The following is a 57671-nucleotide window of genomic DNA, read 5'->3' on the forward strand; positions in this document are numbered from 1 at the left end:
GTGGGAGCAGGGCTTGCCCGCGATAAACGATAACGCGGTATGTCGTCTAGCTGCGTCTTATGCATCGCGAGCAAGCTTTGCTCCCACAGGATCTACGCCATCCCTTGAGCTTCACCCGGGTAAAAGGCGACATGACGAGGCCGGGCAGCATCATGGCGGCGCGAGAGGAAGTGGATTCAGCCAGATTGACCCGAGAACTGTTTGATGTGGCAGTAACTTGTGGGAGCAGGGCTTGCCCGCGATAAACGATAACGCGGTATGTCGTCTAGCTGCGTCTTATGCATCGCGAGCAAGCTCTGCTCCCACAGGATCTGCGGAACTCCTTGAGCTTCACCCGGGCAAAAAAATGCCCGGCGACATGAAGAGGCCGGGCAAAGGGGAGGTGAATCGTTTATTTCGGTTGCAGCGCCTCGCGGACGGCTTTCACGTCTGCACTGGATACGGCAGGAGCGGCGTTGCCCCAACTGTTGCGCACGTAGGTCAGCACGTTGGCGACGTTGTCATCGGATAATGCCCAACCCAGCGCAGGCATGGCCGGTGCGGTGGGCGCAGCATCCGTGGCTCCGGCGCGACTGCCTGCCAGCACCACGCGAATCATCGACGACGGGTCAGCGCTGTTGACCAGTGGTGCCATGGCCAGTTTCGGGAACAGGTTCTCTGTACCTTCGCCATTGCCTACGTGGCACGCTGAGCAACGGTCGGCATAGATGGTTTTGCCTGCGACCATGGCCGGGTCTTTCGCGTCCAGCGCCTTGGGTGGTTCAGCCGGTTTTGCGCCATCCTTGAGGTACCCCGCCACAGCCATGAGGTCGGTGTCCTTCCAGTGTTGCGACGAATGCTCGACTTCTTCGGCCATAGGACCTGAGGCAATGTCGAAGCGGTTGGCGCCGGTCTTCAGGTACTTGACGATGTCTTCCTCGGTCCACTTGCCAATGCCGCTGTGGGCGTCGGCGGTGATGTTCGGCGCGACCCAGTTCTGCAGGTTGGCACCGGTCAGGAACTGATCGTTCTTGTCGCCCCCGGTCAGGCCTTTGGGCGTGTGGCAGGTGCCGCAATGCCCGAGACCTTCCACAAGATAAGCGCCGCGGTTCCACTGTTCGGACTTCTGTGGGTTGGCTTTGAATTCGCCTTCCTTGAAGTTCATCAGGTTCCACGCCAGCAAGCTGGTACGCACATTGAACGGGAAGGGCAACTGGTTGGTTTCGACCTTGTTGTCCACCGCATCCAGCGTTTGCAGGTAGGCCCAGATCGCCTGATTATCCTGACGCGTCACCTTGGTGTACGCGGTGTAAGGCATCGCCCCGTACAGGCGCTTGCCGTCCAGGCCGTGACCTTTGGACATGGCGTTCTGGAAATCGTCGAACGTCCAGCGGCCAATACCCGTGACCGGGTCAGGCGTGATATTCGCCCCCAACAGTTTGCCGAACGGCGTATCCAGCACCACGCCGCCGGAGAATGCCGGTTTGCCGGGCAATGTGTGGCAGGCGGTACAGTCGCCCAAAGTGGTCAGATAACGGCCTTGTTCCACCAGGTTGTACGAGTCGGCACCGGTGGCAGCGTGTGCGACGTTGAGGGTCAGGCCCAGTACGCCGACACAGACAGAGAGAAGAGTCTTCATGCCGGGATCATCTCCCCTGGGCGTTTCAAATATCGGGTACGAATCGCATCGGCGGCCTTGAAGGCCAGCGCCGCGACGGTGCCGGTGGGGTTGTAGCCGGGGTTCTGCGGGAAGGCCGACGAGCCCACCACAAACAGGTTCGGCACATCCCAGACCTGCAGGTGTTTGTTCACCGAACTGGTTTTCGGGTCAGCGCCCATGATGAAACCGCCAACGATGTGCGAGGACTGATACGGCGAGCTGTTCCAGTGCCCGGTCTGGGCGCTGTCGACCATTTGCACAGGGTTCATGCTCTTGGCGATCTCGTGGACCTTGCCGGTTACGTACGCGGCCATCTTTCGGTCGTTTTCCGGGAAGTCGAAGGTGATACGCAGCAGTGGCCGCCCCAGCGGGTCCTTGTAGGTCGGGTCCAGCGACAGGTAGTTGCCACGGATCGAATAGCTGCTGGCTTCACAGCCGATGGACATGCTGTTGGCGTAGTTCTTGACGGTCGCCTGCTTCCATTTCGAACCCCAGGTCGGGGTGCCGGGTGGCACCGGGCGCGATTCGATGGGCGCTGCGCCAATAGGGGTTACCCGAGTGCTGCCGCCGCCGACGAAGCCCAGACCGGAGTGGTCGAAGTTGTCGTTGTTGAATTCATCGATGCCCATGCCGATGGCGCCGCCACCGATGAACGGGTTGAAGTTCTTGTCATCGAAGAACAGACGCACATTGTTGGCGGTCTGGTAGGCATAGTTGCGGCCGGTAGTACCCGTGTTGGTCACCGGGTCGTAAGGATTGCCAACTCCGGATAGCAGCATCAGACGGACGTTTTCAAAAATGAACGCGCTGATCACCACCAGATCGGCAGGTTGCTCGAACTCTTCGCCATTGGCATCGACAAAGATGATCCCGGTGGCGCGCTTGCCGGTGCTGTCCATGGTCACGCGCAGCACTTCACAATTGGTCTTCGCGGTGAAGTTAGGCTTGCGAATCAGAACCGGCAGTACCGTCGTGATCGCACTGGCCTTGGAGTAGTTGGCGCAGCCGTAGTTGGTGCAGAAGCCACAGAAGGTGCAGGCGCCCATGGTCACGCCCAACGAGTTGGTGTAAGCCCGGGAAACCAGTGCCGAGGGCACGGGGAAGGGCTTGTAACCCAGATTCTTCGCCGCTTCGGCGAACAATACCGGCGCGTAGGTCTGCTCGGTCGGCGGGTTCGGATATTCTTCCGAACGCGCACCTTCGAAGGTATTGCCGCCTTCCTGAATCACGCCCTTAATGTTGCCAGCCTTGCCGGAAACCCCGGCCAGACGGTCGAACTTGGTGTAGAACGGCTCCATCTCTTCCCAGTCAGTGCCCCAGTCCTGCAGGGTCAACTCGGCGGGCAGCTCTTTGCCGTAACGCTCGGTCAGGTGGCTGTGCAGGCGAAACTCTTCAGGCTGAAAGCGAAAGGCAATCCCAGCCCAGTGGTTGCCTGCGCCGCCAGTCCCGTTACCAGGGTGAAAAGAACCCCAGCTGCGCATAGGCAAGGCTGTTTCCGTGACGTTGTTGCGGATGGTGCAGGTGTTCTGTTTGGTACGCAGCATCAGATCCTGACGGCGCGCGTAGCGCAATTCGTCAGTGGCGGAGGCGATGTTGAAGTCGGCCGCCGTGTCGCGCCACGGGCCGCGTTCGAAGCCAATGACGCTCAAGCCTTCATCGGCGAGTTCGTTGGCGATGATAGATCCGGCCCAGCCGAGTCCGACAACCACCACATCGGTGGAAGGTAGTTTTCTAGCCATGTCGATTAACCCTTCTTTTGCCAGGCGGAGCTGCCGATGATCGATATCGGTGTGAGGTCGAGTTTCTGGTTATGCCGACCGATGTAATCGCGGTAGTCATAACGGGCACCGGGAAAGCCGATCATTTTCCACGACACCATGTCGCGGTTGCCGCCGTAGACGGGGTCGGCAAAGAAGCCTTCCATGGTGTTGCCCAGCACTTGCTGGAAGAACAGCTTCGCGTCGATGCCTTCCAGCTCAATCGCGCCTTTTTCCAGATCGGTCAGGACCTTGTCGCGCTCTTCATTGCTCAGGGCGCTGAAGGTTTTCTGAAACTGCTTCTGGCAGTAGCCGGTCAAGGCGGCGATGCCCAGGCGATAGCGCTCACGGGGCACCAGTGGCGATTGATCACCCTGCATGGGCGTGCCCTTTGCGAACGGGCCCTGCATGTACAGGCGATCAAAAGTACCGTACTCGCCCGCCAACTGGCGGTCGATGAATACGGCGCATCCGGCGTCTTTGCCGCTGACGCTGAGGTCATCCGCGGGGATCAGGCGCTCGACAATGGCTTCGACTTCACGGGCTTCTTCGGCGGTGAAGAACTGCCAGCCCGGTGTTTCGTAATGCATCGGGCCGTTGTGATCGAAAGGCACCCATTGCGGCACGCCGGTGAGGGTGGCGGCCTTGGCGCTGGCGGCGGCACCGGCGGCGAGGGTGGTTGCAGAGGACACCAGCAGTTGGCGGCGGGTCAGGCCTTTTGGTGGCAGGTCAGTCATTTTTTTTGAGGCTCCTGCGAACGCATACGACAGGAGCGAGTCCCATCGAAAGTTGGCGTGTCGCGGTCAATACACGGTGTTTTGTCCGACTGAGGGACACTGAAAACTCACGTGAGGGTGTGACATTAGGTCTCTGGCAAATCGGTAAGCCCGAAGCGCATGCTAGGCAGGCAAAAGCCAGATTCCGCGATCATCTTTTCCGCACGTCCGCCATGATAGATATGTTGCCAAACGTTGCGCCGCACTCATTTCACAATGGACTGTTGCGCTCTGGGTAATAATCTTCCGTTTTTTGCCGACCGTTCGTACCGGTCAAACAAGACAAATCCTCACTGAACAGCCACTTCTTGGTATCGTGCGCACCCTGTCGTGTGCGGAAACATCTCCTCACAGATTTTTTGCTGTGCGGCCAGCATCTGTATTAGTCAACCACCGAGAAGCTGTAGAAATGCCCGATCCAATTCCTTTAAAGGATCACGAGAAAGATGCCCGGCTGGTCAACAAGCGGTTGATCGCCTGTGCGCTGCTCGTGGCCGTCCTGAGCGCGTGCCTCGTTGCGCGGATGTATTTCCTGCAAGTCACCGAGTTCGCCTACCACTCGACCATCTCTGAAAATAACCGCGTACACGTACTGCCCATTGCTCCCGAGCGCGGCTTGATCTATGACCGTAATGGCGTGGTGCTGGCGGATAACCGGCCCAGCTACAACATGACGCTGACTCGTGAGCGGGCAGGGGATTGGCACAAGGTCATCGATGAAGTGATGGTGCTGCTCAAGCTGCCTGAGGAAGAGCGGATCCTCTTCGACAAAGACCTCAAACAAGTGCGTCACCCGTTCGAACCCGTGACGTTGTTGTACGAGCTGAACGAAGAGCAGATCGCAGTGCTGGCGGTGAATCAGTACCTGTTGCCGGGTATCGACGTCGAGCCTCAATTCGTGCGGCATTACCCGTTGGGCGCGCACTTCGCTCATTCCATCGGTTATGTCGGGCGGATCAACGAGAAAGAAGCCAAACAACTGGATTCCGTTGAATACCGCGGCACTCAGTCCATCGGCAAGACCGGCATCGAACGGTTCTACGAGTCCGAATTGCACGGCAAGGTCGGCTATGAAGAAGTCGAGACCAACGCCCAGGGGCGAGTGTTGCGGGTGCTCAAACACACCGACCCGGTCCCGGGCAAGAACATCACGTTGAGCTTGGATATTCACCTGCAGGAAGCTGCGGAAGCCGCGCTTGGGGATCGTCGTGGTTCGGTGGTGGCGCTGGATCCGGCCACCGGCCAAGTGTTGGCGATGGTCAGCAAGCCTAGCTTCGATCCGAACCTGTTTGTCACCGGGATCAGCTTCAAGGAATACGCGGCGTTGCGAGATTCCATCGACCGGCCGCTGTTCAACCGGGTCCTGCGTGGCCTCTATGCACCGGGTTCGACCATCAAGCCGGAAGTGGCGATTGCCGGTCTCGACAGCGGCGTTGTGAACGCCTCGACCAAAGTCTTTGACCCCGGTTATTTCCAGTTGCCGGACTTCGATCACAAATACCGTAACTGGAACCACAGCGGCGATGGCTGGGTGGACATGGACGCGGCGATCATGCGCTCCAATGACACTTACTTTTACACCCTCGCGCACAAGCTGGGCATCGACCGCATGTACGACTACATGACCATGTTCGGTCTGGGCCAAAAGGTCTCGCTGGACATGTTCGAAGAGTCAGCAGGGCTGATGCCGTCGCGGCAATGGAAGCGTGCCACGCGGCGTCAGGCGTGGTTCCCCGGTGAAACCGTGATTCTCGGCATTGGTCAGGGCTACATGCAGGTCACTCCGTTGCAATTGGCTCAAGCCACTTCGTTGATCGCCAACAAGGGCGTGTGGATTCGTCCGCATCTGGCCATGGAGGTCGGCGGAAGTGCTCCGGTGGACGAGCATCCAATGCCGAACATCGTGCTGCATGATCCCAACGAGTGGAATCAGGTCAACATCGGCATGCAGATGGTCATGCACGATCCCCGCGGCATCGCCCGTGCAGCGGCGCAGGGCGCGCAGTACCGCATCGCCGGTAAAAGCGGTACCGCGCAGGTGGTGGCGATCAAGCAGGGCGAGCGCTATGACCGCGCCAAGACCCTCGAGCGCCATCGGGACAACGCATTGTTCGTCGGTTTTGCACCGGCCGACCATCCGAAGATCGTGGTGGCGGTGATGATCGAGAACGGCGAGGCAGGCGGCCGGGTCGCCGGCCCCGTCGTCAGGGAAATCCTCGACGCCTGGCTGCTGGACAAGGACGGCAAGCTGAAACCGCAATATGCGGCACCGGCCAAACCGGGTGAGCCACACGTATAGGTTTAAAGCTTAGGCACTGTCTCTTCTGTTGACTGCTGTCTTGTGGGAAATTCTATGTCTGCTAAATCTGGTTCTACGGAATAGCGCGGTCTATGTGGGAGCCGAGCTTGCTCGCGATAAGGACGCCGCAGTTATCAGGTATATCGCGTGCTGTCTTATCGCGAGCAAGCTCGGCTCCCACAGGATCTGTGCATCCTTGCAGGCCAACATTTACCGCCCGCAGGTAATCCGCTCTTCACATATTGATCTGTGTTCTGTCACCAGCTGAACTGTGCGCCGCACAGCCTGTCGATCACTGATGCGTACCAAGACACTGGCTACGTTTTCCATCTGTCTCGACAAGGAAACCAGCATGTCCAAAACCATTGCCGATCACCTCGCTCAAACCCTCGCCAGTGCTGGCGTCAATCGTATCTGGGGGGTGAGCGGCGACAGCCTCAATGGCCTGACAGATAGCCTGCAAAGCATCGACTCCATCCGCTGGATGCACACCCGCCACGAAGAAGTCGCCGCCTTCGCTGCCGGCGCCGAAGCGGCAAGCACGGGCAAGCTGGCGGTGTGCGCGGGCAGTTGCGGGCCGGGCAATCTGCATTTGATCAACGGACTCTACGATTGCCATCGCAACCAGGTCCCGGTGCTGGCAATTGCGGCGCATATCCCGTCTTCGGAAGTCGGCCTGGGCTATTTCCAGGAAACCCATCCTCAGGAACTGTTCAAGGAGTGCAGCCACTTCGTCGAACTGGTCAGCACCCCCGAGCAATTTCCCCGGGTGCTGGAGCGCGCCATGCGTGCTGCGATTGGTCAGCGTGGCGTTGCTGTGATCGTTTTGCCAGGCGACGTTGCACTGAGCGATGCCCCTGACGCCCTGGCCAAGTGGGTAGAGACCGCGCCACCGACGGTCACCCCGAGCGAGCCGGACATCCAGCAACTGGCCGACATCCTCAATGAATCCAAAGCAGTCACCTTGTTGTGCGGTGCCGGTTGCGCCGGAGCCCATGACGAGATGGTCGCCCTGGCCGACCGTCTTGGCGCGCCCGTGGTGCACGCCTTGCGCGGCAAGCAGTACGTCGAGTATGACAACCCGTTCGATGTCGGCATGACCGGCCTGATCGGTTTCAGCTCGGGTTATCACGCCATGTTGTCCTGCGACACACTGGTGATTCTGGGGAGCAGTTTTCCATACCGGAACTTCTACCCGACGGACGCCAAAATCGTCCAGATCGACATCGACCCCACAGCCCTCGGTCGGCGCACTCCGATTGCCCTTGGCTTGACCGGTGGCGTGAAGGAAACACTTGCCGCGCTGCTGCCCAAACTGAATCGTCAGGAAGACCGTCGCTTCCTCGACAAGGCGCTCAAGCATTACGCCAAGTCACGGGAAGGGCTGGATGATCTGGCCACGCCATCGGCACCGGGCAACCCGATCCATCCGCAATACCTGACCCGGCTGATTGATGAGCAGGCCGATGCTGACGCGATCTTCAGCGTCGATGTCGGCACCCCAACAATGTGGGCTGCCCGTTATCTGCACATGAACGGCAAGCGCAGTTTGCTGGGTTCGTTCAACCATGGCTCCATGGCCAACGCGATGCCTCAAGCACTGGGCGCGAAAGCGGCGCATCCGGATCGACAAGTGATTTCCCTGTGCGGCGATGGCGGATTGTCGATGCTGATGGGCGACCTGCTCAGCGTTCGTCAACTGGACCTGCCGATCAAAATGGTGGTGTTCAACAACAGCTCGCTGGGTTTCGTGGACATGGAGATGAAAGCTGGCGGCTACGTGCCCCACGGCACTGATCTGTACGAGACCAACTTCGCCGGTCTCGCTCTGGGTGCGGGCATTCTGGGTATTCGCGTAGAGAGTTCCGAAGAGTTGCCTGCTGCATTACGCAAAGCTTTCGATCACCCGGGCCCGGTATTGCTGGATGTCGTCACCGCCAAACAGGAATTGGGCATTCCGCCCAAGATCAAACTGGCCCAGGCCAAAGGCTTCAGCCTGTACATGATGCGCGCCGTGTTGAGCGGGCGAGGGGATGAGGTGTTTGAGTTGGTGAAGACTAACTTGCGCTGATCGGCCTCCTGCGCCGAAACACTGTCGAAAAGCCGCAAGGACGCCGCGTGCAGGCGCAACCTTGCTGGCTTCTCGGCGGCGTCTTCATGATCTTTTTTGCCCGCGTATGGCGCATTTTTCATTTCCTTTGCACCGTTCTGAATCGCAATAAAAGCCCCCGAAATATCCTCCAAAAAAAGCATTGTGCTGGCTGGAAAGTGAATGTTATGTTGGTAACAAGATTTAGTTATTTGAGTTATTTATAACATTTCACAGGCGCTCCAGGGATGCCGCAACCAGCATGAATGCCACGGAAAAACATACCTTTCTCGAGATGCTCGAACAGCGCTTTACCGAGCTGACGCCCACGGGCAAGCGCATCGGGGGGTACCTGCTGGCCAACCCTCAACAGTTGCCGTTCGAGACTGCGGACAGCATCGCGCAGCAGACCGGTACAACCGGGATTTCTGTCGGCCGGTTCTTCCGTTCGCTGGGCTATCGCAACATTGATGACGTGAAGCAGAGTCTTCGCGGCGACTCCACGGGGAGTTGGTTGCTGACAGACCGGCTTGGGGCATTCCGCGAGGAAAGCACTCACGGCGATGCACTCGACCGCTCGCTGACCCGTGAGCTGGAAGCCATTCAGCACGTCTACGGCCTCGCTCGCAGTGATGCGTTTGCAACCATCGTCGAACGTATCTTCAGCGCCGACGCGGTGTTTATCATCGGCATCCAGACCACCCGAGGCATTCTCAATACCTTCTTCAGTCACCTGGAATATATCCGTCCGCAGGTTTACTACGTTGACGGGTTATCGGGTACGTATGCCGAGTCGCTGAACTCGGGTTTCAAAAATCCCTACGCACTCATTGCGGACTTCCGGACGTATTCCAGCATGACCCGCAAATTTTGCGAGGTCGCCAGTGGTCAGAATCTGCCCTTGGCGTTGATTACCGATTTCCATTGTCCCTGGGCGCGGGATTACTCCATGGACTTGTTGCAGTTGAAGTCAGACATCGGGCAGTTCTGGGACTCCCCGGCACCTCTCGCTTGCCTGTTCAACCTTATGGTGTCAGCTGTGGCCGAGAAATACGGTGAGCGGCTCGACGAGCGTCTGGCGAAAAACCGTCAGCTGCAAGAACTTTTCGGTCAGTTCGAATGAATGACCCATTCATCATCTTCTTCGCTGTTTTTGTTAATGGAGTGTTTGAGTGAATAACGGCCCACTTGTGGAAGTCGATGCCCACGCGCTTCAGGTCCAGATCGACCTGATTTATGCCGGTGCCGACAACCTCGCTGGCAAAGTGATTTATCAGGACCCGCGTTGCTTGCTGCATGTAGACGCTGAGCGTTGTCTGCGCATGGCCAGCCGATTGGCGCGGCAGGCCGGTTACCGCCTGAGGATATTTGATGCCTACCGCCCGCCCTATGCGCAGTTTCTGTTGTGGGAGGCGCTGCCTAACCCCGAGTACGTCCGCGATCCGGGGCTGGGGTCGCACCACAGTCGTGGTGTAGCAGTTGACCTTACGCTGATTGATGCCGACGGCCAGCCTCTGGACATGGGCACCGGCTTTGACGACATGCGTGAGCCTTCCCATCAGTTCTTCAGCGATCTGCCACCGCAGGTGCAGCGCAATCGCCTGATGCTTTTGGGAATCATGCTGGCTTCCGGTTTTACCTGGATCGACAGCGAATGGTGGCATTACGAGTTGCCCGATGCTGAGGATTATCCGCTGATCGACGATAAATCGCTCCAGCCTGTCGGCCATTGAGAGACGCGCTCAATAGCGCCGCATGACAACAGTATTCACAAACAAATGACCGGGGCATTAATGAATCCCGGCGTGAATTCGGCAAGACCTGCAATGCAGTGATTGCCCGTTTCGGACGAGAGTCCGAGTTTTAACTGCCCGGTATAGCTTCAATAAAAAACCTGATGAACTTCCACATATCGAATGATCAAGGAACCGGCATGAATCTGATTTTCACTCCGCGCCTCAATCCGCGCTACCTTGCCACGGCGTTGCTCTGTACGGCCATGGGGCTGGGGGCCTGGCAGTCTGCAAGCGCCGCTGCTCCCAAGGACGTTTTGATGATCGGCAAACCCGCCGACCCGCAAACCCTTGATCCTGCGGTCACCATTGATAACAACGACTGGGCCGTGACTTATCCGGCCTATCAGCGGCTTGTGACCTATAAGGTTGAAAACGGCAAGGGCAGCACCGAGGTCGAGGGCGAACTGGCCTCCGGCTGGACCACTTCGGCGGACAGTCTGGTCTGGGAGTTCAAACTCAAGCCTGGCAACAAGTTCGATGACGGAAGCGAAGTCAGTGCAGAGGCCGTCAAGTTCTCCTTTGACCGCGTCATGAAGCTCAAGCAGGGCCCGTCGGGTGCGTTCCCGGATGACATGGTGGTGTCAGTGGTCGATCCGTCGACCGTGCGATTTACGCTCAAGACCCCTTATGCGCCTTTTCTCTCGACACTGGCCCATAACGGCGCTGCAATCGTGAACCCTGAAGTGGCGAAGAAAAGCGAAGGTGCCGAGGCGTACCTGTCGACACATACCGCAGGTTCCGGTGCATTCAAGCTGGTCGGCTGGCAGAAAGGTCAGTCATTGACCATGGAGCAGAACAGTTACTACGCCGGGCCCAAGCCGACCCTCAACAAGGTTGTGGTGAAAATCATTGGCGAGGCTTCGGTGCGCCGCTTGCAACTGGAGCGTGGCGATCTCGACATCATTGAAGATATGCCTGAGGACCAACTCGACGCTCTGAGCAAAAAGCCTGGCGTCGTTATCGGTGACTATCCGTCCTTGCGCGTGACATTGTTGTACCTGAACAACAAGAAAGCGCCGATGGACAATCCCGATGCACGCCGCGCCATCGTCGAAGCGCTGGATTACGACGGTATCATCAACGGCCTTCTCAAAGGCAAAGCCAAGCCCATGAACGGGCCGATTCCACAGGGCATGTGGGCTTACGATGAAAAATTGCCAGTGCCCAGGCAGGACCTGACCAAGGCCAAGGCAGACCTGGCGAAGGCGCCGTCCAAAATCAGTTCGCTGAGTTTCATGTATTCCGACAAGGACCCGAACTGGGAGCCTATCGGCCTTACCCTGCAAGCTGGCCTGGCGCCGCTCGGCGTCAATCTGAAGCTGGAGAAGCTGGCTAACGCCACGATGCGTGAGCGTTTGGGCAAAGGTGATTTCGACGTCGCTATCGGTTCGTGGAGCCCGGATTTCGCCGACCCCTACATGTTCATGAATTTCTGGTTTGACTCCAAATTGCAAGGCCTGCCCGGCAATCGCTCATTTTATGAGAACCCGGCGGTGGACAAGCTGATTCGTGAATCCGCAGCCACCAACGACGCAGCCAAGCGTACTGAGTTGTATCAGCAGGCTCAGAAAATTGTCCTTGATGACAGCGTTTACGCCTACCTATACCAGAAGGCTTACACCTTGCCGATGCGCGATACGGTCAAGGGCTATGTGTTCAACCCGATGCTGGAGCAGGTGTTCAACGTCGGGACGATCACCAAGTAATACGTCACGGGTTCAACATTTCTACCGTTAACGTTCGGCGCTCCCTTTTGATCCTTAAAGGGGAGTGCTGCGACGCCGTGCCCAAGGCAGCCATTTGAGCTGCCGCTAAACGCATGACTGAGGTGCCTGATGGCCTTCTTGAATATCTTGCGAAAACGACTTTTCGGCCTGCTACTGGTTGTAATTGGCGTCTCCGTAATTACCTTTTCGATTTCCCACCTTATCCCCGGGGATCCAGCGCGACTGATTGCCGGTGATCGGGCCACCGACGCTATCGTGGCCAATATCCGTCATCAGTTGGGGCTGGATTTGCCGCTTTATCAGCAATATGGCCGCTACATGCTCGACCTGGTACATGGCGATCTGGGCACCTCAATTCGTACCAGTCGGCCAGTGCTTGAGGATTTGCAGACGTTTTTTCCTGCCACCCTGGAGTTGGCGATGGCGGCTTTGCTGCTGTCGATTCTGGTCGGCGTACCGCTGGGCGTACTCTCAGCGGTTTACCACAACCGCCTGATCGATCAGATCGCTCGCACGCTGGCGGTCACCGGTATCTCCACCCCTGCGTTCTGGTTGGGGCTGGGCCTGATCGTGTTTTTCTATGGCCACTTGAACTGGTTGCCTGGCAGCGGTCGCCTGGATGATGGGCTGGACCCGCCGGTTACCGTCACTGGTTTTTACCTGATTGACTCATTATTGATGGGCGACTGGGCGCTATTCAGCAATGCCCTGCAGCATCTGATCCTGCCCGCCGTGACCTTGGGTTTTGTCAATCTGGGGGTGGTCGCCCGGCAGATTCGTTCGGCGATGCTTGACCAGTTGGGCGAGGACTACATCCGCACCGCGCGGGCTTATGGTTTGTCGAAGTGGTCGGTGATCCTGCGTCATGCACTGCCTAACGCTCTTATCCCGTCGGTGACCGTACTGGGCCTCACGCTTGGTGACTTGCTCTATGGCGCGGTGCTGACAGAAACGGTATTCGCGTGGCCCGGGATGGGGGCTTACGTGGTCAAGTCCATCGAGGCTCTGGATTTCCCGGCAGTGATGGGCTTCGCAATCGTTGTTTCCTTTATCTATGTGTTGCTCAACATGGTTATCGATCTGCTTTACCGCTTGATCGATCCGCGCATCAGCGAGGTCAACTGACATGACAACTCCACTCACACCTTTGAGTGTTGTACCCGTTGCGCAGGCTGCGGGCTGGCGGGAGCGGTTGAGCTTTTTACGCTACCAGATCGGGCGCAGCCCGCTGACCATTGCTGGCCTGGCGATCACCTGCATCGTGCTCCTGTGTATGATTTTCGCGCCATGGCTGGCTCCCCATGATCCCAACGCGGTCAATCTGGCCCATCGACTGGCTGCACCGTCTGCCCAGTACTGGTTTGGCACCGATGAAGTGGGGCGCGATCTGTTCAGTCGAGTGTTGCATGGCAGCCAGCAATCGGTTGGCGTCGGACTGTTCGTGGCCTTTTCCTCTTGCCTGATCGGCGGCCTGCTGGGCTGTATGTCCGGTGTGATCGGAGGTCGTTTTGACAGCCTGATCATGAGGCTGATGGACATCATGCTCTCGGTGCCCTCCCTCGTGCTGATCATGGCCCTGACCGCTGCACTCGGCCCAAGTCTTTTCAATGCGATGCTGGCGATTACGCTGGTACGTATTCCATTTTATGTGCGGTTAGCCCGCGGCCAGGCGCTGAGCATCCGGCAGATGGGCTACGTCAAGGCGGCGCAGACCTTCGGCGCCGGGCGCTGGCACATTGTGCTCTGGCACGTGGCGCGCAACGCCACGCCGCCATTGCTAGTGCAACTGAGTCTTGATATCGGCGCAGCGATCCTGATGGCTTCCGCGCTGGGTTTTATTGGTCTTGGCGCACAACAGCCCACGGCCGAGTGGGGCGCAATGGTCGCGACCGGTCGCAAATACATCCTTGATCAGTGGTGGTACTCGACCTTCCCGGGTCTGGCGATCCTTATCACTGCCACCGGATTCAACTTGCTGGGCGACGGCGTGCGCGACTTGCTCGACCCGCGTCAACAGGGGAAATGATCATGTCGACTCCATCTATTGCAAGCCCGAAGCTTGCGGCTGCGCCGGTATTGACGATCGATAACCTGAGCATTGAGTTCCCGGCTTATCGCGGCACGGTGAAGGCACTCAACGGCATCACGCTTCAGGTGGATCCGGGGGAGATCGTCGGCGTGATCGGTGAGTCCGGTTCGGGCAAGTCGGTCACTGCCATGCTCAGTATGCGTTTGCTGCCGGAGCGCAGTTACCGGGTCAGCGGCGGCAGCCTGCACATACTGGGTCGTGACATGCTGGCGGCCAAAGAGAAAGACCTGTTGAAGGTACGCGGTCGTGACGCAGCGATGATTTTTCAGGAACCCATGACCGCCCTGAATCCGACCCGGCGTATCGGGCGACAGATGACGGATGTGATCATCCATCACCAGCACGTGAGCAAATCCCAGGCGCGAGCCAGAGCTGTCGAGCTGTTGCGAGACATGCACATCGCCGACCCTGAGCAGGTGCTGGAAAGCTATCCGTTCGAACTTTCCGGCGGGATGCGTCAGCGTGTGATGATCGCTCTGGCGTTTTCTTGCGACCCTCAGCTGCTGATTGCCGACGAGCCCACCACGGCATTGGACGTTACCGTACAGCGTCAGGTTTTGCTTTTGCTGAGAGAAAAGGCCCGTGAGCGCGGGACGGCAATTTTGCTGATCACCCACGACATGGCGCTGGTTTCCCAGTTTTGTGACCGGGTTTACGTGATGTACACCGGTGCTGTGGTGGAGCAGGGGGATACTGCTGCGGTCCTGGCTGATCCGCGTCACCCTTACACCCGCGGTCTGCTCAGCGGTTTGCCTGAGCAGGTGCAGCCCGGTGAGGATTTGATGACGATACCGGGCCAGGTGCCAAATCTTTCTGCGCTGCCCGAAGGGTGTACGTTCCGGGATCGCTGTCCGTCCGCGATGCACAAGTGCATTGAGCGGCCACCGCTACAGCTCATCAATGGCCGCGAGCTACGTAAAAGTGCCTGCTGGTTGAGCGAACAGGAGCAAATTTCATGATCAGCACCGCACGTAAACGCCTGCCTGAAGACAGCTCGCCGATTCTTTCCCTTGAAGATGTTCGCGTGCATTTCCCTGTGGGCAGCGACTGGCTCGGTCGGGCCAAGGGCGTAGCCCATGCATTGAACGGTATCGACCTGCAGGTCCGTGCCGGTGAGACACTGGGCGTGGTAGGGGAGTCCGGATGTGGCAAAAGCACTCTGGCGCAGCTATTGATGGGGTTGATCAAACCCACAATGGGTCGGATGGACTGGATTTATAACAATGCCCGTGAGCAGGGCAGTAATGTGCAGATTGTTTTTCAAGATCCGCAGTCTTCGCTGGATCCTCGCTTACCGATATGGAAGATCATTACGGAGCCACTGTTCGTCCAGCGTTCAGCGCCGCGACGAGACATGCGTGACATTGCTGCAAAAGTCGCCTCTCAAGTGGGTATTCGTACTGAGTACCTGGACCGTTTTCCGCACCAGTTTTCTGGCGGTCAGCGTCAACGAATTGCCATTGCTCGTGCGTTATCGTCCAATCCGGACATTATTGTTCTCGATGAACCAACTTCTGCGCTGGATATTTCGGTACAAGCGCAAATTCTCAACCTGCTGGCAGAGTTGCAACGCAGTCGTGATTTGACCTACATCCTGATTTCGCACAACGTCTCGGTGGTGCGCCATATGGCCGACCGGGTAGCGGTGATGTACCTGGGCCAAATCGTCGAATTGGGCAGTGCAGCCGAGGTGCTTGAGCGGCCTCAGCATCCTTACACTCGCCTGCTTCTGGACGCCGTTCCGCGCCTGGGGGCTCCGCTGGATAACGCATACATCTCGGCACCTACCGAGTTACCGGGCAATCGTAAACTGCCCGCCGGCTGTTTCTTCCGGGACCGCTGTCCGCACGCTACGACAGGTTGCGACAGGCCACAGTTGCTGGCGCCTGCGAAAGAGGGGCAGGGGTCAGTCAGATGTCATCTCATGTCGGGTGTCGCTTAGAGCTATGCACACTATGTCCCACCTCTACTGAGGTGGATCCAATAATATATTTATCGAGATACTTTCTTTTTACTTGGAGAGTACGTAAAACGCGGCACGGCCTTTGCTAACTTGATCCCAGGCCGTCCCGTTGTAACTCTTTTGTAATGGAAGTATCCGCAATGATGAAAAGTCTGGGTTTCAGCAGAAAGATTCTGCTCGCCGCCGCGTTGGTGGTAGTGGTTGCATTTACCTGTTTTATTGTTGTTAACGATTACCGACAACGTCAGACTTTGAAATCCAATGTCTTTGCTGAACTTCAACAGTTGGGTGGCCTGACGACTCAGAATATTCAGACCTGGCTGGAGAGCCGCACGCAGTTGCTGCAATCCATGGCGCAGCGAGTCGCAGCGGATGGCAAGGCCATTCCGGATCTGCAGCGCTCCATTGGTATCCCGGCTTATACCGATAATTTCCAGCTCAGTTATTTCGGTGGTACTGACGGCGTGATGTTTTCGGTGCCAGCGGGTAATCGCCCGGCAGATTATGATCCCCGTGCGCGTGGCTGGTACAAGGCGGCGCAAAACGCCCCGGGCACTGTTGTGACCGAACCGTACATTGCCGCTTCGTCTGGCAAGTTGGTCGTGACACTGGCGGCGCCGGTCAAGTACCAGAACCAGTTCATCGGCGTTGCCGGTGCTGATATTTCACTCGAGAGCATTACCAAGACCATCAACTCGCTGAACTTCGGTGGGCATGGTTATGCATTCATCGTCAGCGGCGACGGCAAGATTCTGATTCACCCGGACAGCAAACTGATTCTGAAGAACATCAGCGAAGCCTATCCGACCGATACGCCGAAGATTACTGCGGGCGTGACTGAGATTGCGTCCGCCGGTAAAGCGGAAATCATGTCGCTGACCAAGGTAGAAGGCGTTTCCTCGGCTAACTGGTATGTGGCGCTGGTACTGGATCAGGATGCGGCCTACGCCATGCTTGGCGAATTCCGTACGTCAGCGATTACTGCAATGGTCATTTCCGTGGTGATCATCATTCTGCTGTTGGGCATGTTGATCAGCGTGCTGATGCAACCGCTGCATCAGATGGGGCGCGCCATGCGTGACATCGCGGATGGTGACGGCGACCTGACCAAGCGTCTGGCCATTACCTCCCAGGACGAGTTCGGCGAATTGGCCCAGTCGTTCAACCGATTCGTTGAACGTATCCACGGCTCCATACGCGAGGTGGCTTCCACGGCTGGCCAGTTGGGCGATGTGGCGATCCGGGTGGTGAAGGCTTCGAATTCCTCCATGACCAACTCCGACCAGCAGGCCAATCGTACCGAAAGTGTGGCGGCGGCGATCAACGAGTTGGGGGCGGCTGCCCATGAAATTGCCCAGAACGCGGCGCGTACTTCTCAGCAATCTGCCGATGCCAGCCAGTTGGCGAGTGATGGTCAGCAAGTCGTACAGCAGACCATCAGTGCGATGAACGAGCTGTCGGCGAAGATCAGCGAATCCTGCGCCAACATCGAGAACCTGAACGGCAAGACGGTCAATATCGGTCAGATTCTTGAGGTGATCACCAGTATTTCCCAGCAAACCAATCTGCTTGCACTGAACGCGGCGATTGAGGCCGCGCGTGCCGGCGAAGCAGGGCGTGGCTTTGCGGTGGTGGCCGACGAGGTGCGCAGCCTTGCACACCGTACTCAGGATTCGGCGCAGCAAGTGAAGAAGATGATCGAGGAGCTGCAGATCGGCGCTCGTGAAGCGGTGGTTACCATGACCGAAAGCCAGCGTCAGAGTGAAAGCAGCGTGACCGTCGCCAATCAGGCCGGTGAGCGGTTGAGCAGCGTTACTCGTCGTATTGATGAAATCAACGACATGAACCAGTCCGTAGCCGCTGCAACCGAAGAGCAGACCGCGGTGGTAGAGTCGATCAACGTCGATATTACGCAGATCAACACGCTCAATCAGGAAGGCGTCGATAACCTGAAGCTAACGCTGGACGCTTGTTCATATCTGGAAGAGCAGGCTGCCCGGTTGCAGCATCTGGTGGGGACTTTCAGGATCTGATGTGAAGAGTAAGGCTTGAAACCGGGTCGCCCTTATCGCGGGCAAGCACCGCTCCCACAGTTTGAAATGCAATGCCATGGGAGATTCTATGTTGGCCTGCAAACCTGTGGGAGCGAGGCTTGCCCGCGATGCAGACGACTCGGTTTTTCAGCTACACCGTGTCATCGTTCATCGCGAGCAAGCTCACTCCTACAGATGACCAATATTGTGAGCGGTGCCTTGGCCGAGCCGCATCCGGACAGGACGATAAACGATGATGTAGTGTGTCTTCCCGCCTCGTCTCATGTATCGCGGGCAAGCACCGCTCCCACAGTTTGAAATGCAATGCCATGTGGGAGCGGTGCTTGCCCGCGATAACGGCGACTCGGTCTAACTCAGCAATTCTGCGAACGCCTTGTCCGCCTCCAGTACGGCGGGCAGTCCGGCAAACAATGCATCCAGATTGACCCCTTCAGTCAGCGGTCCGACCACCGCCTGTTGCGCTTCTGGCGTAGCACCGCCGTGGGCTTCGAGCGCATCGGAAATCAGCATCGCCTGAGCCACAATACGCGGCAGAGGAGCATTGCCTGGTGCTTGTAACGGTTTCGCCTGATACGCAATGGCTTGCTGGATCACCTCTGGTAGATGCCAGCGACGGGCCAGTTCCTCACCCACCTCGGGGTAACCAAAACCTAACTGGACCGTTTCATTGGCCGCGCGGCCCGGCGTGCCCGTTTTGCTCGCCGCATTGATACGCTCGGCGACTTCCGGCGCGCCTGTCTGGATCAATAACTCTCCGATGTCATGCATCACGCCGCAGGTAAACGCAATCTCCGGGTCCACGCCGCTCTGTTTCGCCAGCATCCGGCAGATCCCGGCCACCTGAAAACTCTTCAGCCAGAAACCTTTCAGGTCAAAGCTCGGTCCGGCTTTGAACGCGCCCGTCACAGCTGACGCCAGCACCAGCGTGCGCAGCGTGTTGAAACCCAGACGCATGGCTGCGTCTTCGATACTGGACGACTCCCGGGAGCCACGAAACCGGGCCGAGTTGGCCAGGCGGAGAATCTTCGCCGAAATCACCGGATCCTTTTCGATATTGCGAGCAATGCTTTCCAGGCTGGAAGAAGGGCTGTCAAATTGCAGGATCAGATCCTGAGCAACTTTTGGAATGCTGGGGAGGCTATGCAGATTGGCGAACAGCGTTTCAATACTCATGGAAGACTCACCTTTTTTCGTCCTGAAACAGAACGATAGGTGATTCTGGCGAGCTTGCATGGTCAACGATCGTTAAATGCGTGAAACAGTAGGCAAATTCGATAGGGACGCTTGTCGACTTGTGGGAGCTGCCATCTTTGCCTGCCAGCTGACGAGCAGCAAACACGGACCCTGTAGGAGTGAGCTTGCTCGCGATAACGGTAGACCTTTCAAGAAATTACCGTCTGGCCTGACGCTATCGCGAGCAAGCTCACTCCTACAGATCCTGTGTTTGCTTCACGACAACACGGCATTTTAGACGGGGCGTTACCTCCCACCAAACGAGTGTTCCAATCCGTCCGGGGTGATTAACCCAATACCGGCGTAACCAACTCACCCTCGTCGATATAACGACTCAGATTTGCGAACACCAGATCGGCCATCGCCTTGCGGGTTTCATAGGTGCCGCTGCCGATGTGCGGGGTCAGTACGACCTGGTCCAGGCTCAACAGCTCGGCGGGTACGTTCGGTTCATCTTCGAATACATCCAGCCCGGCACCGGCGATCTCACCCGCCTGTAGCGAGGCGACCAGGGCTTTTTCGTCGACGACCGTGCCGCGTGCCACGTTGATCAGGAAAGAATCCGGACCCAGTGCCTTGAGCACCGATGCGCTGATCAACTTCTCGGTATCGGCACCGCCCGGCACGATCACCACGAGATAATCGCTGACCTTGGCCAGTTCGTGGAGGTCAGCGTAGTGGGTGTAGGACACATCGGAATAAGCCTCTCCGCGACGGAAATAGGCGATTTCCATATCGAACGCTGCCGCCCGGGTGGCGATGGTTTTACCGATCTTGCCCAGCCCGACGATGCCGCAGGTTTTGCCTGCCAGATCGCGGCCCAGAGGGAATTTGCCGTTTGGCCATTTACCCGCACGCACAAAACGCTCGGCTTCACTGATCTTGCGGCTCACGCAGAGCATCAGTGCGAGGGCAGTTTCCGCGACGGCTTTGTTCAAGACATCCGGAGTGTTGCTGAATTTGATGCCGCGCCCTGACAAATAGTCGGTGTCGATGGCGTCGTAACCCACGCCGAAGCTGGTGATGACTTCAAGATTGGGCAGACGATCCAGCACCTGATTGTCGGTGCCGTACACGGCGCTGGTGACGATGGCGCGAATCTTCTCGCCGTGGGTGGAGAGCCAAGCTTCCAGGTCTGCAATCTCCCAGCGATTGTGCACGGTAAAGTCCCGGGCCAGCGCTTCAGTGAGAGAGGCGTGCATCTGGCCCCAGACCAGTACTTCGGCTTTGCTTTGAGTCATAGTGGATCGCTCGTCATTTTATTGTTGGGAAAACATGAAGGCATGCTTAGCGTCATATGTCATCGTACAACTAGACTTGATCATATACGCATGGTGCCGTCATTCAAGTCCGAATGTTCGATTCCCAGCCTGGCGATGTGTTCAGAAAACCTTCTAGCCAGCGACCTGCCGACCTTTCGGTCCCGTTTCCAGAATCAATAACGCTAGCACGATTGCGAGCACGATGCCCCCCAGCAACCACGCGCCGGCAGCCTGGAATATGGGCAGGGTCAAGGCACCGCCCATTGCCATGCGCGCCAGCAAATAACCAAATACCGGTGTGAGCAGGGCGCTGAAGGTAAAGACCAGAAAATTGATCGCACCGGTGGCACTGCCCTTGACGTTGTCGGCGTTGACTTCCTTGATGATCGAGTAGGGAATCATCGCTGCGCCAGAGCCGATCCCCAACAACAGCCCGAACAGATACGGTGGGGCAATACCAGCTGGCAGATACAGGATCGCCGCGCTGGCGATCAACATCAGCGATGCGCCACCGATCAGTACCGGCTTGCGTCTGCCAATGCGGTCGGAGATATAACCAAGCAACGGGCAACCAATCACCCAGCCCAGCGGGATCATGCTGCTGCGGTTCACTGCCTCGCTGTACGTGACCGCCAGACCGTCACGCAGGAATGGAACGCCCCAGATCATGTCGCCGATCGTCGTCGGCAGAAACAACAGGCCCGCCGTGAAACCGCATAGCCATGACTGTGGATTACTCAAAACCTGCTTGTAGGGCGTCAATACTGAACCCAGTGAGTTGCTGCTCCCGGCGGGGCGTGGATCGTGACCCTTGGGCGTCATGAACAGCACCAGAATGGCGATGACGAACAGACAACCGGCGGCGATGAACCAGAATTGTTGCCACGGGATAGTCCCGTGAATGATCGGGCCCACGGCAAATTGCCCGGCGAAGCCGCCCATCATGCCGAAGCATTGAGTGAAACCGACGGCAGTGGCCAGATACCGGGGCGGGAAGCCATGCGTTGCCAGATACACCGCGCCAATGAAGGCACTGGCCGATCCCGCGCCTTGCAGCAGGCGACCGATTTGCGCGACGTGCAACTCACCCAGGCCGAATAAGGCCGCGCCCGCTGCAACCATCAGGATGCCCGCCGGTATCACGTACTTGGCACCCAGTCTGTCCAGTGCCGCGCCCGCAATGATCGAGAAAATCGAGTAGGTGTAGTAATACAGACCGACCAGCGCACTGACGGCCACCACATCGCGGCCAAACGCTTCGGTCAACTCCGGCATCATCACCCCGGGTGCCGAGCGCAGTGCGTATTGCACAAAGTAGAAGAGGGCGCAGAACAGCCAGGCGATCACGAACCCCATGTGCAGCGGCTCGGAGCGGACGGACAACGGAGCGGATGACGCAGGAGGCATGAGGATGGCCTTGGTGAAGGGGCTATGGACCTCAGCCTAGTCGCTATCCGAGATCCGAAAGCTGCGCCGGATCAATGGATGGGCATTGAAGCAGCTCATACCATGCAATTCGCAGCAAACGTCGTCCCCTGTAGGAGTGACCGGGGTGGCGATCCACATTGCTCGCGATGGCGTCATGCCTGACGGTAATTTATCGACGGAAAAATCGAATCGCGAGCAAGCTCACTCTTACCAGACGAAATGCAAATCAATGGATTGAAATGCATTTTCTGTAGGAGCTGCCGAAGGCTGCGAAGCATTTCTCCTGATACACCGTGATCGCAGCCTTCGGCAGCTCCTACAGATCCTGTGTTTACTCGAGACAAAAAGTAATGACCAAAAAAAGGCGCTCGCGAGAGCGCCTGAAACACCTTGGTTGCAGAGCGGGAGCTTCCAGGGCGGTGTTGTAAAAACTCATGCCCCTCTTCACAGAACGCTAAGCGGATACTCGACAATCACCCGGACCTCATCAAGGTCTGACTCAAACGCAGTCGCTCGTGTGGTGGCCTGTCTCACGCGCAACGACAAGTCTTTCAGATTGCCAGTCTGCACGATGTATTTCGCTTCGATATCCCGCTCCCAGCGGTTCTGATCGGTGAGTGGATTGCCATCCGAATCCCGGCGCATGTAAGTGCTGTTCGCGTTGGAATAGTCCGCGTCGGTGCCTTTGCCGTAGCGCGTCATGAACGACAGGCCGGGTACCCCGAACGTGGTCATGTCCAGGTTGTAAGTGACCATCCACGAGCGCTCTTTCGGTGAGTTGAAGTCGCTGTACTGGATAGAGTTCGCCAGGTAAATCGAGTCAGATTGTCTGAGGTAATCGAAGTCATCGTCGCCTTCATTCCGCTGGTGCGAGAGGGCCAGGGTATGAGCGCCGTATTGCAGGCCGATCTTCGCACTCCAGATGTCGTTGTCGAATTCACCGAGGAGCTTTTTGCCTTCGTCGGTGGCGTTGTAATAATTCAGGCTACCGGTCAGTGCCAGATTATCGGAGAGCGGCAATGTGTAAGAAGTGGAGGCGTAAGTCTGGTCCCAGGCGTCTTTCAGCCTGCTGGTATACAGGCTCAGGCTCAGACTGTCGGTGGCAGCGTAATCACCTCCGAAATAGGCGACCCACGGAGCGTTGACCGAACCTGCATAAAACGTTGCGAAGTTATCGCGCATGCTGCTGGAGGCCGGCTGGCTCATTGAATGAAGGCGGCCACCCTGAAGGGTTAAACCGCTGATACTGGTGTTGGTCGCTGTTACACCGCGGAAACTTTCAGGCAGCAGTCGCGAGTCGCCAAAAGAAACCACAGGCGTGGATGGAAAGACATCCCCGACCTTTACAACCGTATCGAATGCCCTGGCTTTCAAAGCGCCACCGACCTTGCTGTATTCGTCTTCGGCCTCGCCATCCCCATCGACCGGCAGAACATCGAACGAACTGCGTCCGCCGTTTCGACCATCACCGGTGTCGAGTTTGATGCCCAGCATTGCAAAGGCATCGACACCAATACCAAACGTACCCTGAGTGAAACCCGATTCGAATTTGCCGATAACGCCTTGAGCCCATGCTTCGGAATAACCATTCCCGGTGGGGCTTGATTCGCCTTTGCGATGGTCACGGTTCATGTAAAAACTTCGATTGAGCACGGTCAACGTACTGCCTTCGATAAACCCTTCCTTTTGCTCTTCTGCAAAAGCAGTAAGCGGTGTGACACCCGCAAGGGTCGATAAAACGGCCAAAGTCATTTTGTTGAGGTGAGTCATAGTCGCTCCGTTCAAATCGGCAGATTTCTTATGTGTCGACCTGGCTTTTTTTATAAATTCGAGCGCTGCCAGTGGGGCACAATCTTGACGAGTTGAAGATAACGACGAGATGGTTGAAAGATTACAAATGTGCAATCAAACGTTTATGTTCCGGAGACTGAAAGTTGCCGGTCACTGCTGATGACTTATTTGCGGGAGATCGCTGCGTCCGCTTGATGCATCAGCCTTCGACCCAGTGTAGCGAGGCCGGAAGGCTGATATCGCATTCAGCCGGGGGCGTTGGTCGGTGGCTCGCGGTCGGCGGGATGATTGACGCCGTCACTGGTCTTGATCTGGCCCAGGTCGTAAGGGTTCACGCCTTCCAGGCAACCCAGATTGAAGCCGTACTGATCCGGTGAAGAGCGCCGCTGGTGATGAGTGTAAATCCCGCAATTGCCGCAGAAATAATGCTTCGCTGTGCGGGTATTGAATTGATAGAGCTTGAGCTGGGTCTGGCCCTGAATGACTTTGACACCGTCCAGCGCGACCGACGCAACGATGGCACCTTTGCGGCGACACATCGAACAATCGCAGCGCCGAGGGTCGACAATGCCGTCGGGTAAATCCAGCTCCAGCACCACTGCGCCGCAATGGCACGATGCACGGTGTTTGGGTTTTATTTCAGTGGGGCCGACTTTCTTGATCACGGGCTGTTCCTCCTGAGGTAATTCAACAGGGTAGCCGTTTAGAGTTAACGGTGCACATTGTTGGCCAGCAGACACAACTTCCGCGAACTCATTACCAAGAGGCCGGTATAACGCCGGACTTGATTTTATGTTTGCTCGCAAGGTGAATTGTGACGCAGAACCTGTGGGAGCCGAGCTTGCTCGCGATAAGGGCGCCGCAAATATCAGGCAGATTGCGTCCAGCCTCATCGCGAGCAAGCTCTGCTCCTATCAAACATCACTCCAATAATGGATTTGAAACGCGGACCTTGTAGGAGCTAACTTGTTGGCGAAGCGGAATTTCTGACGATGCGGGTCCGACGTCTCGCCAACAAGTTGGCTCCTACAGGGTCATCCGTTTGCTTAGCGACAGCGTGGTGTCAGGGACACCGGGGCGACTCCCACATGAAAGTCAGGTATCAGCTCGCGGGCAACCGTTGCCCAGCAATGGCAGGCTCGCCAACATGTTTTTCAGCGCAAGCGCGTCCCAGGGCAGATGCTCTGCGACACCAATCCCGACCACATCCACGACGTTTGCCACATCGCGTAGCAGGCGTACGACTTGGTCCATGGTCATCTTGCCTTGGGCGATCCCTTCAAAGGTGTCAGCCGGGACGTTGGGTTGGGCGAATAGCAGCGAGCGGAAGATGCTCGGGTCCAGCACATCAAGGTCCAGGTGAATGGCCAGATGGCTGGCCCCTGTCTCCTTGAGCCATGTCAGCACCGGTTCGCTGGTGTTTGCCAGGTCAGCAGGACTAGCACTGCGCAGGCCGAGGCGCTTGATGGTGGCGGTTTCGACGTCCATGGTTTCCTGCAGACCGGCATACATGACATTCGCCGGTTTCAGCGGGCGCTTCACTGCCTGGGCAAAGTCCGGATCTCCCTCGCCCAGCAGGTTGCCCAGCACCATGGCGTGTGCGTGCTCGAACTCCTTAGGGGTCAAAACGTCAGGATGGGCGTCGACCCAAAGTACTGCCAGCTCGCCGTTGTAGCGTTCATTGAGATTAGCAAATGGTGCAAGGTCGACCAGGCAATCACCGCCCAACACAACCATACGATCCGGTTGATGTTTCTCAATCAATTGCCGCGCATGGCTCAATTGTTCAAGCAGGGCCTGACGAGCAACGATACCGTTTTCGTTTTGCAGCGTTTTACCATCGGGCCTGGCGACATGCACTTCCTCCGCGGGGCCATTCGTCTCGGGAGCGAGCCATGAAAGCAGTTGAGCGCCGAAGAAGTAAGGGGCGTTGTTGCCACCTTGCCATTGCGGGAATAACAGGCGCAGGGTTTTATCTGAGGCGTTAGCCATCTGTTCACCATCGGGTTGGCTACGTTAAATCATTGATTGGTCACCGTTGGCGCGAGTCTAAGCCGCGCACTGTTGATACTGCGCCGTAAAGGAATAAGCCGCTTTGCCGGAAGTGCCAGATGCTGTGCTCAGAATGCCAGGTGTAATCAGGCCCGATGCAGCAGTTGCTGAGGCGAGATGCCATAGGCTTTTTTGAAAGCCCGGCTGAAGTGCGAGAGGTTGCTGAAACCAAAGCTCAGCGCAGCATCGCTGACCTGGTTGAACGACTTTTTCAGCAGGGCGTCATGGCAGGCCGAGAGCCGCTGCTGCCAAAGCCAGCGAATGACCGTGGTGCCTTCTGTGGCAAAAAGTCGATTCAGTGTTCTAGGCGACATATGCACGGCGGCGCAGATGCTTTCCACGCTCATCCCGGTCTGGCCAAGATTTGCCAGAATGTGCTGTTTTACTCCAGCAAGCTGCTTGTCTCGGTGTGATGCCTGTTTAGGCGTCAGGGAGCCATAAGCTGTTTCGAACGCGCTGGACAACACATCCAGCAGCGCACCATTGAGTCGGTCGCCGATAACAGCATCAGGCGGCTCGGCCTTCCACATCTCCAGCAGCATTGATTTTGCGAGCCCGCCCAGCGGGGAATGGCTATCCAGTGTTCGGCTTAAAAAACCTTCGTAATGAGGAATATGCGTCAGCAGCAGCGAACGCGGCACGGCGAGCACTATCTGATCGTCGCCAGCGGGAAGGGTGCAGGTGAAGGGTTGAGCGCTGTCGTATAAAACGATGTCTCCGGGTAACTGGCGCGAAGTTCTGCCTGACTGGCTGATGTAGGCGTCAGAGCACAAAGTGAGTGTCAGGAAGAATGTACCGTTGCCCTGATCGTCCCGAGGGCGTTGGTACTCCACCGGCAAGGATCTGATTCGGCTGAATAACACACTGCCCTTGGTCGCGACGTCCAGTGAGCCATCGAACAGCTCATCTGTTAACTGGCGGTTCTTGGTGGGTGTGTAGGTCGAGCAGACGACATCTTGCCAATAATCGAAACGCTCCTTCGCTTCTAAGTGTGCAGTGGGAAAGACAATCGCCATGGGCGCTCCGGTAAACAAGCCGACAAAACTTCGCAAATCACCGTATCAGATATTCGGCAAAGTGGAGGCGTGCGGCGACGTGATGCAACTGGATGCGCCCGTGGCTGCTTCAGTACATTGAGACGCAGCCATTTGAGGCGTTTTCCATCGCGACTTCAGCAGGCCCTAAATCGCACGGGGTCAGAGAAGTTTCTTTCGCAGTCTGCGGTCCCTGCGTCGGTGATGTTTTACCGCAAATATCTCAGCGAACGAGGCAAGGTACTGCCCGCGCTGAAAGTCGGTATTCCCCAGATGTGGGCCGTGAACGAAACGAGGCTGAATCCAGCAAACACGCATGGTTGGAGGAGTGAGCATTTGCTCGTTCTGGGGCCAGGTGCGTAATTTTATGGACTTGACCAGTCGTTTGCATTGAATCTGACCAGCACATTATGTGTCCTTTAGCGGCAGAAATCGGCCAGAAGCAGACGTTCGCAAGTGACGACTAACGGCCAGAAGCTGCCGGTCTCGCCAGGACTGGGCCGGTTCCGCTGAGGATCGAAAGCATCTATGAAACTGGGGGCGATTCACCCACTTTTGGGACAGCAGTGATCATCACATCAGGCAGCATTTTTTGAACTTTTGACCACTACCGCAGAAACATGGGTCGTTTCGGCCTATCTTCGAATCGTCTGGTCTACGGTTCGACGAAGTCGGTTGAGCAGATCCCGAATTCCCGTTGAGCGCCATGCCCTGCGTCAGGGTCTCCATCAGGCTGTCACGCTTCCATGGAAAGCGCGTCGTCAGACTAAGCTTAGGCAACCCATCTGTCTCACGCACGAGAAGTCCAAACCAATTATCAGCGCGATGTACATATTTGCGCCTCTGGCAATGACCAGCGAGTGCCTCAACTGCATTGCTCGCTGTTGCTCGACTGCAATGGATAGTAAGTCCAGTGTCGCCGGTATCGAATCCCAGGGTGAAGTCGTGTGGCCGCCCATCGAGCCGAGTGCGTCGGGCGACATCCTTCATTCCCTGGTCCAGCTGTTTTACCGTGTCGCCGCTGATGTCGAGCAGGAGGAAACCGAGATCGATCAGGTCAGGGTCAGCCTCGTGCTCAATCTTCTCGATGATCCGAGCGACACGCGTGTCCGTGAACTTGGTGAGAATACCTTTAGGTGTAGCGATGCCGGGAATACCCTCACGACGCACGGTCATGGCGGTGTCCAGATCGAGCGAGAAATCATCTGCTACCGTGGCCATGCTAGTTTTGTCTTTGAGCCATAGGTTCTGACTCAGATGATAGCCAAGGATTGACAACTCGTTGGTTCCAAAAATACGTTCGGCATAACCGACCCGCCGGTCGATATAGCTGAGCAATCGCAGAGGGCTGGCGAGCATTTCGGTTAGCACGTCGATCAGAAACACGTCGGCTACCAAGGGTGCGTGGATGACCGTGTCTTCTTCATATTCGAGGAAGTGCCTGGCCTGTACAGTGAGCACCGGATAGTGGTCCGACACAGCGCACAGGATATAGATATCGCGTAGTTGGGGGATATTGAGCTTTGATCCATCCTCCTTCACAAAGTCCAAGCTCGGCTGCCTAAGCGACTGTGCACAGCGCAGGCCCTGGCCGTAGGCATCCTGCACCGCCTTCTGGAAATCGTCGCGTAGTGCTTGATCGTTCCCCTTACGCGATTCCAATGTCATCTTCTTAGACTTGCACTGGACGATCAGCGCCCGGTCGCCAAACAGGACGAGCACATCCATCTCGGACACACGGCCGTCCGAGCCTTCGATGTTGACGTTGCAATGAACATTGCTCTCGCCGAATACCGAACGTAGCCGCTTAGCAACAAACTGCTCGGTAAAGTCGCCCCGGTGCGCCGAGGCCTTGGCGCGATAGGATTTATCGCCGATCATCCAGTAGAACGGTGAGTCGTAAAGCGATTCGACGATTCCATAAGTTTGGAGTGCGATGTAGTGTCCATCCGGCAGCGCGACTATCGGACATGCGTTAACAACGTTAAACGCGCCGAGAGACGTGAAATCCTGATTGGAGGGCGCAGTGACACTGAACGTCGAAAGCATCGCTTGAACCATTTCTTTAGGCCGAGTGCAATGCGCCGCGATTTCCTCAGCCGTTGTAGTAAAGCCAGATAGTAAGGATGAGGAGTGTGACGCCCCGGTTTTCAAGCACGACAGCGCGTCCATAATCTTGATGTTCTGGAGTTTCGAGATTGCATCGGCCATAGCTTGCGCGTCCGCAATGGTGAACCCCTTATTCTCAAGCAACCATGTCTCGTCCGCAGCGTAGCGTTCGCGCGCCATATCTCGATATTGAAAACTGTACGCGGATTCGCCTCCATAGAAGATCGGCTCTCGAAGCACATCTGCACGCGTGAATGGAGAAGGCGGGCGCTTCGACTCCGCCACTTGTACGGCTCTCGCAGCTTCGATGAGCGAGTCCTGCATGGGCCGCGCCAGGCGCGCATGGAGTTCCTCAAGCAATGTTTTGGTCCGATCAAGCAGCGCTTGAATTTCGGAAGGCGACGGCTCGCTCAGGTCAATCGGCTGACGAACCATTAGCCCGAGCAAGGTCGAAAACTCAGTCCGCACCGTTCGTCCTGGCGCATAAGAGGTGGCGAGGGTTTCGCCGTCAATCGCACCATCAAAAATTACATAATTGTCTCGTAACGACATCCATGAGAGCGCATGCACGAATCCCGGTGTAGTGGAAAGCTGAGCGAGATCTTTAAAAATATCCTGTTCAGCACGAGGTTCACTTTGCGTCATATATTTACTAGCACCGTTCAGCGTATCAAGTGGTTGGTGAGTCGCCCCAGTTTCAAGGACACCTTCAAGCATGGAAGGATAGCCGACTCAGGCCTCTGCTGGATGGTCCGCTTGTGGCCGAAAGCTGCCGATCGTATATGGCAACTTTTGGCCAACTGCTACCAATCAGTGATACGCAGTGCACTGCTTAAGTCCGATACAAACGCTCGGTAAGGTCGACTGCAAATGGCTGATCAAGTGGAATGTAATCCCCCAACCAAGCTCACCCTGCAGCACTCACTCGCCATCGCCACCCGCTGACATCGTCTAACCGCGCTTTCCATCGCGTGCTAATTTATATCCAGTTTAAAAACCCCCGCTCATCAAAGGCTCTGCCCGGTCACAGCCTATTGGGAGATTTCATGACACAAGCCAAACAAAACGGCCTCGCCCTACGCTACGGCGAAGCAGCTACAAACACAAAAATCCCCGAAAACTGGAACCTGGTCCTTGATCAACTGGTAAACCATCGCAGCGTCCGTGCTTTCAACGACAAGCCGCTACCAGAAGGAACACTTGAGGCGTTGATCGCAGCAGCACAGTCAGCCGCGACTTCATCAAATCTACAGGTATGGAGCGTGATCGCTGTTCAGGACCCTTCCCGCAAAGCACGCCTCGCGGAATTTGCCGGAAATCAGGCCTATATCCGCCAAGCCCCGCTGTTTCTGGTCTGGCTCGCTGACCTCTCCAGAGTGTCCCGAGTAGCAGAGCGTGCAGGCGTCGAGCTTGAAGCCTTGCCTTATATCGAGAGCCTGTTACTGGGTACTATCGACGCGTCGCTGGCCGCCCAGAACGCGGTGGTGGCGCTGGAGTCGATGGGGCTGGGTGGCGTCTACATCGGCGCTATACGCAATGACATCAAAAGTGTTGCGAAGGAGTTAGAGCTGCCACCTCAGGTATACCCGGTGTTCGGCATCTGTGTGGGTTACCCGGATGCGAACCGCCCGGCGCAGGTGAAGCCGCGCTTGCCCCAGGCGGCGGTCTTGCATCACGAGCGCTACAGCGCGGAGTCTGAACAGTCCTCGGTAGAGCAATATGATCAGCGCCTCGGTGCTTTTTATCAGCAGGAGGGTATGAAGGCTGCGGGCTGGTCGGAGCAAGTCGTGAATCGCTTGCGCAGTATTTCCAGCCTGCATGGGCGTGAAGAGTTGGTCAGGGCGCTACAGCAAATGGGCTTCGGCCTGCGCTAGCAGGCCGGGCTCAGTTCGGTTAATCAGTCACTTCGCTCGCGGAAAAACCAGCCTGAACGTCGTGACCCGTTCCAGCTCACTCTCCACCGTCACGCGCCCTTGATGAACAGTCATGATGGAGCGAACAATCGCCAGCCCCAGACCGGTGCCTCCCTGTTGTCGTGAGCGGCTGGCGTGTACCCGGTAGAAGCGGTCAAACAGTCGCGGCAGGTGCTCGGCTTCGATGCCTTCACCCTGATTGCTGACGGCCAGAGACACTTCATTGACATGGCTGTCGAGGGTGATGGTCACTGTGCTACCGGGATTGCCGTGCCGGATGGCGTTGGAGAGCAGATTGGAGATCGCTCGCTGGATCATCAATCGTTCTCCGAAGGTCTGGGCACTGCCCTGAACCACCAGCGTCATGTCTTTTTCTTCCGCTGACTGATCAAAAAGCTCGGCGACCTTGTTGGCTTCTTGCTCAAGATCCACTGCAGTAAACGTCAACAGCGCCGAAGGCTGGGTCACGCTGGCCAGGAACAGCATCTGGGAGACCATTAATGACAGGCGTTCAAGCTCCTCGGTGCACGACTCAAGTGCCTGTTTGTATTCCTCGGGTGGCCGCTCTCTGGACAAGGTGACTTGCGCCTTGCCCATCAGGTTGTTCATGGGCGAGCGCAGTTCATGGGCCAGGTCATCCGAAAATTGCGCCAGTTGCTGAATATCCTCGGCCAGTCGGTTGAGCATTACGTTGACGGCATGGGCCAGATCGCGCAGTTCGTCAGGTAAGCCAGCAGCTTGCATGCGATGGGACAAATCCCGGGCCGATACTTTGTGCGCGACTTTGCGAAACGCGCGCAGAGGTCTTAACCCTCGATGCACGATCCACCACGCACAACCGCCAACCAGCAGCAGGATGAGCGGCAAGGCGATGAGTGTGGATTTCACATAGGCGCCGAGTAACAGGGCATCGCTCTCTCTGTCGAGCGCGAGCAGCACCAGCACCTTCTGGCCGCCTTTGAGGCGCACCTGTTTGCTGGCAATCAATATCTCGTGACCGGCCGAGGATTCCACCCGCTGGAAATGGTCCCGGCTGTCCCCGGCCAGAGGTATTGGAGGCACCATCTGTTCGTCCTGACCCAGACTCAGCAAGCGTTTTCTCGGGACGCTCGAATCGAGGATGGTCAGGGTCAAGTCATCGTGCCCGACGATCTGGTCTCGCAAGTGGTGAGGCGCCAGCACCACGTCAGCGACCGAGCTGAAGCCCTCTGACAGGCTGTGTTCGATTTGCTCCAGTTTTTCCTGCAAGCCGTTTCTCGCCCGGAAATCCAGCTGATGTGAAATGGACGCGTAGGCGAACGCTGCCATTACCAGTACCAGCACGGCACTCATTGCGGTAACGGCAAGGCCCAGCCGGGTTGAAAGGCGCGTGGGTTTCATTCACGTATTTCCAGAACGTAGCCGACGCCGCGCAGGGTATGAATCAGTTTCTGTTCGAAAGGCTCGTCGATTTTTGCCCGCAGGCGGCGGATCGAGACTTCGACAACGTTGGTGTCGCAGTCAAAGTTCATGTCCCACACCAGCGAGATGATCTGCGTGCGAGACATGACTTCACCGCTGTGACGCATCAACAGGTGGAGCAGGGCGAATTCCTTGGTCGTCAGGTCGATGCGCTGGGTGCCGCGAAAGGCTCGGTGTCGTCCCTGGTCCAGTTCAAGGTCGCCGACCCGCAGCACCTCGGGCAAACCGGCCTGCTCACTGCGACGCATCAGCGTGCGAACTCTTGCCAGCAACTCCGGAAACTCGAACGGCTTGACCAAATAATCGTCTGCGCCCATTTCCAGCCCCCGGACCTTCTCTTCAAGGCGACCACGGGCAGTGACCATCATGACCCGGGTGTTGCTGTTTTTCCTCAACCGGGTCAATACCTCCCAACCATCCATCTCGGGCAGATTCACATCCAGGATCACCAGATCGTAAGTTTGATGTTGAGCCAGATAAAGCCCATCAAGCCCCGTGACGGCCAGGTCCACAACATAGCCACTCTCGGTTAAACCCTGATGCATGTACTCGGCAGTTTTCGGCTCGTCCTCTACAACAAGGATTCGCATATCAGTGTCCTGTATTAATAGGCTAGGTAAGTGCCGCTGTTATTTTATTGGCGGCTTTAAAGTTGCGCGTTCCGCCTCTGCCGAGGTAAACGGCAGAATTCCACGATCTATGGATTAGCGGCGATTCTGGAGTCTGTAGCCACTTCAGGGTCAACCCCGCAGGTGGCTGAATATCCGGATTTTTTTCAACTGTTCTGAAGCCAGAAAGCTTTAAGGTTTCCACTTTGCCAGCGTGTTAAAAAAGCAAGTTTTAAGTTATTGCTGTTTGTGTCTTTGGTGTCGCTAACTTCACTGCGTCGCGCAGTGTAATAGCGAGCGACTGCAACTTTTCTTAAATGACAGGATTGTAATTTTTCAGCAATCCTTCTGCTAACTCCCTTTGCATAAAGTCCCCCGCATCCAACTCCGCTGAACGCAGCTGGAGTCTGTTCTGGTTATTTATGGGGTGGTCAGTCATATGCAAAGGCACGACGGGAGCAGTGCAAACCCGCTGAGGTACAGAGTTTTTTCCTTGTTAACCGACGTGAAGCCCACCGTGAAAACAGGTTTGCTTTATGCCTTTTTGCTGTCATTTGCCGCGCCCGGTATTGCGACTGCTCAGAGCTTGAGTCTGCCCCAGGCCATCGAGGCCGCCTTTGCGGAAAATCCGGACCTCGCCGCCGCACGATGGGAAATTGGCATTGCCGAGGGCGACAGGCAGCAGGCAGGTCTGATGCCTAACCCGGAGTTGTCCTGGGAGGTGGAAGACACTCGGCGCAATACCAGCACTACCACGGTCATGCTCAGCCAGGCACTGGAACTGGGTGGCAAGCGCGGTGCTCGCGTCGAAGCCGCCAGCCGGTCCCAGGATGCTGCGCAGATCGAACTGGAACGACGGGGCAACGAGTTACGTGCCGAAGTCGTGCAGGCCTTCTTTACTGCAATGCGTGCGCAAACCGGTCTGGAACTGGCACGGCAATCCCAGGCACTTGCTCAGCGTGGTCTGGAAGTGGCCGACGGGCGTGTGCGTGCGGGCAAATCTTCGCCCGTCGAGGTGACGCGTGCGCAGGTACAACTGGCCGAAACGGACCTGTTGGTGCGTCGCGCCGAAACCCTGAAAACCAATAGCTATCGCGATCTGGCGCGCACCACTGGCTCGTCGGCTTCTTCGTTTGATCGTTTGGAGCACGCCGACCTGTCGCCGGGCAAATCCCCGTCGGAGGCGAGGATGCTCACGGCAATCAATCAAGCTGCCGAGCTGCGCCTGGCCCATGCCCAGATCGAGCAGCGTGATGCGGCGCTAGGCTCGGAGCGGGCGCAGCGCATCCCCGACCTCACTGTCAGCATTGGCAGCCAGTACAGCCGCGAAGACCGTGAACGAGTCAATGTGATCGGTTTATCGGCACCGCTTCCTCTGTTCAATCGCAATCAGGGCAACGTTCTGGCCGCATCCCGCCGCGCAGATCAGGCCCGTGATTTACGCAACGCCGTAGAGCTCCGGTTACGTACGCAGACCCAGGCCGCACTCGATCAATGGTCGACGGCGAGCAAAGAAGTCGAGTCCTTCAATCAGGTGATTTTGCCCTCGGCGAAAAGCGCGGTGGATGCGGCGACCCGTGGTTTCGAGATGGGCAAGTTCGGCTTTCTCGAAGTTCTCGACGCACAGCGCACCCTGATTGCTGCCCGCAGCCAATACCTCGAATCGCTGGCCATCGCTACGGACGCCAGAGTGACGGTCGAGCGTATCTACGGCGACATCAGCCCATTCACTGCCAATCCTTAACCCCTCATTTTTCGCACTTATCGGGCGCATCGCTGTGTACATCCGTACGTGATCGCCGGGAGCATCCATGGATAACAAACGAAGTATGACCATTGCCCTGGCGGTGGTTGCAATCATTGGACTTGGCAGCCTGACGCTGGGTAATCAGGGGCTTCCTGTTGCAGCGGAAGCGGCCAAGGACGCGAAGCACGAACACACGGAAGAAGAAGGGCATGCGGACGAGAAGGGGCACGCCGAAAATGACAGCCACAGCGACGGCAAGGTCGATGAGAAAGGCCACGCTGACGAAGCGCACGGTGAGGAAAGCCATGGTGATGAAGAGCATGGCGAAAAAGGTCATGGTGCCGAAGCGTCTGGCGGCGGCCATGAAGAATCTGGCGACTCGCACGCGGAAGAAGGCAAGCTCGAACTCAATGCCGAACAGATCAAGTCTGCGGGCATAGAGCTGACCGTCGCGGCACCTCGGTCGATGAGCACTTCAGTCACGTTCCCCGGCGAAATTCGATTCGACGAAGACCGCACCACCCACGTCGTGCCCAGGGTCGGCGGCATCGTTGAGGAGGTCAAGGTTGACCTCGGCCAGTCGGTGAAAAAAGGCCAGGTCCTGGCCGTGATCGCCAGTCAGCAAATCTCCGATCAGCGCAGCGAACTTAACGCAGCGCAGCGCCGTCTTGAACTTGCACGGTTGACCATGCAGCGCGAGAAAAAGCTCTGGGAAGACAAGATTTCTGCGGAGCAGGATTATCTATTGGCGCGTCAGGCGTATCAGGAAGCAGACATCAGCTACGCCAACGGTCGGCAGAAGCTGAGTGCTATCGGCGCCAGTCTGAAATCCTCCGCGGGCAATCGATACGAGCTGATCGCTCCCTTTGATTCAGTGGTCGTCGAAAAGCACCTGGCCATAGGCGAGGTGGTTAACGACACCACTTCAGCTTTCACACTCTCCGATTTGTCGCGGGTCTGGGCGACCTTTGGCGTTGCGCCCAAAGATTTGAACAAAGTCGTGGTAGGCCGGGCAGTCACGGTCAGTGCGCCCGATCTCAATGCCCAGGTTGAAGGCCGCATCAGCTACGTAGGCAATCTGCTGGGCGAGCAAACCCGCGCGGCGGCGGTGCGCGTGGTGCTGGCCAACCCCGAGGGCGCGTGGCGACCGGGGCTGTTTGTCTCGGTTGATGTGACAGCAGACAAAGCCAATGCGGCGGTCAGCCTGCCTGAGTCTGCCATTCAGTCCGTTGAAGATCAGACGTCGGTGTTCGTGCGCAATACCGAAGGCTTTGAGCTGCGTCCGGTGAAAGTCGGCAGACGCGACGGCGGTTATGTGGAAATCGTTCAAGGCCTTACGGCGGGCACTCAAGTGGCCGCCGCTGGCAGTTTCATTCTCAAGTCCGAGCTGGGTAAAGGCTCCGCTGAGCACTCCCATTGATCTGCCTCGCAAGAGTACAACGTCATGTTTGAACGGTTGATCCAATTCGCAATCGAGCAGCGCATCGTCGTGATGCTTGCCGTGTTGCTCATGGCAGGGCTCGGCATTGCCAGCTACCAGAAACTGCCCATCGATGCTGTGCCTGACATCACTAATGTGCAGGTACAGATCAATACTTCGGCGCCCGGTTTTTCTCCGCTGGAGACCGAGCAACGGGTGACGTTCTCGATCGAGACAAGCATGGCTGGCCTGCCGGGTCTGCAGCAGACACGTTCTCTGTCGCGCTCGGGCCTCTCACAGGTCACGGTGATTTTTGAAGACGGCACGGACCTGTTCTTCGCCCGCCAGTTGGTCGGCGAGCGTCTGCAAATCGCCAAGGATCAGTTGCCCGAAGGTGTCGATGCGGTCATGGGGCCAATTTCCACCGGGCTTGGTGAGATTTTCCTCTGGACCGTAGAGGCGAAGGAGGGCGCGCTGAAGGAAGACGGCACGCCTTACACCCCGACCGATCTGCGGGTGATTCAGGACTGGATCATCAAGCCGCAGCTGCGCAACGTGCCTGGCGTCGCCGAGATCAACACCATTGGTGGTTTCGCCAAGCAGTATCAGATCGCGCCCGACCCGAAGAAACTCGCAGCGTACAAGCTGACATTGAATGATCTGGTGGCTGCCCTTGAGCGCAACAACGCCAACATTGGCGCAGGCTACATTGAGCGTGGTGGCGAGCAGTTATTGATTCGTGCGCCGGGCCAGTTGGGCACGGTGCAGGACATTGCCAACATTGTTATCGCCAATGTTCAGGGCACGCCGATCCGGGTCAGCAGCGTGGCCGACGTGGACATTGGTCAGGAGCTACGCTCTGGCGCTGCTACCGAAAATGGCCGGGAAGTGGTACTCGGCACCGTGTTCATGCTGATCGGCGAAAACAGCCGCACGGTTTCCCAGGCCGTGGCTGCCAAGCTGGCTGATATCAACCGTTCATTGCCGGAAGGTGTTGAGGCGATCACGGTTTATGACCGCACGACGCTGGTTGAAAAAGCCATCGCCACCGTGAAGAAAAACCTGATCGAAGGGGCCATTCTGGTCATCGCGATTCTGTTTTTGTTCCTCGGTAATATCCGTGCCGCGTTGATCACCGCCATGGTGATTCCCCTGGCCATGCTGTTCACCTTCACCGGTATGTTCACCAACAAAGTCAGTGCCAACCTGATGAGTCTCGGCGCGCTGGACTTCGGCATCATCGTTGACGGCGCAGTCGTAATTGTCGAAAACGCGATCCGCAGACTGGCGCACGCACAGCAGAAGTACGGACGGATGTTGACCCGTTCGGAGCGCTTTCATGAGGTGTTTGCAGCCGCCAAAGAAGCACGTCGACCACTGATTTTCGGCCAGTTGATCATCATGGTTGTGTACTTGCCGATCTTCGCCCTGACGGGGGTCGAAGGCAAAATGTTCCACCCGATGGCCTTTACCGTGGTGATCGCGCTGCTGGGCGCCATGATCCTGTCGGTGACATTCGTACCGGCGGCCATTGCCATGTTTGTCACCGGCAAGGTCAAGGAAGAAGAGGGCGTGGTGATGCGTACCGCGCGTCTGCGCTACGCACCGGTTTTGAAGTGGGTACTTAGCCATCGGTCGATAGCGTTCTCCTTCGCTGTGGCGTTGATTGTCTTGTCCGGGTTCACCGCCAGCCGCATGGGCAGTGAGTTCATCCCGAGCTTGAGTGAAGGCGACTTTGCGTTGCAGGCACTTCGGGTTCCAGGCACCAGCCTGACTCAATCAGTGGACATGCAGCAGCGTCTTGAAAAAGCCATCGTCGAGAAAATGCCGGAAGTAGAGCGTGTGTTCGCCCGAACAGGCACCGCAGAGATCGCTGCGGACCCGATGCCGCCGAACATCTCTGACAGTTACGTCATGCTCAAGCCGCAAAGTGAATGGCCAGATCCTGGCAAGTCTCGCGAAACGCTGATTGCCGAATTGCAGCAGGCCGCTGCGACAGTGCCGGGCAGTAACTATGAATTGTCACAGCCGATTCAGTTGCGCTTCAACGAGCTGGTTTCAGGTGTGCGCAGCGACGTCGCGGTGAAGGTTTTCGGCGATGACATGGCGGTACTGAACCAGACTGCCGCGAAAATCGCTGCGACCTTGCAGAAGGTGCCGGGATCTTCTGAGGTCAAGGTTGAACAAACCACCGGCTTGCCCGTGCTGACGATTAACATCGATCGTGACAAGGCCGCGCGTTATGGCCTCAATGTAGGCGACGTTCAGGACGCCATTGCCATCGCAGTAGGCGGGCGCCAGGCGGGTACTCTCTATGAAGGTGATCGTCGCTTTGACATGGTAGTGCGACTGTCGGAAACCTTGCGTACAGATGTGGCTGGACTGTCGAGCCTGCTGATCCCCGTGCCTGCGACGGCGAGCAGCGTCAATCAGCAGATCAGCTTCATTTCGCTGTCCCAGGTGGCAAGCCTGGATCTCGTACTGGGGCCGAACCAGATCAGCCGGGAAAACGGCAAACGTCTGGTCATCGTCAGCGCTAACGTACGCGGTCGCGACCTCGGCTCGTTTGTGCAAGAGGCGGGCGAGACCATCGAACGCGACGTGCAGATTCCGGCGGGATACTGGACCAATTGGGGCGGCCAGTTTGAACAGTTGCAGTCCGCTGCCAAGCGCTTGCAGATCGTGGTTCCGGTGGCGCTGCTGATGGTGCTGGCGCTGCTGTTCATGATGTTCAATAACCTCAAGGACGGTTTGCTGGTTTTCACCGGTATTCCGTTTGCCCTGACCGGTGGCGTAATGGCGCTGTGGTTGAGGGACATTCCGCTGTCCATCTCGGCGGGGGTAGGGTTTATCGCCTTGTCGGGTGTGGCGGTGTTGAACGGCCTGGTGATGATCTCGTTCATTCGTAACCTGCGCGAGGAAGGGCGTTCGCTGGGCGATGCGATCAACGAAGGTGCGCTGACGCGCTTGCGCCCGGTGTTGATGACCGCGCTGGTCGCGTCGTTAGGCTTTATTCCGATGGCGCTGGCGACCGGCACCGGGGCTGAAGTTCAGCGTCCGCTGGCGACCGTGGTGATTGGCGGGATACTGTCGTCCACCGCGCTGACCTTGTTGGTTCTGCCTGCGTTGTATCAATGGGCGCACCGTCGGGAAGAAGAGCAGACATAGCGTCAGTGTTGTAAATAAATAGCCCGCGACAGGTGACTGTTGCGGGCTTTTTTGTAGAGACTGGCTAACGCCTGCTGGTTCTGTGTTATCAACTTGCTGGCGGTGTGCCTTAATAGACGGGGCATCGAACAAATACGACGATCTGATGCAACTGAATTTGTAAGTGTTGCCTTGGTGTCAATAGCACCGTGCAATCTTGCGGCAACCAGTGGACATTGTAGGAGCTGCCGAAGGCTGCGATGGCGGTGTATCAGAATGAATGCTTCGCAGCCTTCGGCAGCTCCTACAGAATGCATTTAAATTCCAGGGAATGTATGTTGTTTGAGGGGAGCGGGCGGTGTCACGATGCTTGCGCGCAACTACAGATTTTTCATTTGCTTATTAATTAGCAAAAAAAAGCGCCCCGAAGGGCGCTAAAGATTCACCTTGACCAAAGGAGCTTGTCAGCTGCTAAAGGTGAATAGAGTGGAACCGAAGTTAATCCTTAACCTTTTTCAGGTTCATTAACCGAGGTCTTTTTCTCGGTATTCACAAGACGCGATGATTCGCCATTGATTTGATCGTTGAAGCGCTGCTCCTGAGCGACCTTGATTTTTTCAGCGGCCGGGCTGGCGCGTTCACTTCCATCGTGGGCCATTGCCGCGGTGGATGAGAGGGCGACGAGTGTGAAGGCGATTGCTTTGATTGTAGTCATCGTAGTTACCATTCTGTTTAAGGGCAGTGACTGCGGAGTCTTGAAGCAAGCTGCGTCGTGCTCCTCAGTGTTAGCGATGAGTATAAATAGCCAAGCTAACAGGACGGTGAGTGAATAATGACAATGTTGTTATTAAGTGCACGGGGAAGATCTCAAGACTTTTTCCAGATTTCCAAATCGTCATGTTTGCGCCACCTCGTTGTTAGCGATGGACTGGTATCTTTCAATCACCCACTAAACGGAGACAGAGAAAATGAAAATCGCTAAATCGTTGATGCTTGCGCTGGCCGTACTTGTTCCTGTTACTTCTTTTGCTTCCAGCGATCATGAACCGGTCGCCAGCAAGATTATCAAAGAGCACCAGGCGTTTGTTGCGGATTATGCCGCCGATAAAAATCAGGCTCTTCCCGGCATCGTGAAGTATGAGTACGGTATGAAACTTGACGTTGAGAAAGTTGTGCGTATGTCTTCGGCTTCCAAAGTGTGCGGCGTCAACCCGCAGCTAATGACCTACGAAGATTCCAACGGTGCGTTGAATACTGTTAAGTATCAAGCATTGAATGATTGCCGAAATAAAAACTGATTGGGAATTACCTGTTTCAGTTCTGTATTAAAGCGCGGCGGGTTAATCATGAAGATAAAAACTTCATGTATTTTCCAGCCGCGCTGCCAATCCTTCGATAAACACCGTTTCAGCACGGCTCATGCGCTGTTCACGGTTCCACAGCAAATGAATATCGACGTCCGCAACGCCCTCCAACGGCGGCACCCGCCACAGTAACCCCTGTTCAACGTCGTCAACCACGACATGCTCGGGCAGGCACCCCAGGCCAATCCCCGCAATGACCAGGCGCCTGATTTCTTCGAGGCTTGAAGATGACGCCACAATCCTCCCGCCAAAACCCTGCTGGTCACGAAAGATGGTCAGGGGCGAAAGCATCCCGCCGATCTGGTCACTGGTGAAACTGACAAAGTTTTCTGACTGCAGATCGCTCTGACTGAGGTCGGTGCGACCATACAACGGATGATTCCGGCCGCAGAAAAACACGTAACGCTGACGTTGAAACAGGCGTTGCTCCAGCCGGGGTTGTGGGCGGCGGTTCAGGCTCAAGCCCAGGGTGGCGGTTTTCTCCAGCAGCGCGCTGACGATGTCGGAGCTGCGCATCACGTCCACTTCTAGGTCAACCCGGGGGTGTTGGCGGTGGAACTCCGTCAGGAAATTATCAAAGTTGCTCGACACGATCCGGCTGATCATCAGCAAGCGGACTTTGCCGATCACTTCATCCCCCGGCATCTGCAAGGTGTTGCTCACTTGCGAGACCTGGCCATAAATCTCCCCCGCCAGGGCGAAGATTTTCACACCGGCTTCGGTCAGGTCGAACCGTGGCCCGCGACGGGCAATAAGCTGACAACCCAGTTGTTCTTCCAGACGCTTGAGGGCCTGACTGACCGCGGGTTGGGTCAGGTGCATTCTGGCAGCGGCCCGGCTGATGCTCAGCTCCTGGCCAATCACCCGGAAGGTACGCAGCAGATTCCAGTCGAGGCGGTCATTGAGCAAGGGAGAGATATCGCGGGAAGTATCGGTCACGGCAGCCTCACTATAATTGCGGCTTATAGTTCGAATAATAAATAGAAATTTGACTGATTATGCCTGTCGAGCAAAAAATCCGTCCATAGCCGCCAACAGAGCGGCCTCAGCAAGATCATTTTCTCCTGCCAAAAATACTAACCAATGGAGTTGATTCATGAAGCCCACTGCTTCTGCGCAGCCACGCCGGGCTGCTGCCGCCGCGTTCATCGGTACGATGATCGAGTGGTACGACTTTTATATCTATGCCACCGCCGCTGCGCTGGTATTCGGTCAGCTCTTTTTCCCTTCCGAAGATAAATTGTTCAGCACCATGGCGGCCTTCGGCACCTTTGCCGTGGGCTTCTTTGCCCGACCGTTGGGCGGCATCGTGTTTGGTCACATCGGCGACCGTATCGGCCGCAAGAAATCGCTGGTCATCACCCTGGTGATGATGGGCGTGGTCACAGTCTGTATCGGTTTGCTGCCGACCTATGCGCAAATCGGCGCAGCGGCGCCGGTGTTGCTGATCCTCCTGCGTGTGGTCCAGGGCATTGCCGTCGGAGGCGAGTGGGGCGGTGCAGTATTGATGGCGGGTGAACATGCGCCCAAAGGCCGACGTAATTTCTTCGCCTCATTTGCGCAGCTGGGCAGCCCGGCGGGGTTGATTCTTTCGCTGCTGGCGTTCAGCGCAGTAACCCGTCTGCCCGAAGAAGACCTGATGAGCTGGGGCTGGCGTCTGCCGTTTCTGGCCAGCGCCGCGTTGCTGGTGGTCGGTCTCGCGATTCGCCTGGGCGTCAACGAGTCACCTGAATTCCTCAATGACAAAGAGCAGGCACGGCTGGATGTCGCCAAGTCTGGCCGCAAGGCACAGGCTCCGGTATTCGAGGTGCTCAAGACTTCATGGCGGCCCTTGCTGCTGTGCATCGGCGCAAACACGCTGGGCATCGCGGGGGTGTATTTCACCAACACCTTCATGATTGCTTACACCACTCAGCAATTGAATTTGCCAAGGTCGCTCATTCTGGAATGTCTGTTCGTGGTGGCGATCATTCAGTTCTGCATCCAGCCGATTGCGGCATGGGTGGCGGAGAAGGTCGGCGCCACGCGCTTCCTGTGTGGCGTGACGATTTTGGCTATGGCCTCGCCTTATCCGATGTTCATCCTGGTCAGTAGCGGTCAGGCGCCATTGATCATTCTCGGCATCGCCCTGGCGGTGGTCTGCATGGCGTCGTTCTACGCGGTGATCGCCGGTTACGTCAGCGGCATGTTTGAAACCCGGGTTCGGTACACGGCGATCTCTCTGGCCTATCAGGTGTGCGGTGCGCTGGCAGGCGGTCTGACGCCGTTGATCGGCACCTGGCTGGCGCATTCCTACCCCGGCCAATGGTGGCCGATGGCGTTGTTCTACAGCCTGATCGCAGGCACCTCACTGATCTGCGTGCTGGCACTCGCCAAGCGACATGCCACGGCATTCGAACTGGAAACCGCTCGCGAAGCCTGATTGGCGCGACCTACTGAATGAGGAATACCCATGCTCAGTTTTTTTCATCCGGAACAGCTTCTGCACTTTCCCAAAAGCTATTACTCCCGTGGACAGATGCGCACGCCACAGGAGGTCCCGCAGCGGGCACAGAATCTGCTGCAAGCGGTTCAGGGCCTGGCGTTCGATATTCAGCAACCGGCTGATTTCGGTCTCGATCCTTTGCTGGCAGTCCACAGCGATGCATATCTGACGTTCTTGAAAAGCGCGCATACAGAATGGAAGAAGATGCCCGAAGACTGGGGCGATGAAGTGATGTCGAACATCTTCGTCCGCGAGCCCAATGCCTTGCGCGGGATTCTGGCCCAGGCCGCGCGCTATCTGGCCGATGGCAGTTGCCCGGTGGGTGAGAACACCTGGCGCTCTGCGTACTGGTCTGCTCAAAGCGCGGTGGCGGCTGCCAAGGCTGTGCTTGATGGCGAGCCTGCCTCATATGCGCTATGCCGTCCGCCCGGACACCACGCCCGTAAAGAAGCCGCAGGTGGGTTCTGCTACGTCAACAGCGCAGCAGTGGCTGCTCAGGTTTTGCGTGATGGCTTTGAGCGGGTCGCAGTGCTGGACACTGACATGCACCACGGTCAGGGTATCCAGGAGATTTTTTACGATCGCGATGATGTGCTGTACGTCTCCATTCATGGCGATCCGGAGAATTTCTATCCGGGCGTCGCCGGGTTCGAAGACGAGCAGGGTGAAGGTGCCGGGGCTGGCTGCAACGTGAACTTCCCGATGCCTCACGGTTCGCCTGAATCGGTGTTCATGGACAAGCTTGAACAGGCTCTGGATGCCGTTAAATCTTTTGACGCGCAGGTGCTGGTGTTGTCCCTGGGCTTCGATATCTACGAGCATGACCCGCAGAGCCAGGTTGCGGTCACCCGGGAAGGATTCGCGAAACTGGGCGAGCGGATTCGCAGCCTGGGGCTGCCGTGCGTCATCGTGCAGGAGGGCGGTTACCACCTGGAAACACTGGTCAGCAATGCCCATGCGTTTTTTGATGGCGCGCAGGTCTGGAAGGATGCTGTCAGGGGCTGACACCTCCAACCCCGTGGGAGCAGAGCTTGCTCGCGATAAGGCTGAACGCGATCCAGAGCAAATCGCATCCAGCCTTATCGCGAGCAAGCTCTGCTCCTATCAAACAAAATATAACTATCTGATTTGTAATGCTTTTTACTGTAGGAGTGAGCTTGCTCGCGATAGCTCCAGTACAGGCAATATATTCATCGACTGACAGGCCGAATCGCGAGCAAGCTCACTCCTACAGGGTCCGTGTTTGCTGCGCGACAGCGTGGTGTCAGGGCCACCGGGGCGACTCCCACAAAGATTACATTTCGGTAAATGTGTGTTGCTTGACAGTGTTGTCATGTATCAACGCTTCTGCAGCCACCCCAGGAAACTGCCTTTCTTGATGGCTGCCGGTTTCTCGGTCAGCAATGACTGGCTGCTGTGCTGGCGCACGGCCTGGAGTTTCGTCAGGGCGTTTTTGATCTGGCTTTCATGCTCCATGGTTTCCCGGGCCACGCTCTTGTCGATGCTGTACACCACACACGAGGTAAGGGCCGTGAAGCGGGCTTCGGACGGTGTGTCGTCGAGGATGCTCTGTTCGCCCATCACTTCGCTTGGCCCCATGCGCCCGGCTTCGATGAAGGCCTTGCCGTCGGATACTTCGGCCGACACCACGCCGGTGGCGATCACCAGCAGGCTGTCGGTGACTTCATTGGCTTCGATGATCACCTGACCCGCAGCGTATTCCCTGGCAGACATGCTCTGCGCCAGATGGTTTTTCTCTTCAGTATTCAGCGCGCGGAATACCTTCACTTCGTCCAGCAACGTCCGGGCGCGGGACACCGGTTCTGCCGTAACGTCGGACTGCCAGGCAATGCCCGCGGCTTCGAGGTGACGGTAGGCGAGGTCGAACAGCAGATTGCGGACTTCGCTTTTCTTGTCCAGATCCCTGATGAAACCAGTGACGGTGTATTCGATGGTGGTCGGGCTGGCTTCCTTGACCACCGCTCGGGCCTTGGGGAATGGCAGCAAGGCGCTGCTGCCTTGCAGGGCCCGGCCCAGTGCATCCAGTACGCGACGCGGGCGAATGTGCGGTGAGACCATTATGTTGATCGACACGCCAAACATGTCTCTGGGCCGGCTGAGGTTGACGATTTTGGCCTTGGCCGCTACCGAGTTGGGGATGACCGCCGTGCTGCCCGTGCCGGTCAGCAAATGGGTGGCCCGCCAGTCGATGTCGACGACCTTGCCTTCAACCCCGTCGATGCTGATCGAGTCGTCAACCTGATAAGGCTTGGTGGTGTTGAGGATGATCCCTGAGAACACGTCGGCCAACGTGCTCTGCAACGCCAGACCGACCACGATGGCCATTGCCCCGGACGTCGCCAGCAAGCCTTTGACGGGAAGCTGCATGACATAACCGGCGGCTGCCACGATAGCGATCAGAAAGATCACTGCGCCGATCACTTCCTGCAACAAGCGACCGCTGTGACCGATGCGCCGCATCAATAGCGTGCCGATGATTTCGGTCAGGGTCCTGGCCGCCAGAATCCACCAGATGATTTCCAGTGCGGTAGCCGCCAGATGCCGGGCGCTGTCTTCTTCCCAAGGGGCGCTGTCCAGTGGGCTCAGGCCAGCGCTGATAATCACTACGCTATAAACCAGAAACAACGCCAGCCGTACTGCAACTTTCTGCAATCGGTAGGGGTACGGCACCAAGTTCCAGCTGGCCAGATCCAGCAGAACCAACAACAGGCTGCAGATCAGCGGATAGCTTTGAATGAATGCGGGCATGATCTGATCCTGTAGGAAGTCAGTGCAGCAAAGGGAATACAGTCAGCGCAGATTAAGCCCATGCATTGGCCCGATAAAGCTGGTAGAAAGCGTTGGACTGTCAACCGGTGAGCGACAATGAACCCTTTCGAAGATATGCGCATATTTACCCAGGTGATGGAATCCGGGAGTTTCACTGCTGCCGCTGAGCAGTTGGGGCTTTCCAAGCAATTCATCAGTCGCCGTCTGATTCAACTCGAAGAGCGTCTCGGCGTACGTCTGCTCAACCGTTCAACCCGTCGGCTAGACGTCACACCGCTGGGCCAGGCCTATTACGAATCGGCGTTGCGGCTGGTAGCGGATCTCGAACAGGCCGAACAGAGCATAGCCGGGCAGAACACTCAGCCGCGGGGCACCATTCGCATCACTGCACCGTTGTCGTTTGCCACCGAGCATTTGGGCCCCTTGTTACCGGTTTTCCTGCAGCGCTATCCAGAGGTGTCGGTAGAAGTGGACCTGAGTGACCGCGCCGTGGACTTGCTGGGCGAAGGTTACGACCTGGCGCTGCGTATCGGGGTGCTGGAAGACTCGACGCTGATCGCCCGTCACATTGCCAATATCGAGCGGGTGTTCTGTTGCAGTCCCGAATACCTTGAGCGACGCGGCGCACCTGCCGAACCGGAAGCGCTCAAGCATCATGATTGCTTGCCTTATGGTCACAGTCGTCAGGTGCAGTGGCGCTTCGAGCGAAATGGCAAGCCTTTGGCGGTCAGCCTGTGCGGACGGATGCGCGCCAACAATGGCGAACTGTTGCGCGATGCTGCCATTGGCGGGTTGGGGATCACCTATTTGCCGCTATTCATTGTCGGCGCGGCGTTGGAAGACGGGCGTCTGGTCCGTGTTCTCAATGAGTTCCGCACGCCATCACTGGCGTTATCGGCGGTCTACCCGCAACACCGTCAGGGCTCGCGTCCGGTGCAGGCGCTGATCGGGTTTCTCAAGGAGCATCTGGTCCAGTGCCCATCATTGGTATCGCCCGACTGAACGAGCCCGGTATTATTTGGCGCTGTCGCGATCAACTCACGACCTGCAACCGGTTGATATTGATCTGTAGGAGTGGCCCGGTGTGCGTGACACCGCGCCGTCTCGCGGCAAACACTGGATCCTGTAGGAGTGAGCTTGCTCGCGATGGCGGTCGAGATGTTGAGAAATTATCGCCTGACCAAACGCTATCGCGAGCAAGCTCACTCCTACAAAAACGAAGGTGAATTCAAATAGTTATTTTGTGTTTGATGAACGCGCACGAGCACCGCGAGGCCGCGATAGCGGCGTATCAGGCAGGCCGCCATCGCTGCCTAGCGGTGCTCGTGAACTCCAGAGAAAAGCATTTATTCAGTAAGCCATCTATTGCCCAATAAGAGCCCGGTCGCGGATGTCTGGTTTTGCCGATAGAGTAGGGTGAACGTGTTTCCCGCCCCGAGCCGAAGGAATCAACTTGAGCGCCCCTGCCATCGCCCATTTGCATACCGAAAAGTTCTCCGCCACGCGGGTGGTGGATGCGCGTCCGGATCCTGAGAAGATCATCGATATTCCCTGCCTCGATGCCTTTTCGATCATCGTCCAGCTCGAAGATTTTGCCGAGCATCGGTTATGGCGGGGGCGACGTCTGAGTTATGCCGGTGGCTATCGTCAGGGCAGTGTTTCCTTGCCATTCATGGGGGATGAGCTGCGCTGCCAGCATCGGGCTTCCTATGACAACCTGCGGTTCAATATCCCTCGGCAAACCTTCGACGAATACCAGCGTGAGAATGGCGGGCGGATCATCAGTGGATTTCGCTACGAACAGGGCGCTCAGGACCCGGTGCTGTATCACCTGGCGCAGGCGATGCTGCCCGCGTTACGCAACCCGGCAGCCGCCAATCAGTTGTTCATTGATCACATTTTGTTAGCGATGTGCGCGCACTCGGTCACTCAATACGGCCGTATCGCTTCTACTTCCGGAAAGTTCACGACCACGCTGACGCCGCTTCAGGAGCGTCTGGCCAAGGAGATGATTGCCAGCAATCTGGGCAACGATCTTTCCGTGGAACGGATTGCTCAGGAGTGTTCGCTGAGTCGCAGTCATTTCTCCCGCGCGTTCAAACAGGCCACGGGTGTTGCGCCGCATACCTGGTTGCTGCAGATGCGTGTCGAGAAGGCTAAAGAATTGTTGATGGCCCGGCCCGGGCTTTCGTTGGTCAACATTGCTCAGACGTGCGGTTTTTCTGATCAACCGCACCTGACCCGGGTGTTCACGCGGTTGGTGGGAGTGACGCCCAGTGCATGGCGAGGAGCTCAGCGTGGTGCAGTGATTGTTTTGGGTTGAAGAACTTGCCTGAGCTGCTCACTCGATGGCCATGATAAAGAGGAGGCTGTCGTCCAGCAGCCCACAGCTATCAGGTTCAAAATCCCACAGGTTGGTAGCATCTCAAGCTTATGCAAAACCTGTGGGACCGAATTCATTCGGGAAAGGGCCGGCAGATTCAATACTTCTGTCGCCTGACAAGACGCATTCGCGAATGAATTCGCTCCCACCGGGAACAACCCTTGCATGCCAGGATAAAAACTCCCACAGAGGGGATAGCCTTCCAACTCGTACTCAGGCGTCTTTCAGGCAGTCCGCCGCGTCACCAATCGGGCAAGCCACAGGCATAACCCGAAGGCAATCAATGCCATGGCTGTCAGCACATGGATCATCGCTTCGCTGCCCAGTTGCGAGATCACATAACCGCAGGCGATGGGTGCTACGGCCTGGGCCAGTAATGCCGGGCGTGCCATTTTGCCGGACACCACCGCGTAATCGCTTTGATGCACCACCACCAAAGGCAAGGTGCTTTTGACGATGGCGCGGAGGCCGTTACCTGCGCCGTAACACACCAGTCCCCAGGCCACCAGGCTCGGTGCGAAGTCCACCAGCAGCAATCCCAAAGCCGTAAAGCCGCTGGACAATAACGCCGTGAACATCGGCGCTTTGCGTTTGAACATCAGGTCGATGACCCGACACAGCACCTGAGCCGGGCCGATCATCGCTGTCAGTGCAATGGCGGATGCCAGGCTATGCCCGCGGGCTTGCAGGATGGTCAGGATCACAATGGAAAGACAGGTCATCAACGCTGCGGCAATCGCGAACAGCGCTGTCATAGACCAATAGATGGAGGAGGCGAGCGGCGTGCCGCTGCCTTGGCTGGCATGTCCGGATGCTGCAACCGGCACATGGGCGTCCAGCGCATAACGGTATAGCGGATAGAGCACAAACAAAACAACGGTGCCGAACACCCCGCAGGTCATTCGCCAGCCCATGAGGTGATCCATCACCGCCAGCAGCGGCCAGATCACGGTGGTGCAGAACCCTGAAATCAGGGTGATGCCGACAATGATCGGTCGTGCTTCCAGCCCATAGGTGGAACCCAGTGACGTGAACAGCGCATCGTAAAGTCCGCTGGCCATGGCGATGCCGATGATGACCCAGGCCAGCAGAAAGACCGGTAACGAGGGTGCCAGCGCCATCATCCACAGGCCCGCGGCGAGGATCAGACCATGGGCGGCCAACACTCTGCGTCCGCCGATGCGGGCAATCAGTCGTCCACACAATGGTGACAACAGGCTGGCGACCAGCAAACCGATGGATGCTCCGCCCAGGACCCACTGATGCGGCCAGCCTGTGTCGGCAGCGATAGGATCGGCCAATACGCCGAGCAGGTAGAACGATCCGCCCCAGGACAGTATTTGCAGCAGCCCGAGCAGGGCTATTTTTCCGTTGCCGGGGCGGCGGGGCAGTGCAGCGGTGTTCAATCGAAGTCCTTAGCGTCAAGCGGTGAGTACGCCAACAGCAGGGCCGAATCCTAGCAGCTTCAAACCGCTCAATGACAGCCGTTCAGGCCTTCAGCGCAAACTCCACGACACCCCGACATAAACCCCCAGACCTTCGCCGGGGGTTGAGCGCGCCGCGTCCAGCCCTCGGTCGTCGTAGCCCGGCGTGACAGTGGCGGCGTAATGTTTGTTGGTCAGGTTGCGCATGTCGACCCAGGTCTGCCAGTCGTTCTTTGGGTCGTTGTAACCCACCGTCGCGCCGAACAGTGCGTAAGGGTCGGCGTAGTAGCTGTTGGCATAATCCACGGCGGCTTTGGACACCAGTTGGGTGCTGAAAGCGGCGAAGAAACCTTGCGGCCAGTCGTAGCGCAGCTCGCCCTGGTAGTAATGCATTGGCAGACCGGGCAGCCGGTTATCGCCGAAGCGATCATCGTCGCGGTAGTGGAAATCACTGAAGGTATAAGCCTGACGCAGGCTCAGTTCGCCTCCTTCATGGGACCACAGTTTGCTTTGCAGGCTGGCTTCTACACCTTGGTGAATGGTAGGGCTGGCGTTGAGCTCGTAAGGCGTGGTGGCGTTGGCATCCGGCAGCACCGAAAGCAGTTCGTGACGGACTTGCGAGTAGTACCACGCCAGGCTCCAATCGCCGAGTGTGCTGTCGCCCCGTCCGCCGATTTCAAGGGTGGTAGCGGTCTGGTTGCGAAGCTTGACCGGGTTGCGCTGCGCACCGGTGGCGACGCCGCTGCCCGCCGGGAATCGCTGGTCAGCGCTGTAGAGCAGTGACCACGGATGCGGGCCTTCCACCGAGCGGCTGAGATTGGCGAACACCTGCATGTCAGGCGTCAACTGATAGCGCATGCCCAGTCGTGGCGCGTAGTCCCAGTCGCCCATGCTGGTTTTGCCACCGCCATCAGGATAGGTCACGGCGCTTTCGCGACGTGTGTAAATGGCGGCGAGGCCGGTGGTCAGCCACAGGTCGTCGGCGATCTCCAGATCATTGCCGACGTGCAGAACAGTGTCCGAGCCTTGATAGGTGAAGTTACGAATGCGGGTGCCCGGCGCATAACCGGCGGTGTTGCCGGTCGGGATACGCACGAACTCGCTGGCGCCGGAGTTGGGCAAGTGCTTGGTGACGCGCAAACCCAGCGTGCTGTTGCTTTCCAGACCCCACAGCGTGTCACGGCGCTTGTAGTCGAAGGTGCCGCTGACATCCGTGTAGGCCACTCTGAGGCGGTTAGGCCCCTCGCGCAGGTCCATGGGGTAATCGTGGTAGACGAGGCCGGTCTCGACGCTCGAATCGTCGTCGATGTACCAGGTGGTTTTGTTGCCGATAAACGTGCTGCCCGGCTGGTCGCGATTATAGTCCCGCGATTCATAAGTGGGATTTGCGGCACGTGGGTCGTGCTCGATAGAGTTCTTGGTGACCCGCCCGGCAAGCTCGTTATCGGTCTCGCGATGGCGGAAATAGAACCGGGTTTCCAGATTCGGATTGAAGCGATACCCGAAGTTGGCGATGACCCCTTGGCTCTCGCTGGACGTGTGGTCCTGATAGCCATCGGAGCGCGCATCGGTCATCGCCACGTAGTAGTCGAAGTCGCCCAGCACTTGCCCGGAGCTGATCTGCCGCTGTTGGTATCCGTGGCTACCGGTTACGTAGCGCACCTGCAACAGCGGCGCATCGTAGCCAGTGTGGCTGACGTAGTTGATGGCACCGCCCAATGCCAGAGCGCCGCGGTCAAAACCATTGGCGCCGCGCAGCACCTCTACATGGTCGAGCCACAGCGGCTCAAGTAGCTCATAGGGCGTTCCGCCGGGACCGGTAAGGGGCAGGCCGTCGAGCATGGCGTACACCCCCGAAGCGTGAGCGCCCGGCGCGCGGTTGATGCCCGAGCCACGTATGGAAATCTTTACCCCTTCGTTGCCCGCAGACTGGGCATAGACCCCGGGCTGATACGCCAGTACATCCTGATTGCTCGCTACGCGGCCCTGTAACGGCTGACGCAGGTCGATCACGTTGGTTCCGCCGGGCACCTTGGCCAGTTGTTCCTTCGCGTCTTCGACTGACTGGTCCTCGCCACCTCGCTCCTGATCACGGATCAGCACCTGGCCCAGTTCCACTTCCTGCGCTTCGGCCAGCGCAGGACAGACAAGGGCCAGGCCCAACAGCGCACTGGGCAGGGATTTCGGCGAAAGCATTGGGGGGCTCCAGACATAGAAAACAGGCAATGAAGCTTGCGACGTATGAAAGAACGAAAGAAGCACACGGCAATTTTGTTTTTTTGCCCGGTAATGCTTTTCCCGGGTGCAGACGCAAAGCACTCTGTTGAAGCCAGGCTTGCGGCGAAGGACTACAACTCGTTGCATTTGATTCACCGAGTAGGGCGATTCGCGGGCAAGCCTCGCTCCAACATGGCAAAAATGCTGTCTTCCCGATGATCAAACATGTGCAACCATTCAGTGAACCTGCTGCCCGCAATCGGCAACGTTCTACTCACTTTTCAAAGGAAGTCTGAATGCACGGGATATCGATTTCAGAATTCATCTCGCACTGGGAGGCGCTAGGTCTTGATGCGCAAGCCCGCTCACCCTGGCAGATCACGCAGCAGTGCGAAAATTTTGTACGCACCATCCTGGCTAAGCTTGGGCCCGATTATCAGCGCCAGGGCGATATCGCTATCCATAAAACGGCGCAGGTCGAAGACGGCGCCGTACTCAAAGGGGCGATCGTGATCGGGCCTGACTGTTTTATCGCCGCAGGTGCCTATTTACGTGGCGGCGTGTTCCTTGGCAGCGATTGTATTGTCGGTCCCAGCTGCGAATTGAAGAGCAGCTTCATGCTCGACCGCAGCAAGCTGGCCCACTTCAATTTTGTGGGCGACTCATTATTGGGTCAGGACGTGAACATCGAGGCCGGCGCGGTTATCGCGAACTATCGCAACGAATTTGCCGGGGCCGATATCCGGATTCTCCACGGCGATACGATCATTGAAACCGGCGTCGCAAAATTTGGCGCGCTGGTGGGGGATGGTACGAGGATTGGTGCCAATGCTGTGGTGGCGCCGGGGGCCTTGCTGCAGCGAGGCAGTATTGTGCCGAGGCTGGGGCTTGTTGACCAACACCCAGGTTCACCTGAGTCCGTCGATCGCGATCAGGTGGTTTACGCACGTTGATATCTTCCTACGTGCGTCGCTCATCCGTGGCGCCGTCACACGGGCAGGTGCCAGTCAACTCATCCAGTTACCCCCATCGACGTTATAGGTCTGGGCCACGATGTAGTCGCTTTCCTGCGAGGCAAGGAATATCGCCATGCCGGTCAGGTCATCGGCGGTGCCCATACGGCCATATGGGACCTCCTGGCCAACGAGTTTTTTCTTTTCTCCCAGCGGGCGATTCTCATGTTTGGCGAACAGCGCGTCGACACCGTCCCAATGCTCACCGTCGACGACGCCGGGGGCAATGGCGTTGACGTTGATTCGGTGTTTGATGAGGTTTAGCCCCGCCGATTGTGTGAGGCTTATTACCGCCGCCTTGGTGGCGCAATAGACACCGACCAGCGCTTCACCGCGTCGTCCTGCCTGGCTCGCCATGTTGATGATCTTGCCGCCGGTTCCCTGACTGATCATTTGTCGGGCTGCTGCCTGCAAGGTGAACAGCGTGCCTGCCACGTTGATGGCGAACAGGCGGTCGTAGCTTTCACGGGTTATGTCAGTGATCGGGGCCAGGTCGAACAGTGCTGCATTGTTGATCAGGATATCCAGCTTTCCGGTTTTTCCGACCACTTCGGCAATGGCGTTATCAATGGAAGCTTGCGCAGTGACGTCGATCTTTACTGCGTAGGCCTGCTTGCCTAATTCTTCAGCAGTCGCGCGTGCCCGTTCAAGGTCGATGTCGGCGATGGCGACCGTTGCTCCTTCGCGAATATAGGCCTCGGCGAATGCCCGGCCGATGCCTCGTGCAGACCCCGTGATCAGGGCGCTTTTACCTTCAAGTCGTTTCATGTCAATCCATCCTTCAAAAGTACAAAGTTCAGGTCATTTCGCGAGCTATAGCGTGAGTTATTTTTTCGGATAGCCCGCGCGTTTCATTTCCCTGATGGTGACTTTTTGTGCGGCATCCAGCGCTTGTGCAACGGAGGTCTGCCCGGTGAGTGCAGCGGCGAAAAGCTTGCCCACTGATGTGCCAATGGCCTGGAACTCTGGAATGGTCACGTATTGAATGCCCACATAAGGCACTGGCTTTGCCGACGGGTGGGCGGGGTCGGCGTTCTGCATCATTTGCAGCGTGACTTTGGCGAACGGTGCGGCTTGCAGATAAGCCTCACGGTAGGTTGAGGTGCGAGTACCTGGCGGTACGTTGGTGATGCCATCCTTCTGCGCGACCAGTTGAATGTATTCTTTGGAGGTCGCCCAGGTAATAAAGGCTTTGGCCGCGTCTTTATGTCTGGAGGTAGCGGGGATCGCCAGCGACCACGCATACAGCCACGAAGAACCCTTGTCAGTGACTTCAACCGGAGCCGGGGCAAAGCCCACGATGTCAACCACCCGACTTTGTTCTTTATCGGTTGTGAAGGACCCCGCGACGCTCGCATCTACCCAGATCGCGCATTTGCCGCTGTTAAACAAGGCCAGCGTTTCATTGAAACCGTTGCTTGAAACACCGGGCGGTCCGTAGTTCTTGAGCGTATTGACGTAATAGTTGGCGGCCGCTGTCCACTCGGGCCCTGTCAGTTCAGGTTGCCATTGCTCATCGAACCAGCGCGCGCCGAAGCTATTGGCCATGGTAGTCAGCAGCGCCATGTTTTCGCCCCACCCGGATTTACCCCGCAGGCACATGCCGTACTGTTCTTTATCAGGGTGATGAAGTTTTGCTGCAAATTCGCCGAGCTGGGTCCAGGTCGGATGTTCCGGCATGCTCAAGCCGGCCTGCCTGAACAGATCAGTGCGGTAATAAGTCACTGTGCTTTCGCCATAAAAGGGCAGGGCGTAAAGCGTGTTATCAACTGATAGGCCTTGGCGCACCGAGGGAAAGATATCTTCCAGATCGTAGTCAGATGGTAAGTCCTTCATGGGTTCAAGCCAGTTTTTGGCGCCCCATAGCGGCGTTTCATAAGTGCCGATGGTCAATACATCAAACTGGCCACCCTGAGTGGCAATGTCCGTGGTCAGCCGTTGGCGCAGGACGTTTTCTTCCAGCACTACCCAATTGAGTTTGAGGTCGGGGTGCTGCTCCTCAAAGACTTTCGACAGCCGCTGCATGCGGATCATGTCGCTGTTATTGACGGTGGCGATGGTGATGGTTTCGGCGGCCTGGCTGGACGCGACAAACGCCAGACCAGCGGACAGCAGGAGCGCTTTCGGGATCATTTGCATGATGCTCTCCACTCCACGCCTGTGGCGCGGAATTCTTATTGTTGTTATATGCCTTCACTGATCACATCCGTATCAGCAGGAGGCTACGGGCCGATTACAGCAGTTGCCAGAATCCCCGGCAAACGCAATGGGGACGGCGTGTTGATACTTTTTTAACCGCGACAGTCGGATCATCTCAGGGTTAAAAAAGTATCAGTCGCCGGTCCGTTTGAGGTGGAACCTGGGACCGTGGCGGGCGTATGGTGCGTGTTATCACCAAGCTCACAATGACAATAAAAAGGAGCGGATCATGGCTGAAAGTCTCACGAGTCTTTTTGAGCACTCACCGGCTGAACTGGAGATTATTCTGCCGCAGCCTGAGCAGAGCTTTCGCTGGTATGAACACGATTATCCTTACTCACTCGCACGCTGGAATCACCATCCTGAGTTTGAAATTCATCTCATCCGTCATGGCAGCGGCAAACTGGTGGCCGGTGACTATATCGGCGCGTTCAGCGCCGGGCACGTTGCTCTGATCGGTCCGGATTTGCCTCATGACTGGATGGGGGACCTGGCACCGCACGAATATTTGCAAGGGCGGGATGTGGTCCTGCAATTCGACGGTGGATCATTGTTGAAACTGCGCCAGTTGTTGCCCGAACTCGGCCATTTACAGTCCCTGTTCGAGCGGGCCAGACGGGGCATTGAGTTCACTGGCGGGACGGCCATCGAAGCCGCCCGGTTACTCGAAGCCATTGGACCTGCGCAGGGATTACAGCGCCTGGTGTTGTTTCTGCAGTTGCTGGGCGTGCTGCTCAATGCGCCGCCGACTCACACGAAGCTTCTGGCCAGCGCGTGTTATGCGCCTACCCTGGATGCAAAAAGTGCCGAGCGTATTCACAAAGCCTTTGAATACTTGCAGGCCGAGCTGACGGGCGATATCCGGGTTTCAGTCATTGCTGATCGCTTGCACATGAGCGAGCCGGGTTTTTCACGCTTTTTCAAACGCGTTACGGGCCATGGCTTCATCGACCTGATGCGCAAACTGAGAATTCAGCGGGCCTGCCGATTGCTGGTGCAGACGCCAATGTCAGTGGCCGATGTCTGCTTCGAAGTGGGTTACAGCAACCTGTCCAACTTCAACCGGCATTTCCGTTATGAGATGCAGCTCACGCCAAGTGAATACCGCCGCGACCCTGCAGTGACGTTGTTCAATCTGCACAAGGCTCAGCCTTCAGTGGCTGCAAGAGCTTGATGTTGACTGAAGTTCTCCTCGCAAAATCTAACCCTTTGAACTGGAAATACATTTTCTGTATGAGCTCGCTGTGCGCCTCCGACACCCCGCTGTCTCGCGGCGAACATTGAATCTGTAGGAGCTGCCGAAGGCTGCGATTGGCATCCCCATGCATTTGTTTCAGGAGTATCTTGCAGGGCGAGCCAACTCAACGCCGAAGTCATCAACCCATTTCTGGAGCACCCATGAGCGCTATCGAATACCGCAACCTTGGCCGTAATGGTGTCAGGGTCTCGCCACTTACCCTGGGCACCATGATGTTCGGTGAGCAGACCGATGATGCGGTCGCAAAGCGGATTGTCGACAAGGCCTTTGAACAGGGCATTAATTTCATCGACACCGCCAACAACTATAACAGCGGAGTATCCGAGGAAGTGGTGGGCCGATTGATCGCGGAGCGTCGTTCGCACTGGGTCCTGGCTACCAAGTTTGGTAACCCTAATCCCGGTGGTCGGGCACCTAATGATCGTGGCGCTTCGCGGCCCAGCATCATTCAGTCTGTGGAATCCAGCCTCAAGCGTTTGAACACCGATTACATCGACTTGCTTTATCTGCATCGCGAGGACGACAGCGTGCCGGTGGAAGAAACCCTGCGTGCGCTGTCGGATCTGATCCGGGCGGGCAAGATCCGATCTTATGGCTTGTCGAACCACCGTGGCTGGAAGCTCGCAGAGTTCAGCCGTACTGCTGATCTTTTGGGCATCGAGCGTCCTGCTGCCACTCAGCCGTTGTACAACCTGGCTAACCGTCAGATTGAAGTTGAACACTTGCCTGCTGCCGAGTACTACGGAATTGGCGTGGTGTCTTACAGCCCGCTGGCACGTGGGGTATTGACCGCCAAGTACGATCCGGGCCAGCCACCGGCTGAAGGTACCCGAGCCGGACGCAACGACCCGCGTCTGCAACAGACCGAATGGCGTGCCGAGTCACTGGATCTGGCTCAGAGAGTCAAGGACCACGCCGCAGCGCGGGGTATTACGTCGGGTCAATTCGCGTTGGCCTGGGTGCTCAACAATAAGCTGGTGACGTCAGCCATTGCAGGCCCGCGTACCGAAGAACAATGGAACGACTACGTGCCTGCGCTGAACTACGGGTTCACGGCCGAAGACGAGGCGTTCGTGAATGAACTGGTGGTCACCGGGCATTCTTCGACCCCGGGCTATAACGATCCAAGTCATCCGTTTCTTGG

General features: G+C 57.2%; 42 protein-coding genes and 1 pseudogene (1 of these 43 cut by a window edge). 23 read left to right on the forward strand and 20 right to left on the reverse strand.

Annotated features, from left to right (window positions below):
- Positions 1–391 precede the first annotated feature (391 nt).
- Genes RX972_RS12050 through RX972_RS12060 form a run of 3 tightly spaced genes read right to left on the reverse strand, consistent with a single transcriptional unit; the run spans position 392 to position 4133 of the window.
- Positions 392–1618 (reverse strand): cytochrome c, encoded by a 1227-nt coding sequence (locus tag RX972_RS12050; RefSeq protein WP_316875584.1) that lies wholly within the window; start codon positions 1616–1618, stop codon positions 392–394.
- Positions 1615–3378 carry a GMC family oxidoreductase gene (locus RX972_RS12055; RefSeq protein ID WP_316875586.1) on the reverse strand — a complete coding sequence of 588 codons (1764 nt, stop codon included), beginning with the start codon at positions 3376–3378 and terminating at the stop codon, positions 1615–1617. Before RX972_RS12055 ends, RX972_RS12050 begins: the two co-directional genes overlap by 4 nt.
- A gap of 5 nt (positions 3379–3383) precedes the next feature.
- On the reverse strand, positions 3384–4133 hold the full coding sequence (locus tag RX972_RS12060) for a gluconate 2-dehydrogenase subunit 3 family protein (protein ID WP_027900208.1): 750 nt from the start codon (positions 4131–4133) through the stop codon (positions 3384–3386).
- A gap of 448 nt (positions 4134–4581) precedes the next feature.
- On the opposite strand from RX972_RS12060, the gene mrdA reads away from it, so the two are divergent.
- The 11 genes and pseudogenes from mrdA (at position 4582) to RX972_RS29500 (ending at position 18168) form a co-directional block, all read left to right on the forward strand.
- Entirely contained in the window at positions 4582–6471 is a 1890-nt protein-coding gene (mrdA, locus tag RX972_RS12065; RefSeq protein WP_027900207.1) for a penicillin-binding protein 2, read from the forward strand.
- Between the two features lie 352 nt (positions 6472–6823).
- On the forward strand, positions 6824–8542 hold the full coding sequence (gene poxB, locus RX972_RS12070) for a ubiquinone-dependent pyruvate dehydrogenase (RefSeq protein ID WP_316875590.1): 1719 nt from the start codon (positions 6824–6826) through the stop codon (positions 8540–8542).
- A gap of 280 nt (positions 8543–8822) precedes the next feature.
- The gene (locus RX972_RS12075) at positions 8823–9683 is read left to right on the forward strand and encodes a MurR/RpiR family transcriptional regulator (RefSeq protein WP_316875591.1); all 861 of its coding nucleotides are present in this window, start codon (positions 8823–8825) and stop codon (positions 9681–9683) included.
- Between the two features lie 49 nt (positions 9684–9732).
- Complete coding sequence (gene ddpX, locus RX972_RS12080) at positions 9733–10293, forward strand: D-alanyl-D-alanine dipeptidase (RefSeq protein ID WP_231673342.1); 561 nt, start codon at positions 9733–9735, stop codon at positions 10291–10293.
- A 200-nt stretch (positions 10294–10493) separates the two neighbouring features.
- On the forward strand, positions 10494–12062 hold the full coding sequence (locus RX972_RS12085) for an ABC transporter substrate-binding protein (RefSeq protein ID WP_316875595.1): 1569 nt from the start codon (positions 10494–10496) through the stop codon (positions 12060–12062).
- 129 nt (positions 12063–12191) lie between these two features.
- Entirely contained in the window at positions 12192–13208 is a 1017-nt protein-coding gene (locus RX972_RS12090) for an ABC transporter permease (RefSeq protein ID WP_099268243.1), read from the forward strand.
- Position 13209: 1 nt separating this feature from the next.
- Positions 13210–14109, forward strand: coding sequence for a D,D-dipeptide ABC transporter permease (ddpC, locus tag RX972_RS12095; RefSeq protein WP_316875601.1), 900 nt, complete (start codon positions 13210–13212; stop codon positions 14107–14109).
- Between the two features lie 2 nt (positions 14110–14111).
- Positions 14112–15131: an ABC transporter ATP-binding protein gene (locus RX972_RS12100; protein ID WP_316875602.1), complete on the forward strand. Its 1020-nt coding sequence runs from the start codon at positions 14112–14114 to the stop codon at positions 15129–15131.
- A complete protein-coding gene (locus RX972_RS12105) occupies positions 15128–16114 on the forward strand; it encodes an oligopeptide/dipeptide ABC transporter ATP-binding protein (protein ID WP_099268246.1) in 987 nt (328 codons plus the stop codon). Before RX972_RS12100 ends, RX972_RS12105 begins: the two co-directional genes overlap by 4 nt.
- Before the next feature lie 164 nt (positions 16115–16278).
- Positions 16279–17310 (forward strand): annotated as a pseudogene (locus RX972_RS29495) (cache domain-containing protein); the annotation flags it as partial.
- A gap of 93 nt (positions 17311–17403) precedes the next feature.
- Positions 17404–18168, forward strand: a complete 765-nt coding sequence (locus RX972_RS29500; RefSeq protein ID WP_406644021.1) for a methyl-accepting chemotaxis protein — start codon at positions 17404–17406, stop codon at positions 18166–18168.
- A 369-nt stretch (positions 18169–18537) separates the two neighbouring features.
- On the opposite strand, the gene RX972_RS12115 is transcribed toward RX972_RS29500, so the two are convergent.
- The 8 genes from RX972_RS12115 to RX972_RS12150 form a co-directional block, all read right to left on the reverse strand.
- On the reverse strand, positions 18538–19362 hold the full coding sequence (locus tag RX972_RS12115; protein ID WP_316875605.1) for an HDOD domain-containing protein: 825 nt from the start codon (positions 19360–19362) through the stop codon (positions 18538–18540).
- A gap of 347 nt (positions 19363–19709) precedes the next feature.
- Complete coding sequence (locus RX972_RS12120; protein ID WP_316875607.1) at positions 19710–20663, reverse strand: 2-hydroxyacid dehydrogenase; 954 nt, start codon at positions 20661–20663, stop codon at positions 19710–19712.
- A 153-nt stretch (positions 20664–20816) separates the two neighbouring features.
- Positions 20817–22091 (reverse strand): MFS transporter, encoded by a 1275-nt coding sequence (locus tag RX972_RS12125; RefSeq protein ID WP_122805920.1) that lies wholly within the window; start codon positions 22089–22091, stop codon positions 20817–20819.
- A 465-nt stretch (positions 22092–22556) separates the two neighbouring features.
- Positions 22557–23864, reverse strand: coding sequence for an OprD family porin (locus RX972_RS12130; protein ID WP_410478225.1), 1308 nt, complete (start codon positions 23862–23864; stop codon positions 22557–22559).
- Between the two features lie 284 nt (positions 23865–24148).
- Entirely contained in the window at positions 24149–24568 is a 420-nt protein-coding gene (locus RX972_RS12135) for a GFA family protein (protein WP_027902769.1), read from the reverse strand.
- Between the two features lie 430 nt (positions 24569–24998).
- Positions 24999–25895, reverse strand: coding sequence for an arginase family protein (locus tag RX972_RS12140; RefSeq protein WP_316875613.1), 897 nt, complete (start codon positions 25893–25895; stop codon positions 24999–25001).
- A gap of 146 nt (positions 25896–26041) precedes the next feature.
- The gene (locus RX972_RS12145) at positions 26042–26971 is read right to left on the reverse strand and encodes a helix-turn-helix domain-containing protein (RefSeq protein WP_316875617.1); all 930 of its coding nucleotides are present in this window, start codon (positions 26969–26971) and stop codon (positions 26042–26044) included.
- Positions 26972–27562: 591 nt separating this feature from the next.
- Positions 27563–29815, reverse strand: coding sequence for an SEC-C metal-binding domain-containing protein (locus tag RX972_RS12150; protein ID WP_316875618.1), 2253 nt, complete (start codon positions 29813–29815; stop codon positions 27563–27565).
- Between the two features lie 329 nt (positions 29816–30144).
- Between RX972_RS12150 and nfsA the strand changes: the two genes are divergently transcribed.
- Positions 30145–30972, forward strand: coding sequence for an oxygen-insensitive NADPH nitroreductase (nfsA, locus tag RX972_RS12155; protein WP_316875620.1), 828 nt, complete (start codon positions 30145–30147; stop codon positions 30970–30972).
- A 27-nt stretch (positions 30973–30999) separates the two neighbouring features.
- Here nfsA and RX972_RS12160 read toward each other — a convergent pair whose 3' ends face one another.
- Entirely contained in the window at positions 31000–32391 is a 1392-nt protein-coding gene (locus RX972_RS12160; protein ID WP_316875622.1) for a heavy metal sensor histidine kinase, read from the reverse strand.
- Positions 32388–33062, reverse strand: coding sequence for a heavy metal response regulator transcription factor (locus tag RX972_RS12165; RefSeq protein ID WP_122706379.1), 675 nt, complete (start codon positions 33060–33062; stop codon positions 32388–32390). The genes RX972_RS12160 and RX972_RS12165 overlap by 4 nt, the downstream gene beginning before the upstream one ends.
- Positions 33063–33519: 457 nt before the next feature.
- Between RX972_RS12165 and RX972_RS12170 the strand changes: the two genes are divergently transcribed.
- From RX972_RS12170 to RX972_RS12180, 3 genes are all read left to right on the forward strand, one after another.
- Entirely contained in the window at positions 33520–34824 is a 1305-nt protein-coding gene (locus tag RX972_RS12170; RefSeq protein ID WP_410478224.1) for a TolC family protein, read from the forward strand.
- Between the two features lie 67 nt (positions 34825–34891).
- Positions 34892–36247, forward strand: coding sequence for an efflux RND transporter periplasmic adaptor subunit (locus tag RX972_RS12175; RefSeq protein WP_316875626.1), 1356 nt, complete (start codon positions 34892–34894; stop codon positions 36245–36247).
- Positions 36248–36271: 24 nt separating this feature from the next.
- The gene (locus RX972_RS12180) at positions 36272–39415 is read left to right on the forward strand and encodes a CusA/CzcA family heavy metal efflux RND transporter (RefSeq protein ID WP_255882712.1); all 3144 of its coding nucleotides are present in this window, start codon (positions 36272–36274) and stop codon (positions 39413–39415) included.
- A gap of 484 nt (positions 39416–39899) precedes the next feature.
- Here the strand turns inward: RX972_RS12180 and RX972_RS12185 are convergent, their stop codons facing one another.
- On the reverse strand, positions 39900–40109 hold the full coding sequence (locus tag RX972_RS12185; protein WP_027902780.1) for a hypothetical protein: 210 nt from the start codon (positions 40107–40109) through the stop codon (positions 39900–39902).
- A 253-nt stretch (positions 40110–40362) separates the two neighbouring features.
- Between RX972_RS12185 and RX972_RS12190 the strand changes: the two genes are divergently transcribed.
- Entirely contained in the window at positions 40363–40692 is a 330-nt protein-coding gene (locus RX972_RS12190) for a DUF2790 domain-containing protein (protein WP_316875632.1), read from the forward strand.
- 63 nt (positions 40693–40755) lie between these two features.
- On the opposite strand, the gene RX972_RS12195 is transcribed toward RX972_RS12190, so the two are convergent.
- A complete protein-coding gene (locus RX972_RS12195) occupies positions 40756–41697 on the reverse strand; it encodes a LysR family transcriptional regulator (protein WP_027902782.1) in 942 nt (313 codons plus the stop codon).
- A gap of 157 nt (positions 41698–41854) precedes the next feature.
- Here RX972_RS12195 and RX972_RS12200 point away from each other — a divergent pair, with 157 nt between their 5' ends.
- On the forward strand, positions 41855–43180 hold the full coding sequence (locus RX972_RS12200) for an MFS transporter (protein WP_122706370.1): 1326 nt from the start codon (positions 41855–41857) through the stop codon (positions 43178–43180).
- A gap of 30 nt (positions 43181–43210) precedes the next feature.
- Positions 43211–44248 carry a histone deacetylase family protein gene (locus tag RX972_RS12205; protein WP_255882725.1) on the forward strand — a complete coding sequence of 346 codons (1038 nt, stop codon included), beginning with the start codon at positions 43211–43213 and terminating at the stop codon, positions 44246–44248.
- A 333-nt stretch (positions 44249–44581) separates the two neighbouring features.
- Here RX972_RS12205 and RX972_RS12210 read toward each other — a convergent pair whose 3' ends face one another.
- On the reverse strand, positions 44582–46012 hold the full coding sequence (locus RX972_RS12210) for a mechanosensitive ion channel family protein (RefSeq protein WP_316875637.1): 1431 nt from the start codon (positions 46010–46012) through the stop codon (positions 44582–44584).
- A 117-nt stretch (positions 46013–46129) separates the two neighbouring features.
- Between RX972_RS12210 and RX972_RS12215 the strand changes: the two genes are divergently transcribed.
- The gene (locus RX972_RS12215) at positions 46130–47035 is read left to right on the forward strand and encodes a LysR family transcriptional regulator (protein ID WP_122396777.1); all 906 of its coding nucleotides are present in this window, start codon (positions 46130–46132) and stop codon (positions 47033–47035) included.
- Positions 47036–47486: 451 nt separating this feature from the next.
- On the forward strand, positions 47487–48356 hold the full coding sequence (locus RX972_RS12220) for an AraC family transcriptional regulator (RefSeq protein WP_316875641.1): 870 nt from the start codon (positions 47487–47489) through the stop codon (positions 48354–48356).
- Between the two features lie 284 nt (positions 48357–48640).
- On the opposite strand, the gene RX972_RS12225 is transcribed toward RX972_RS12220, so the two are convergent.
- Complete coding sequence (locus RX972_RS12225; RefSeq protein ID WP_316875643.1) at positions 48641–49822, reverse strand: MFS transporter; 1182 nt, start codon at positions 49820–49822, stop codon at positions 48641–48643.
- A 90-nt stretch (positions 49823–49912) separates the two neighbouring features.
- Positions 49913–52036, reverse strand: coding sequence for a TonB-dependent receptor family protein (locus RX972_RS12230; RefSeq protein ID WP_316875645.1), 2124 nt, complete (start codon positions 52034–52036; stop codon positions 49913–49915).
- Between the two features lie 317 nt (positions 52037–52353).
- Between RX972_RS12230 and RX972_RS12235 the strand changes: the two genes are divergently transcribed.
- Positions 52354–53010 carry a transferase gene (locus tag RX972_RS12235; protein ID WP_316875646.1) on the forward strand — a complete coding sequence of 219 codons (657 nt, stop codon included), beginning with the start codon at positions 52354–52356 and terminating at the stop codon, positions 53008–53010.
- A 54-nt stretch (positions 53011–53064) separates the two neighbouring features.
- Here the strand turns inward: RX972_RS12235 and RX972_RS12240 are convergent, their stop codons facing one another.
- Both RX972_RS12240 and RX972_RS12245 read right to left on the reverse strand, forming a co-directional pair.
- Positions 53065–53838, reverse strand: a complete 774-nt coding sequence (locus RX972_RS12240) for an L-iditol 2-dehydrogenase (RefSeq protein ID WP_122706360.1) — start codon at positions 53836–53838, stop codon at positions 53065–53067.
- A 57-nt stretch (positions 53839–53895) separates the two neighbouring features.
- Entirely contained in the window at positions 53896–55209 is a 1314-nt protein-coding gene (locus tag RX972_RS12245) for a sugar ABC transporter substrate-binding protein (protein ID WP_316875647.1), read from the reverse strand.
- A 289-nt stretch (positions 55210–55498) separates the two neighbouring features.
- Here RX972_RS12245 and RX972_RS12250 point away from each other — a divergent pair, with 289 nt between their 5' ends.
- Positions 55499–56443: an AraC family transcriptional regulator gene (locus tag RX972_RS12250; protein ID WP_316875649.1), complete on the forward strand. Its 945-nt coding sequence runs from the start codon at positions 55499–55501 to the stop codon at positions 56441–56443.
- Positions 56444–56667: 224 nt separating this feature from the next.
- Positions 56668–57671, forward strand: the 5' portion of a protein-coding gene (locus RX972_RS12255) for an aldo/keto reductase (protein WP_231667255.1). It continues 19 nt past the right edge of the window; only the first 1004 of its 1023 coding nucleotides appear in the window; the start codon lies at positions 56668–56670; its stop codon lies off the right edge, out of view.

Origin of the sequence: Pseudomonas syringae group sp. J309-1, from assembly GCF_032582135.1 — a bacterium.
In the GTDB taxonomy this organism is placed as follows: Bacteria; Pseudomonadota; Gammaproteobacteria; order Pseudomonadales; family Pseudomonadaceae; genus Aquipseudomonas; species Aquipseudomonas quasicaspiana.

Bases quoted from the DNA above. Each gene is read 5' to 3' on its own strand.
- RX972_RS12200 (WP_122706370.1), top strand. From the start codon at position 41,855: ATGAAGCCCACTGCTTCTGCGCAGCCACGCCGGGCTGCTGCCGCCGCG.
- RX972_RS12090 (WP_099268243.1), top strand. From the start codon at position 12,192: ATGGCCTTCTTGAATATCTTGCGAAAACGACTTTTCGGCCTGCTACTG.
- RX972_RS12205 (WP_255882725.1), top strand. From the start codon at position 43,211: ATGCTCAGTTTTTTTCATCCGGAACAGCTTCTGCACTTTCCCAAAAGC.
- RX972_RS12150 (WP_316875618.1), bottom strand. From the start codon at position 29,815: ATGCTTGAAGGTGTCCTTGAAACTGGGGCGACTCACCAACCACTTGAT.
- RX972_RS12240 (WP_122706360.1), bottom strand. From the start codon at position 53,838: ATGAAACGACTTGAAGGTAAAAGCGCCCTGATCACGGGGTCTGCACGA.
- RX972_RS12125 (WP_122805920.1), bottom strand. From the start codon at position 22,091: ATGCCTCCTGCGTCATCCGCTCCGTTGTCCGTCCGCTCCGAGCCGCTG.
- ddpC (WP_316875601.1), top strand. From the start codon at position 13,210: ATGACAACTCCACTCACACCTTTGAGTGTTGTACCCGTTGCGCAGGCT.
- RX972_RS12140 (WP_316875613.1), bottom strand. From the start codon at position 25,895: ATGGCTAACGCCTCAGATAAAACCCTGCGCCTGTTATTCCCGCAATGG.
- RX972_RS12165 (WP_122706379.1), bottom strand. From the start codon at position 33,062: ATGCGAATCCTTGTTGTAGAGGACGAGCCGAAAACTGCCGAGTACATG.
- RX972_RS12105 (WP_099268246.1), top strand. From the start codon at position 15,128: ATGATCAGCACCGCACGTAAACGCCTGCCTGAAGACAGCTCGCCGATT.
- RX972_RS12190 (WP_316875632.1), top strand. From the start codon at position 40,363: ATGAAAATCGCTAAATCGTTGATGCTTGCGCTGGCCGTACTTGTTCCT.
- RX972_RS12120 (WP_316875607.1), bottom strand. From the start codon at position 20,663: ATGACTCAAAGCAAAGCCGAAGTACTGGTCTGGGGCCAGATGCACGCC.
- RX972_RS12130 (WP_410478225.1), bottom strand. From the start codon at position 23,864: ATGACTTTGGCCGTTTTATCGACCCTTGCGGGTGTCACACCGCTTACT.
- RX972_RS12245 (WP_316875647.1), bottom strand. From the start codon at position 55,209: ATGCAAATGATCCCGAAAGCGCTCCTGCTGTCCGCTGGTCTGGCGTTT.
- RX972_RS12185 (WP_027902780.1), bottom strand. From the start codon at position 40,109: ATGACTACAATCAAAGCAATCGCCTTCACACTCGTCGCCCTCTCATCC.
- RX972_RS12100 (WP_316875602.1), top strand. From the start codon at position 14,112: ATGTCGACTCCATCTATTGCAAGCCCGAAGCTTGCGGCTGCGCCGGTA.
- RX972_RS12145 (WP_316875617.1), bottom strand. From the start codon at position 26,971: ATGGCGATTGTCTTTCCCACTGCACACTTAGAAGCGAAGGAGCGTTTC.
- RX972_RS12060 (WP_027900208.1), bottom strand. From the start codon at position 4,133: ATGACTGACCTGCCACCAAAAGGCCTGACCCGCCGCCAACTGCTGGTG.
- RX972_RS12085 (WP_316875595.1), top strand. From the start codon at position 10,494: ATGAATCTGATTTTCACTCCGCGCCTCAATCCGCGCTACCTTGCCACG.
- RX972_RS12050 (WP_316875584.1), bottom strand. From the start codon at position 1,618: ATGAAGACTCTTCTCTCTGTCTGTGTCGGCGTACTGGGCCTGACCCTC.
- RX972_RS12175 (WP_316875626.1), top strand. From the start codon at position 34,892: ATGGATAACAAACGAAGTATGACCATTGCCCTGGCGGTGGTTGCAATC.
- RX972_RS12210 (WP_316875637.1), bottom strand. From the start codon at position 46,012: ATGCCCGCATTCATTCAAAGCTATCCGCTGATCTGCAGCCTGTTGTTG.
- RX972_RS12115 (WP_316875605.1), bottom strand. From the start codon at position 19,362: ATGAGTATTGAAACGCTGTTCGCCAATCTGCATAGCCTCCCCAGCATT.
- RX972_RS12215 (WP_122396777.1), top strand. From the start codon at position 46,130: ATGAACCCTTTCGAAGATATGCGCATATTTACCCAGGTGATGGAATCC.
- RX972_RS12160 (WP_316875622.1), bottom strand. From the start codon at position 32,391: ATGAAACCCACGCGCCTTTCAACCCGGCTGGGCCTTGCCGTTACCGCA.
- RX972_RS12055 (WP_316875586.1), bottom strand. From the start codon at position 3,378: ATGGCTAGAAAACTACCTTCCACCGATGTGGTGGTTGTCGGACTCGGC.
- RX972_RS12230 (WP_316875645.1), bottom strand. From the start codon at position 52,036: ATGCTTTCGCCGAAATCCCTGCCCAGTGCGCTGTTGGGCCTGGCCCTT.
- RX972_RS12075 (WP_316875591.1), top strand. From the start codon at position 8,823: ATGAATGCCACGGAAAAACATACCTTTCTCGAGATGCTCGAACAGCGC.
- RX972_RS12170 (WP_410478224.1), top strand. From the start codon at position 33,520: ATGCAAAGGCACGACGGGAGCAGTGCAAACCCGCTGAGGTACAGAGTT.
- poxB (WP_316875590.1), top strand. From the start codon at position 6,824: ATGTCCAAAACCATTGCCGATCACCTCGCTCAAACCCTCGCCAGTGCT.
- nfsA (WP_316875620.1), top strand. From the start codon at position 30,145: ATGACACAAGCCAAACAAAACGGCCTCGCCCTACGCTACGGCGAAGCA.
- RX972_RS12180 (WP_255882712.1), top strand. From the start codon at position 36,272: ATGTTTGAACGGTTGATCCAATTCGCAATCGAGCAGCGCATCGTCGTG.
- RX972_RS12235 (WP_316875646.1), top strand. From the start codon at position 52,354: ATGCACGGGATATCGATTTCAGAATTCATCTCGCACTGGGAGGCGCTA.
- mrdA (WP_027900207.1), top strand. From the start codon at position 4,582: ATGCCCGATCCAATTCCTTTAAAGGATCACGAGAAAGATGCCCGGCTG.
- RX972_RS12250 (WP_316875649.1), top strand. From the start codon at position 55,499: ATGGCTGAAAGTCTCACGAGTCTTTTTGAGCACTCACCGGCTGAACTG.
- RX972_RS29500 (WP_406644021.1), top strand. From the start codon at position 17,404: ATGACCAACTCCGACCAGCAGGCCAATCGTACCGAAAGTGTGGCGGCG.